We start from the raw sequence: 57671 nt of genomic DNA, 5'->3' as shown, positions 1-57671 counted from the left end.
GCTAAATCCCATCGAAAATAAACCGATAATGGAACAAAATAGTCCCATACGAAGAACCTTTTTCATGCCGAATTTTTGAACGAATCTTCCTGTTAGAGGAGATAAGATCATACCCAATATTCCAGCAGCCCGCACATAAAAAATTTCCTGATCGTTGAATCCAAAATTGGCTTGTAGATAATGACCGAGTGATGTATACATGCCAACAAATGAAAGGAGGACCATAATAGAAATACAGTTACATAAGATAAGTGTTTTCTTCGTGAAAGGTATTTTGAATTTTTTAATAACAGCAAAAATACTTTTGTTTTCTTGCTTTATGCTATCATTCGGTAAAATGATGAATAGAAAAAACGTTGTTATGATATAGATGATGCCTAAAAGGTAAAAGACCATATTCCAATTGAACACGGATTCAATGAAACTACTAAGCAATTGCCCAACAATTCCAGCCATTAAAAACCCTGAACTGATAATTCCAATCGTGGTTACTTTCTTCTTGTCAGGAAACATGATTCCTACATAGGTAAGTGCTACAGGTGAAAATGTTGCGGCTGCGGCTCCTTGAATCCCTCTGAGAATAAGAAGTTGGTTGAAACTAGTGGATAAACCAATGGTAAATGTCACAATCGAAAAGCAAAGTAAACCGAAGACCATCACTTTTTTTCGCCCATACCGATCAGAAATTACACCGAAAAATAAACAGCCCACTGCGAAAAAAATGGAAAATATGCTTCCTGCCCATGCAGCTTGACTAGCTGAAAGGTCAAAGGTTGAAGCAAATATAGATAATAAAGGAATCGTCGCATATAAAGAACATAAAACGACGAGACCCGTCCAAAATAGAATAAAGGTAATATAATTGATGTTTTTTAATCTAAGCAATCCTGTATCGTTCACGTTGTTCATGGTCATGTCCCTTCAAAATAAGATGAAATACATATTTTATTATGACCTAATTCGGATATTTTGTAAAATTCTAATATCAATAAAAATAATTAAATAATCTTTGTAGGTATGATTAGCAAGACTTATCTGAATGAAAAAAAAACTTGCGGAAATAGACTAGATCATATAACCTTAAACTTAATTCATTTTTAACGTACATATACAAAAAAATAATGTTCGAGCAATAGGTGTTAAAAGCAACAAGTATCATGCTTTTCGCTTAAAAGGGAAGTTCGGTGTAAATCCGACACGGTCGCGCCACTGTTATGGGAAGCCTCCTATCATGAACCACTATTTCATTAGGAAATGGGAAGGGGATAGGAAGTGATGAACCTAAGTCAGGAGACCTGCCTATTGTTTTGCGCTTATTACCTACGCGAAAATAGGGAGGAGTGGTGGTCATATGTTGAAACTCATTTTGAGTCTCAATTCTAGTTAACTATGTCTATCATTAGTCTCTCTTTCTTGTAAAGAGAGACTTTTTTTATTGGGATCAATCATAATGAAATGGAGGAAACACTATGAGTATCAAAAGTTCAAATTTAGGTTATCCGAGAATTGGTGAAAATAGAGAATGGAAGAAAACATTAGAATTATTTTGGGGAGGAGACATAACGAAAGCACAATTCGACAGCGAGATGGAAAAGATTCGCTTATCTCATTTGCAGAAACAACAAGAAAAAGGAATTGATCTTATTCCCGTTGGTGATTTTAGTTATTATGATCATGTCTTAGATACAGCCGTTATGTTTGGTCTCATTCCTACACGATTTAAGACAGATGAGAATAAATTATCCATACAAACCTATTTTGAAATGGCAAGAGGGAGTAAAGGAAAAGTCGCTTCAGAAATGACAAAATGGTTCAATACGAACTATCACTATATTGTACCAGAGCTTGAAGATGTACAGCCTATGTTAGTCGAGAATCGTCCATTAACATTGTATAAAGAAGCAAAAGAGAAATTAGGGATTGATGGTAAACCTGTTATTTTAGGCCCCATTACCTTGTTAGCCTTGTCAAAAGGATCTAGTGAACAAAAACGCAGTGAATTATTAAAAGAACTTGTGCCACTTTACATTGAAGTATTACAGCAACTAGTAGAAGCTGGTGCTGAGTGGATACAAATCGATGAGCCTATTTTAGTGGAATCGATTGATAATGAACAATTACATCAGTTCACTGAAGTGTATGAGGCATTTAATCAAGAAGTTCCAAATGCAAAGCTCATTCTACAAACTTATTTTGAAAGCATTGAACGTTACGAAGCCATCGTTCAGCTTCCAGTTGCAGGAATTGGCCTTGATTTTGTTCATGATGATGGTTTGAATTTAGCTCATTTACAATCAATTGGTTTCCCAGAAGATAAAATATTGGCAGCAGGAGTCATTGATGGACGAAATATTTGGAAAGCTCCTTTACGAGAAAAAGCAACACTTATTGAAACATTAACGAATATCGTGGATGCCGACCGTCTCATTATTCAGCCGTCAAGCAGTTTACTTCATGTTCCTGTGACGGTGGAAAATGAACAAAACCTTGAATCGATTGTAAAAGATGCGCTATCTTTTGCAGATGAAAAATTAAGGGAAGTCGTTTTGTTAACAAAGTTTGCAAAACAGGAATGTGCTATTGAAGAGCTTATAAAGTGCGATCAAGCAGTTAACGTATTAAATCACTCTCCTCTTCGAAATGTGAAAGAAGTACAAGAGGCATTAATCCACTTATTGAACTATTCAACAACTCGTGTCGAAGCAAGTAAACGAAAAACATTACATGATAAACGCTGGAATTTACCCTTTCTTCCAACAACAACGATAGGGAGCTTTCCACAAACAAAAGAAGTACGCAGGGAGCGTCTTAAATGGAAAAAAGGTGAACTCTCGAACGAACAATACGAGCAATATATTAACAAGGAAATCAAAAAGTGGATCGGCATTCAAGAAGAAATTGGTTTGGATGTACTCGTTCATGGTGAATTTGAGCGAACAGACATGGTCGAATTTTTTGGTGAGAAATTAGCTGGATTTGCGATTACGACATATGGTTGGGTACAATCATACGGTTCACGTTGTGTGAAACCACCTATCATTTTTGGTGATGTCTTCTTAAGGGAACCGATGACAGTAAAAGAAACTGTTTATGCTCAAAACTTGACCACAAAACCTGTAAAAGGAATGCTAACAGGTCCTGTGACCATTTTAAACTGGTCATTTGTGCGTGATGATATCGGTCGCACGGATGTCTTAAACCAATTGGCCCTTTCGATCCGTCAAGAGGTTGAAGCATTAGAAGCAAATGGCATCGGTATGATTCAAGTCGATGAGCCTGCTTTACGAGAAGGATTACCATTAAAACAAGAAAAAACAGAGGCCTATTTAAATACAGCTGTCTATGCGTTTAAATTATCCACATCGTCTGTGAAAGAAGAGACACAAATTCATACACATATGTGCTATGCAAACTTTGAGGATATTATTGAAGCGATCGATGCCCTTGATGCAGATGTCATCTCCATTGAGACATCCAGAAGTCACGGTGAATTAATCGGCTCATTTGAAGCTTATCATTACCATAAAGGAATTGGACTTGGTGTGTATGATATTCATAGTCCTCGTGTACCGACATTTGAAGAGTTATCACAAAATATAGAACGTGCCTTAAAAGTACTAGATTACCGTTTATTCTGGGTCAATCCTGACTGCGGATTAAAAACACGTGGTATTGAGGAAACCATTACAGCTTTAAAAGTAATGGTTGAAGTAGCGAAAACAAAAAGAAGCGTTTTGAACTACACTCACTTTATGGCTTAATAGAAAAAGCGTATCGTGAAAAGATTAAAAAAGAACAAATGATATAGTATATAAATGGGGAACTAGCTTGGTTAGCATATTAGTTGAGTAAGATGAAAAAATATTCAATATACCGTCAAATGTATATTTTGAAAAAAGCAGACCTTTCGAGGTTTGCTTTTTCATATGTGCCTCAAAGGCTGGGACAGCTTTTAGTTTGGAAGTGTAAAGGTAGTAGTAATCAATACGAAATTCAATAGTACTTGTAAAATAAACCTAAATGATTTACTATTAATAATAGTTATTTCTACATATAGATTGAATAATTAATTTTAACAACTATATATTGTATAAACTTAAAATAAGATGCGATTTTCGCTTAAAAGGGAATTCGGTTAAAAGCCGAAACTGCCCCCGCAACTGTAAATGCTGACGAAATAAATGGACCACTGTATAAGACGGCTTAATGTTTAGGTACTTATACGGGAAGGGTTTAGAGTAGGATGAAGCATGAGTCAGGAGACCTGTCTTATTTTAATAGATTTTCAACTTCTTCGGGGATTGAGAAGATGAAATGAGGGGTCCTAGAAGAATTCTCATTCTCTTATTTTTGAATGTTCTTTTTTGACATTATCATTTCATCCGCTCAAATCCCTGAGCGGATTTTTTTATGAGACAAAAGAGAATACGAAATCAATTTAGGGGGAAATGAAAAGATGGGATCATTTGTACAAAAAGAACTATCTCACGTTTTAGAAGCGATTCAGGAAGCAGCAGAGAAATATGATTTAGATGCGACGGAGATCAAGGAACGAATAGCACTTTTAAAAGGAACTGAAAAGGAAGCAAACGAACAGATTCTTTTTTACGCATTAAATAACATCTCGATAGATCAGCCAAATTGGACATTTGTGGCTGCGCAGGCTTATTTGAATGAATTATATGATCAGGCTGCTACAAATAGGGGATATGATCCTTCTCAAAAATACGGAGATTTCTATGAGTTGATAAAAATATTGACGGAAAAGGGAATCTATTCAAAGGTTTTATTAAACTCGTATTCGAAACAAGAAATAGAAGAATTAGAGGCAGAAATGACTCCTGATCGAGATCATCTTTTTAATTACATAGGATTATTTTTACTTACGGATCGTTATTTGGCGAGGGATCACGATCGGAATGTATATGAGTTGCCACAAGAACGATTTATGATTATTGCGCTGCATTTAATGAAGGATGAAAAACAAATAAATCGTTTAGAACGAGTAAAGGAAGCCTATTGGGCATTGAGTCACTTGTATATGACGGTAGCCACACCGACACTAGCGAATGCAGGGAAAAGCTTTGGTCAACTCTCCTCCTGTTTTATTGATACAGTAGAAGATTCACTTGATGGCATTTATTTAAATAATTGGGATATTGCTAGACTAAGTAAAGATGGTGGCGGAATCGGGATCTATTATGGAAAAGTGCGTGCACTCGGTTCAGATATTAAGAAGTTCAAAGGGAATTCCTCTGGTGTTGTGCCATGGATTCGGTTAATTAATGATACCGCCGTTAGTGTGGATCAGCTTGGACAGCGACAAGGTGCAATTGCCATCTATCTTGATCTATTCCATAAAGATATTATGAATGGTTTTCTTGATTTGAAAACAAATAATGGAGATGAGCGTCGGAAAGCACATGACATTTTCACGGGAGTAACTGTTCCAGATCTTTTTATGGAAACCTTACAGCAAGTGGATGAGAATGGGAGAAGTATTGGGCAGTGGCATACGTTTTGTCCGCATGAAGTGAAACAGATCATGGGTTGGAGTGATGAGAACGGGAATCCGCTGGGACTTGAAGATTATTATGATGAAAGTGATAAAAAATATTTCACCGAAAAATATAACGAGGCAGTAAATCATCCACTTCTTCCACGTAAAACGTATCGTGCTATGGACATCATGGCTCGAATCATGGTTGCCCAGTTAGAAACAGGCACACCATATATGTTTTATCGTGATGAAGTCAATCGGCAAAATCCAAACAAACATGTACGGGGCGAAGGCCGTACGTCGGTTTATTCTAGTAATCTATGCACGGAGATTGCCCAAAATATGTCTGCCACAACGATTGTAAAAGAATATGAGGATGAAGAAGGAAACTTGGTTATCGTTCGGAAGCCAGGAGACTTCGTTGTCTGTAATTTATCGTCTATTAATCTGGCAAAAGCAGTAACAGACAATGTGCTCAAACGATTAATACCAATTCAAGTAAGAATGTTAGATAATGTGATTGATTTAAATACGATAGCCGTTGGACAAGCTGAAAAAACAAATAAAAAATTTCGAGCGATAGGATTAGGGACATTTGGTTGGCATCATCTTTTAGCACTAAAAGGCATTCATTGGGAATCAGAAGAGGCTGTCCAATTTACAGATACATTATATGAAGAGATTGCGTTTTATACGATTCAGTCTTCCAAGGAGCTCGCGGCTGAAAAAGGTGTTTACAGTCAATTTGTCGGTTCTGAATGGGAAACAGGTCAGTATTTTGAACGAAAGGGCTATTCATCAGAACATTGGAAAATGTTAAGAGAAGAAGTAGCAGAAAAGGGTATTCGTAATGGCTGGCTAATGGCAGTCGCTCCTAATTCCTCAACAGCTAAAATTGGGGGCTCGACTGACGGAATCGATCCGATTTATTCGGTGGAATACGCAGAAGAAAAGAAAAACTTCAAATTTAAAGTGACCGCTCCAGACTTGAATCATATTACGTATAACTATTACCGCCGAGCAAGACATGCATTGGATCAAGTATGGAGCATTAAGCAAAATGCAGCAAGACAACGTCATATCGACCAAGCGATTAGCTTCAATTTATATGTAAAACACGATATTAAGGCCAAAGACTTGTTGAATCTTCATATGGAAGCTTGGAAAAATAGCCTAAAGACGACCTATTATGTTCGCAGTACATCTCAAGCAGAGGTCGCAGAATGCGAAGCCTGTCATAGCTGATCTGCTTTGTACGTTGAAAAAATAGGCAATAATCAATTTCATAGGGGGATTTTTTTATGAATCAAGTTTTAACAAAAATCAAGTTGCTGAATCCAGCGTTTCCTAATAAATCAACAGGCATTATTAACGGGCAATCTTCCGGACTCTTAAACTGGAATGATATTGCGTATCCACAAATGTATGATTACTATCAAACCCTGTTATCGAATTTTTGGAAAGCACAAGAGATTAATATGCAGGATGATATTAAACAATGGGATCTCCTGAGCCCTGTCGAACAAGATGTTTTTTTGCGAGTCAATACCCAACTTGCTTCACTTGATAGTTTACAAACGCCAACGATGAGTCAATTGATGGATTATGTGACAGATTCGAGTTTCAAAGCAATTTTTGCCGTTATTTCTCAGCAAGAGGCGGTCCATAATGAATCGTATTCGTATATTTTAAGCTCACTTGTCCCGTTAAGTGAGCAAAATGCACGCTTTAATCAAGCGAAAAGTGATCCAATCGTTCAAAAACGGAATTCGCTTATTTTAGATGCGTATGAAAGTTTTCGGAATCATCCAACACCACAAAATTTATTTAAGCTTGCGGTCAATTCAATCAATCTAGAAGGCATTTATTTTTATGCTGGTTTTGCCTTCTTTTATAATCTAGCCCGCAGGCAAAAAATGTTGAAAACAAGCACAATGATTAGCTATATACAACGGGATGAAATGCAGCATGCGTACTTTATTTCGCAATTTATTCGCATCCTGTTAACGGAAAATCCAGAAATGAATTCGAAAGAGAATATTGATTATATTCACCAAAGCATTAGCCAAGCAGTTGAACTTGAAAAAGAATGGGCATATGTTATTTTGCAAGAGATCGAAGGAATTGATTTGCAAGAGTTTAATGGATATGTAGAGTATCTTGCAAATAAACGGTTACGGCAGCTTGGACTCCAAAATCTGTATGAAGATCGGGATAATCCAATGCCATGGATTCACGTTTTTAGTGATGAAATGATCAATGACACAAAATCAGACTTCTTTGAGCAAAAGTCACGTACCTATTCAAAGGTGACGCAATCAAATGGATTTGATGAATTATAATGAAAATAGCCATCATTTATTCGTCAAGAACTGGGAACACAGAGGAGCTTGTAAACTATGTTTACGAGCTTTTCCTCATCCATTTTGTAAAGGTGGACTTGTATCAAGTAGAACAGTTTCCACTCTCTAGGCTAATGGACTATGATCTGGTAGTCATTGGTACGTATACATGGGGAGACGGGGAAATCCCACAAGAAATGATCCCTTTATATGAAGCCTTTGAAAATCAGGAAGTGAAACATATGCTAACAGGTATTGTAGGCACAGGAGATCGTTTTTACCCACAGTTTTGTGGAGCTGTTAATAGATTTAGGGATATGCTGTATGTTCAAACCGATCTTGTAGTCACGTTAAAGGTAGAACTCTCGCTACAAAGGAGCGACATGGAGCGGTGTCACAAATTTATAGAGTTAATGCTAAAACGTGCAAGTAGAAAAAGGGTTGGTCTAGAATTGCGAGGGAAATAGCTTTTATTTTGTGTGAAAGCGCGCAATTTTCAAGTGTGATACTAAAATACATATTTAATTATCATCATTTAGAAAAGTGAAACAGATGAACGTTGAACAGTGGATCATTGAAGAATAAAAGAAATTGCTTGAAATGCATGGATTAATAAATTAGAAAGATAATAATTTGAAAAGGGGAATTGTTTATGGAGGTTACTGTAAATAAAATTCTGGACGCTAAAGAGACAAATATTGCCTGATCTAAAACGAATAGAACTTATTACAATTAACCTGAAATAAAATGAAAAGGAGCTACAATATGTTTGATTATACGGTTAAAACGGATAAAAGTATTGAAGAAGCAATCCAAAGCTTGGAAGCAAGCTTAAAAGAAGAAAAATTTGGCGTCTTATGGATGTTTGATATTAAAGAAAAACTTCAAGAAAAGGGGCTTGAGTTTGAAAAAGAGTTTAAAGTGCTTGAAGTATGTAATCCACATGAAGCACAAAGAGTATTAAATGAAAATGAACTCGCTGGATACTTTTTACCTTGTAAAATCGTTGTTTACGAAAATAATGGACAAACCAAAATGGGAATGCCAAAACCAACGGCTCTTATTAGTATGTTAAATAATGATAAAATGAAACAGTTTGCTAAAGACATTGAAGACCGCTTGGTTCATTGCATTGATAAAAGTATTTAATCAGATTCGTTATAAAAGAATCGTATAAATAAGGTTGACTTAAAGATCATTGAAAGATGATTTTAGAGTCAGCTTTTTTTATGATCAAAATTATGATATTGACAATATACCTATATGGGTATATTATAATCCTTGTTAGTAAGTTTCTTTAAGCGTGATGAAGGAGGTTTCAATGTTTTATTCAATAACGATATTACTAAGTATAATCTTTGTTTTTATTTATAGAAGATATGTTCCTGTTTTGGGAGTTCCATGCATACGTTCACTAAACAAGGACGGTGATCTAATAAAAGTTGTGGATGTACGAGACTATAATTTATCCTATAAAGATCCGATTCAAGGATCTATTAATATTCCAGTAGCCTATTTAAAAAGAAATTTTCACGAGGTGTCCAATTCAAAAATTATTGTAGTGGCTTCAAATCGTCTAGAGAAAAACATCAGTATTCGTTTTCTTAAAAATAAAGGGTGTAAGGTAATGGGCTATACGTTAACGGACTGTATATGTACACAAGAAGTAAAACAAAAAACAGCATAATAGAAAGGAGATTTCTAATGGAATACCATGATCCGATTAAAAATAGAGTGAAGCGAATGGAAGGCCAACTTAGAGGGATTTTAAAAATGATAGAAGAAAATAAAGAGTGTAAAGATGTCATTACCAGTTGTCAGCTGTTCGCTCAGCAGTAGATCGAACAATAGGTGTAATTGTAAGTTCAAACTTAGTTGAATGTGCTCTAGATGTTGAAAAAAATGGAAAAAAACGAATGAATTAATTAAAGAAGCTGTCAGCCTACTGGTAAAAAGTAGATAAAAAACTTATGGGTTGACATTCTTTTAATCTTTTATTAATATACCTATAGGGGTAATGGTAAACAATATTTATATGGGGGAATTACAATGACTGTAGATAAACTATTAGATGCAAAAGGATTGGCATGTCCAATGCCAATCGTCAAAACAAAAAAAGCGATCAATGAATTACAATCAGGTCAAATATTAGAGATTCATACAACCGATAAAGGTGCTGTAAACGACCTTACTGCATGGGCTAAATCGGGCGGACATGAGCTTTTGAAACATGAAGAAGAAAATGATGTATTAAAGTTTTGGATTAAAAAAGGTTAATTTTTTTAGCAGATTATATACCTATATGGGTAATAGTAAAAAATATTCATTCAGGAGGAAATTATGGCAGATAAGAAAAGAACAACAATTGTATTATTTAGTGGTGATTATGATAAAGCAATGGCGGCCTATATTATTGCAAATGGTGCAGCTGCCTATGATCATGAAGTAACGATCTTTCACACGTTTTGGGGGTTAAATGCCTTACGTAAAGACGAAAATATTCTCGTTAAAAAAGGATTTATGGAAAAAATGTTCGGTAAAATGATGCCAAGAGGGGCAGATAAAATGGGACTTTCAAAGATGCACTTTGCTGGTTTCGGTCCTAAGATGATTAAAGGTGTGATGAAAAAGTATAATGCGATGACTCTACCTCAGTTAATTGAAATGGCACAAGAACAAGAAGTTAAATTAGTAGCATGTACGATGACAATGGATTTATTAGGTCTGCAACAAGAAGAACTGTTGGATCAGATTGAATACGCTGGTGTCGCAGCCTATTTAGCTGATGCGGAAGATGGAAATGTAAACTTATTTATCTAATTTCTTAAGGGGAGCTTCCCCCACATAAAAATTCAGGAGGTTCTAAAATGGGGAACATGAAAGCAAATAGAGTGTTAGACGCAAAAGGATTAGCATGTCCAATGCCTATCGTGAAAACAAAGAAAGCGATGAATGATTTAGAGGCGGGTCACGTTTTAGAAGTTCAAGCAACAGATAAAGGATCAAAGGCTGATATGCAAGCATGGGCTGAAAGAACTGGACATCACTATTTAGGGACGCTTGAAGAGGGAGATGTGTTAAAGCATTATTTAAGAAAGTCATCTAGTGATGAAACCATTGAGAAAAAACATCCAGATGTAATAAATAATGAAGAGTTGGAAAAGAAATTAAAAGAAGCTGGCAAGATTGTTGTTCTTGATGTAAGGGAAGCGGCAGAATATGCATTTAACCATATTCCAAATAGCATCTCTATTCCTTTAGGGGAATTAGAAGGTCGTTTTAATGAGTTAAACCAGGACGATAAAATTTTTGTTGTATGTCGTACAGGAAGCCGTAGTGATCTTGCTGCACAAAAGTTAGCAGAAAACGGATTTACGAATGTCATTAATGTCTTACCAGGTATGAGTCAGTGGTCAGGGGAAGCTACTAGTATTAATCGGTAAGTAGGGGAACTGTAATGTTTTTAGAGTTTGCTAAAGAGACAGACGTAATAGAAATCATTTAATAAAATAGATTATTTTTTTAACTAAAAATATACGTAAGGGGGTAAAAAGGGTGACTGTAAAAGAAATGACTTCAAAAGAAGTAACACAAAAAGTATTTAATAAAGAAGAATTATTTATTCTAGATGTTCGGAACGAAAGTGATTTCGGAGATTGGAAAATTGAAGGAGAAAACGTTGATTATCTAAATGTTCCGTACTTTGATTTACTTGATGGTGTGGAAGGCATTATGGATAAAATCCCTTCTAATAAAGATATTTTAGTTGTTTGTGCAAAAGAGGGTTCATCTATCATGGTTGCCGAGCTACTTTCCGAGGAAGGTCTTTCCGTTTCTTATTTAAAAGGTGGAATGAAAGCGTGGAGTGAACACTTAGAACCTGTTAAAGTTGGGGATTTAAAAGATGGAGGGGAAATCTATCAGTTTGTTCGTATCGGTAAGGGTTGCTTATCTTACATGGTTGTTTCAAACGGCGAGGCTGCTCTTATTGACTCAACAAGAATGACTAGCATCTACCTAGAATTTGCCCAAAGTATCGGAGCAAGCATTACTCATGTTTTTGATACACACTTACATGCTGATCACATTTCTGGTGGAAGAATGATCGCTGAAAAAACAAATGCAACATACTGGTTACCACCAAAGGATGCTACGGAAGTAACGTTTGAGTACCAACCATTAGAAGATGGAAATAGAGTGACAATTGGTAACACTGCCATCAATATTCATGCCTTATATTCTCCAGGTCACACCATTGGGTCAACATCCTTTGTTGTTGATGAGAAGTTCTTACTATCAGGAGATATCTTATTTATTGATTCAATTGGGCGGCCAGACCTTGCGGGTATGGCGGAAGATTGGGTAGGTGATTTAAGAGAAAGTCTATATACACGTTATAAAGAATTATCTCAAGAACTCATTGTTCTACCAGCACACTTTATGATTATCGATGAATTAAATGAGGATGGTAGTGTATCTGAAAAATTAGGTGCGCTATATGCAAATAATCATGGATTAAACATTGAAGATGAAAATGAATTTAGAAAACTAGTAACTGAAAACTTACCACCACAGCCAAATGCCTATCAAGAAATTCGTCAAACCAATATGGGGAAAATAAACCCTGATGAAGAGAAACAGCGTGAAATGGAAATTGGACCAAATCGTTGTGCGGTTCGATAATTTTTAACTTTATTCAGTAGAAATCTCTCACTTCTATAAGCGGTGGGATGAATGTAATCGTTATGAAATTCAGTGGGGGTTCAAACCTTAGCTGAATAAAGTTAAAGCCTCCGGCGGATGCCTCAGATTTTTTATGGAAGTAACAAAAGTGTTAGATGCAAAAGGATTAGCATGTCCGATGCCGATTGTAAAAACAAAAAAGGCGATTACTGAGCTTGAAGCAGGTCAAGTGTTAGAGATTCATACAACCGATAAAGGGGCAAAAAATGATCTTACAGCATGGACAAAATCAGGCGGACATGAATTATTGAAACATGAAGAAGAAAACGATGTGTTGAAGTTTTGGATAAAAAAAGGTTAATAAAATAAGGGAACCTAAACTGGTTCCCTTTTCCTAAAGGGGGGGGGAGAATTATGGATTTTGCATTTATTATTACGATTTTTTTAATTGGATTCATAGGTTCATATATTTCAGGGTTGCTAGGAATTGGTGGTTCCATTATAAAATACCCCATGCTCTTATATATTCCACCATTGTTTGGTGTAGCCGGATTTAGTGCACATGAAGTTTCTGGAATTAGTGCTGTTCAAGTGTTTTTTGCAACAATTGGTGGTGTTTGGGCCTATCGAAAAGGTGGATACTTAAATAAAACGTTAATTGTTTATATGGGTGCCAGTATCTTAATTGGTAGTTTTGTGGGTGGATATGGTTCAAAGTTAATGACAGAGAGTGGGATTAATTTAATTTATGGTATTTTAGCATTAATCGCTGCTGTAATGATGTTCATTCCGAAAAAGGGAGTTGACGATATTCCTCTTGATCAGGTGAAGTTTAATAAATGGATTGCTTCTTCACTTGCCTTAATCGTCGGAGTTGGAGCGGGTATTGTTGGGGCAGCAGGTGCATTTTTATTAGTCCCAATCATGCTAGTCGTGTTAAAGATTCCGACACGAATGACAATTGCATCATCATTAGCGATTACCTTTCTCTCATCCATTGGTGCAACGGTGGGGAAGATTACGACAGGACAAGTGGATTATTACCCGGCATTGATCATGGTGGTTGCTAGTTTAATTGCTTCACCACTTGGAGCGATGGCAGGGAAGAAAGTCAATACAAAAGTGCTACAAGTCATTTTAGCACTATTAATCCTTGCAACAGCCATAAAGATTTGGATGGATATATTATAGAGGGATAGTGAGCCTATCCCTCTTGAAATTTGATTAAGAGTAAAAACGGACTTTTTGTAACACATCGTTTCCAATGATAAAATAAAAAATCATGTTGTACTGTATTTATTGAAAGGAGATTAGACGATGAATCAATGGCATATTCGATTTCAAGATGAGAAATATGTATATGGAACGGAACCAAATGTATTTTTATCAGAGGTTCAGCAAAAACTTTCATTATCCGGTGATGCTTTGGCTATTGCGGAAGGTGAAGGCCGGAACGCTGTTTTTTTAGCCCAACAAGGAATGAACGTCACTACTTGGGATTATGCAGAATCGGGACTAGCTAAAACGAAAAGGCTTGCTGATACCCATGGTGTAACAGTAAAAACAGAACTTGTCGACTTGAATGAAGCTCAATGGGAAAAAGAACAATGGGATGAGCTCGTCTGTATTTTTGGTCATTTTCCAACAGAGTTACGTAAGAAAACACTTCAGGGAGTGAAAGAAGCCGTTAAGCCAGGTGGATATTTTATAACGGAAGTATATTCCATTCACCAAGTTCCCTATCAAAGTGGAGGCCCGAAAGATATCGAATTGTTATATACTCCAGAAGAGTTTCTACAAGCTTTTTCAGATTGGCGAATTGTTCACTTTTTTATGGGGGAGGTTGAACGCCATGAAGGGGACCTCCATAAAGGGTTGGCACACGTCATTCAGTTTGTAGGACAAAAGCCAAACGTTTGAAAAAGAGAATGATTGTAGTGAAATCTAACGAATCCCATCAAATAGAAAAGTGGTCATATTCATGAGTGAAAGTATTTCTAGAGAATCGGATCATAACAAACCAACCATAGATTCAAAATATATTCAGCAGCATCTAGCAAATGAACGAACATTTCTAGCTTGGATACGGACAGCTATTGCGATTATTGGCGTTGGATTCCTTGTCACAAATTTGCATTTCACAATGAAATTAAGTCTTTCTCCTGCAGGAGATTTATTAGCCAATATGATTGGAATTTCTTCTGTAGGAATGGGTATTATTACAATTATTATGGCTATAGTCTCCTATTTAAAAAAAGTTAATGCTATTAATAATCAGACATTCCAAACATCTAAAATAACCGTTATTACACTTGGTGTTTTTATCATCATGATTGCACTAGTCTTTGGTGCTTATTTTTTAATGGTGTGATAGATACAAATTGCTGCGGGGCATCGTTTCTTTATTTTTCGTCGAATATTTGTAAAAGTTATTGTTCTTAACACTGTTTTGTATTCATACAATGAGATGGAAGAGGCTTGAGTGAAGCAACTTTGCATATAGAGAAGTATATGTCTTGTCTCATTAGAACCAGGACCCCTATGGAGAGGTAGATAAATATATTTGAAAAACCTTATATAAAAAGGATTTAGGTGAAATATCTTTTAGATTAAAAGGTGAGAAATTGCTCCAATATGAAATTGATCTCGAGTACATCAACTCAGGGTAGTCCAAATACCGTAACGGGAAATCAACTAACTGAGAGTTCTTATAAAAAGAGGGACAAAGGTCTATCGCTCAGTCCCATTTAATTGTTTAGAGTAATATCAACAATTATCTTTAGCGTTGCCTTGGAGAAAGTGAGACAAAACTTATCTAATGTCACAATTGTAAGTTTTTTTTGAAAAAAGGGAAAATGGATATGTCACTAGATTATACTTGCTGAATGGAAAATAATCGTTTAAGATTAGCTTGTGAATTGAATGAGCGTTTAGAAGTTCTGAAGACGATATCTCAAGATAATTGAGAGATCGATTAAATGTTGATATAGATCTGCTACGATCATAACATCATACATCACGAAACCAAACAAAGGTGTATAGTTGAAAAACCATACTTAAATGGGAAGTACGGTGAAAATCCGTCACGGTCCCGCCACTGTAATGAGGAGTTTCGTTGCAATAAGCCACTGAGATTAAATCGGGAAGGCGCAGCGAAATGATGAACCTAAGTCAGGAGACCAGCCTTTGTTTACATATATACGCGATCAATACCTACGGGTCATAGGTAGAGATGCCAAAAAAATGCTTTATTTACGCATGCATTTTTTTAAGCACCTCTATCAATAGAGGTGCTTTTTTATTTGGAAAATAGCATATACGAAAAAAAATTAGTTTGTAAACTCAATAAATGTCTAGAATTTCTTAAGACAATATGTTGGGATAATGGGGAAATCGATTAAATGTCGATGTAGCCTTTCTATTGTCATAACATTATAAATACATCACAAAACTAAACAAAGGTGTGTGGTTGAAAAACCATACTTAAATGGGAAGCACGGTGAAAATCCGTCACGGTCCCGCCACTGTAATGGGAAGTTTCGTTGCAAAATGCCACTGAGATTAAATCGGGAAGGCGCAGCGAAATGATGAACTTAAGTCAGGAGATCTGCCTTTGTTTCTATATTATTCAATCAATACCTACGGGTCATAGGTAGAGATGCCAAAAAAATGCTTTATTTACGCATGCATTTTTTAAGCACCTCTATCAATAGGGGTGCTTTTTTATTTTTAAAAATAGCATAGACCAACATAAGAATGGTTAACACCTGTAGACCCATCTGCAGTAATTATATACATGTTACCTATTTCATAAGGAGGAATAAAAATGAGTAAAAAACCGCTATGGATTTCTTTTATAGCTGTAGCACTATTCACCGCATATTTCTGGTCGAATTCCCTTCAACCAGCCTATGCGATGCATATCATGGAAGGCTTCTTACCAATAGGATGGGCCATCTTTTGGTGGTGTCTAACCATCCCGTTTTTAGTAGTCGGAATGCGTTCGCTACGTAGGCAAATAAAAGAAAATCCTGAATTAAAACCAATACTGGGTGTAGCCGGAGCCTTTACCTTTGTATTGTCCGCATTAAAAATTCCATCTGTTACAGGAAGTACTTCACATCCAACAGGTACAGGACTCGGAACGATTTTATTTGGCCCAACTGCGATGACGGTTTTAGGGACGATTGTTCTATTATTTCAATCATTGTTACTCGCTCACGGTGGTTTAACAACACTTGGAGCCAATGCATTCTCAATGGCAGTCATCGGACCATTACTAGCTTATCTTGTCTATAAATCAGGAAGAAAAATGAACCTATCCTTCTCGATCTGTGTCTTTCTTGCAGCGATGCTTGGCGATTTAAGTACATACATGATTACGTCGATCCAACTAGCACTTGCATTTCCTTCAGAAGTAGGGGGATTCATCACTTCTTTTGTAAAATTTTCAAGTGTCTTTTCAATCACTCAAATTCCGTTAGCTATTAGTGAAGGGCTTTTAACGGTAATTGTTATGAATCTACTAAGAAAATACAATATTGCTGAAATCAAACTATTAAATCTTAACATGAAGGAGCTGAACTAGTATGAAAAATTTAATTTTGTCTTTACTCGTCATCATACTCGCAATCATTCCTTTATTTATACAAAAAGGTGCTGAATTTGGCGGCGCAGACGGTCAGGCAGAAGAAGTCATTGTGGAAATTTCACCACAGTATGAGCCATGGTTTGAGTCGTTGTGGGAGCCACCAAGTGGTGAAATTGAAAGCTTGCTATTTTCCTTGCAGGCAGCCATTGGTGCTATCGTAATTGGTTATGTCATCGGATATGGCCATGCTAGGAAAAAGATTTTTTCTCAAGTAGAGAGCAAGCTTCCAGATGTTAAACATTGATCAATACGCCTATACGAATGCGTTAAGAGATGTACATCCTGTTGAAAAAGCAGTCTTTTCATTTTCTTTACTATTATTTTCACTATGGAGTAAAAGTGTATGGGTTTCGACGATTATCTTTTTTGTAATGAGTGCCATCATTGTCAGGAAAGCAGAAATCCCATTACGCTATTATGTCAAACTCCTTTTTGCACCCTTTTTCTTTTTGCTAACAAGTGTGGTCGTCATCATAGTTTCAATCGTACCCATTGGAAAAGAGGCTGTTGATTCACTATGGCAATTGGAATTAGGAGTTTGGAAACTTTCTATTACGTCATCCAATGTGATTAAGAGTGTCGGAATTGTTTTTCCTGTCATCGCGAGTGTGAGTTGTATGTACTTTATAATCTTAACAACACCCATTACGCAGCTCATATGGTTACTACAAAAATTAAAAGTCTCTTCACTCTTTATCGAATTGGCTGTTTTTACGTATCATTTTATTTTTGTGCTTTTAGAAAAGTCACGTGAAATCTATCTGGCCCAATCGATGAGACTTGGATATCAGAGTTATCGCACTGGTTTCTCATCCTTTGGACAATTGATTGTTAGTCTTTTAATAAAAACACTGCGTTCCGCAAAGGAATTTCAAATTGCTTTAGATTGTCGTGGTGGTGAAGAAGCTTTGTATGACGTGGAATGGACTCAAGTGTATAAAAAAACACATTGGTTGGGGATCGCTTTGCTTTTAACAGGATTATTCATCATCTATATGTTAACGAATAAATGAAAAATAGATTAAGGGAGTAATTGCGATGTATCCACCCATTCTTTCACTTGAAAAGGTTTCTTATCAATATTCTGATAAAACGATTGCATTAAAGGATATTACGTTGAACATTGAGCTAGGCAAAAAAGTTGCCCTGCTTGGCAATAATGGGGCAGGTAAATCAACTTTGTTTCTTCTATTAAATGCAGTCATAAAAGCATCAGATGGAGCAATTAAATTCCAAGGTGAACCTTTTTCCTATAAACGTAAGGAAATTCGAAAATTGCGTCAGCATGTCGGGATTGTGTTTCAAAATCCAGATATACAGCTTTTTTCACCTAGTGTTTATGAGGATATTAGATTTGGTCCGAAAAATATGGGCTTATCCCTTGAAATGGTAGAAGAAGCGGCTAAGCAAGCCATGTTGTTGACAGAAACAGAAGCTCTAAAGGATAAGCCTCCACATTTTCTAAGTATCGGTCAAAAAAAGAGAGTGGCCATTGCAGGGATTCTTGCGATGAATCCTACTTTAATGGTGTTAGATGAACCAACAGCAGGGCTTGATCCTTATTATGCAAAGAAAATGATGCAGCTATTGGATGATGTGCATAGTCAGGAACGATCCATCCTTTTATCGACACATGATGTAAACCTTGCCTATGAATGGGCAGATGAGGTCATTATCCTGAATGAGGGGCGAATTGTTTGTCAAGGAGACCCGTTTCATGCTTTTCAAGACGAAGAAATTAATCAACTCAGTCATTTAGAAAAGCCATGGATTTTAGAAGTTTTTGACCAACTGCAACAAAAAAACGATCGAATGGCGGGTCATTATCCTAAAACAAAAAAGGACTTGTTTGATTTATTGAAAAAGCTATAACAGCATTGAATGTCCATGATTGTTCAAAAAGAGTGCTAGATGTGAATGGATATAAGAATGTTCATGCTCTTTGAAACATCCAAGCGTCCTTGTCATGAAATAGATGGAAAACTTAAAATGGTTGTTTTCAACAAAGTACACTAGCATGTAAGAATTCTTTTTAGATTTTAGAAGAGTCATACATGAAAAGAAATTGGAGGAATGCACATTGAAAGGAAAGTTACTTATTATTGGCTTTGGTCCAGGAAGTGTTGATCATATTACGCAAAGAGCAAAGGATGCCATTAAAGAAAGCGATTATATTGTCGGCTATAAAACATATGTGAATCTTATTGAGGGATTGTTGACCCATCAAGAAATTATTAGTACGGGAATGTCTGAGGAGGTTGGTCGTGCTCAAGAAGCCGTCCGACTCGCTGAAGAAGGAAGGAACGTTTCAGTTATCTCAAGTGGAGATGCTGGTGTATATGGAATGGCAGGACTTGTCTACGAAGTTTTGATCAAAAAAGGCTGGAATAAAGAAACAGGTGTAGAAGTGGAAGTGATTCCTGGAATCTCTGCTATCAATTCATGTGCAGCCCTTCTTGGGGCACCCGTTATGCACGATTCTTGTACGATCAGTCTTAGTGACCATTTGACACCATGGAAAATGATTGAAAAAAGAATTGAAGCAGCAGGGCAGGCTGATTTTGTCATTGCTCTTTATAATCCGAAAAGCGGCAAGCGAACAAGGCAAATTGAGGAAGCACAAAGGATTCTTTTGAAGTACCGTTCACCACAAACTCCTGTTGGTCTTGTAAAAAGTGCCTTCCGTGACAGTCAGAATGTTGTGATTACTAATTTAGGGGAAATGCTAGAACACGAGATCGGCATGCTGACAACAGTGATCATTGGGAACACTTCAACGTCTCTTTATGATAACTTGATGATCACGCCAAGAGGATATCAACGGAAATATACGTTAGAAGAATCAGAACAACCATTAAAACCGCATGAACGTCTTAGAAGAGAAAATGAACCGTGGGCACTTCATGAAGGACAAGAAGAGAAAGAAGCTAGCGAAGCTTCTAGTAAAAAAAAACATTCATCACGGGAATTAGCAATGGAAGCCTTAACGTTACTAGATGGACCGAATAAAGTAGAATCCATTCAGCCTATTCAACAAAAGGTGGAATCGATTTTTGAACTTGCTGTAAGTCCTGGAGTGGCAAACAAAAAATTCACTCCGCAGCAGCTGGTTGCACTTGCTGAAGTGGCTGGTGAACAAGGATCAATCGAGTATACGCCACACCACCAAATACTGTTAACAGTACCGACGGATGATCCAAGTGCGATCACAAGAGCGCTTCAGGACGTAGGACTATCTTTATCCCCTGTTGGCGATGTTTTTCAATTGAAAGCATGTGATTTTTGCGATGGAGAAAAGAAAGATCCAATCCCATATGCGGAAGAAATTGAAAACAGCCTAGGCGGAATGAAGCTGCCAAAAGAACTAAGGCTTGGGTTCAATGGCTGTGGCATGGCTTGTTACGGAGCGGTGAATGAGGATATTGGGATTGTTTTTCGCAAAGGGAAATTTGACTTGTTCATCGGTGCAAAGCCAGTCGGTAGAACGGCTCACCCTGGTCAAATCGTAGCAGAAGGGATCGAACCAGAAGAGATTGTAACGATTGTCGAAAAGCTTATTCTTGAATACAAAGAAAAAGGCCATCCGAACGAACGATTTTTTAAATATTTTAAACGTGTCAGGCAGACTCAAGGGTTTCAGTATAAAGATATAACTCCTGTCATTGAAATCGAGCCTGCTCCATGCGGGGATTAACCATGATAAAAAAGGAGTCTGATCTCCTTTAATAAAAAAATTAAAAATATGGGGGTAGAAAGATGGATGCGATTTTATTAGTTGGCCATGGGAGCCGTGATCCAGAAGGAAATGCGCAAGTAAGACAGTTTATTGAAACACTAAAGCCACAATTGGACCCTTCTCTGATTATTGAAACGTGTTTTCTTGAATTCGAATCACCAACGGTTAAACAAGGCATCAATCACTGTGTTCGCAGAGGAGCAAATCATGTGGTCGTGATTCCGATTATGCTTTTACAGGCAGGGCATTCGAAAATTCATATTCCTGCTGCTATTGATGAAGTAAAAGAAATGTATCCACATGTTGGGTTCACATATGGAAGACCGATTGGCATACATGAAGAAGCGATAGACATTTGTAAAAGCAGATTAGAAGAGATGGGTGAAAACATTCAAGAACCTGGGGAAGATACCGCCGTCATTCTGTTGGGCCGTGGTGGAAGTGATGCTGATGCGAATAGTGATTTGTATAAAATCTCTCGTTTATTATGGGAAAAACTTCATTATAAATTCGTAGAACCGAGTTTTATGGGGGTTACCGATCCGCTTGTAACAGAAGGGGTTGAACGTTGTATAAAGCTAGGGGCAAGAAAAGTGATTATCCTGCCTTACTTTCTTTTTACAGGTATTTTAATCAAACGTCTTGAAGGGATGATCGCCGATTTTCAAAGAGACTATCCTGAACAAGAGTTTCAGCTCGCAAACTATTTTGGTTTTCATCCAAACTTGCAAACGATTATAAAGGATCGAATTGAAGAGGCGCTGCAAGGTGAAGTCAAAATGAATTGTGACACTTGTCAATATCGTATCGATGCGATGGAACATATCGATCACCATCATCATCACGATCATGACCATGATCACCATCATCATCATCACGATCATGATCATCATGAAGAAATGTTAATAAAAGAGGAAAAAAAAGCATGATTTTATGCGTAGCAGGAACAAGTGACGCTAGAGCGTTAGCACTTGAAATCAAACGATCAGGCTATGGAGTTTTAACAACAGTTGTAACTGAAAATGCCTCTATCGAATTGAAAAAACAAGGATTGGCTGTTCATGTTGGAAGACTTACAGAAAGGCAGTTTATTCGTTTTATCGATCAATACGATATAAAAGCGGTTGTTGATGCATCACATCCTTTTGCAGAAGAAGCTAGTAAGAACGCGATTCAAGCAGCGCAGCAAGCGAATATTCCTTATATTCGCTATGAACGCGAATCACAGACGTTTACAGAGGAACGGGTTACGATTGTTTCAAGCTACGAGGAAGCAGCAGAACTAGCCGCGGAAAGAAAGGGAGTCATCCTGTTAACCACTGGCAGCAAAACTTTACAAATTTTCACTAGCAAACTATTGGGACTTCCGAATACAAGGGTGCTCGCCCGAATGCTGCCGCGGAAGGATAATATGGAAAAATGTGAAAGTCTAACGTTTCCGCAAAAAGATATTATCGCGATTCAAGGTCCTTTTACAAAAGAGTTTGATCAAGCACTCTACAAACAATACGGTGTCACGCTTATGATTACAAAGGAAAGCGGAAAAGTGGGTTCAGTCGATGAAAAGCTTCAAGCGGCAAGAGAACTAGGAATTGAAACGATTGTCATTAAGCGTCCGAACATTGATTATGAAACAACGTATTCACAGTTTTCAGATGTGATCGAGCATTTAAACGAAATCGTATGAACCGCTTTGACTCTTTACTATTTAAAGGGTTGAAATAAATATGAGTTAATCAATAGGAGGAATAGGAAATGGATTTCAAAACAGGTTTTAAACCAATTACAATTCAGCCCCAAATGATTGAAGGAAAAAGCTTTGAAATCATTGATTCAGAAATCGGTGAACATTCGTTTACGGATGAACAATATCCAGTTGTACAACGAATCATTCATGCATCAGCAGACTTTGAATTAGGCAAAAGTATGTTGTTCCATCGAGATGCCATTCAAGCTGGAATTGAAGCGCTTCTTAACGGCAAAAAGATTATATCTGATGTGAAAATGATTCAAAGTGGTGTCAACAAGAACAGACTTGGAAAGTTTGGCAGCGAAGCGAAGGTTTATATATCAGACCAGGATGTTGCTGAAGAAGCAAAACGCCTTGATACAACAAGAGCGATCATTTCGATAAGAAAGGCACTTAAAGAAGTGGATGGAGGTATTTATGCGATCGGTAACGCACCTACCGCTTTGCTCGAGCTCATTCGTCTAATTAAAGAAGGTGAAGCAAAGCCAGATCTTGTTATTGGTCTTCCTGTGGGGTTTGTTTCAGCGGCAGAATCGAAAGAAGAATTAGCTAAATTAGATATTCCATTTATTACAAATATTGGCCGTAAAGGCGGAAGCACGGTAACGGTTGCTGCAATCAATGCGATTGCGATTATGGCAGAGAAGGTGTTGTAATTGCTCCCAACTCCAACTCCTGAAGAATTAAAGAAAATGCGTTCTGGCTATACAACAGGAGCAAATGCAACAGCCGCTACAAAAGCAGCGTTAACGGCATTGATTACGAAAGAAGTTCAAACAGAAGCAACGATTTTCTTGCCTGTTGGAAGATATGTTTCTTTTACAATTGAAAGCTGTGACATTTATAGTGACTCTGTAACGACGAGTACCATTAAAGATGGTGGAGATGATCCTGATGCTACACATGGTGCGGCAATCATGGCAACGGTAAGCTGGAGAGACAAGCCCGATATTTTCATAGATGGCGGTGTTGGTGTTGGAAGGGTAACAAAACCTGGATTACCGATTGAGGTCGGGCAAGCCGCGATCAATCCAGTACCACGAAAAATGATTCGTGAAACGGCGATCGAAGTATTAAATGAATTTGACATTGATAAAGGCGTAAATATTGTCATTTCTGTACCTAAAGGGGAAGAGATTGCAAAGAAGACAATGAATGGAAGGCTTGGAATTATAGGAGGTATTTCCATTCTAGGGACAAGAGGGATTGTCGTTCCTTTTTCAACTGCTGCTTATAAAGCATCGATTGTTTATGGGATACAGGTCGCCCGTGCATCTGGCTGTGATCATGTTGTGATTACAACAGGTGGAAGAAGCGAAAAATATGGAATGGCTCAATATACAGAGCTTCTAGAAGAAGCCTTCATCGAAATGGGAGACTTTATCGGATTTACGTTAAAAGAGTGTAAGCGTCTTGGTGTGAAACGAGTTTCCATTGTAGGAATGATGGGGAAACTTTCAAAACTCGCAAAAGGTGACATGATGGTTCATTCGAAAGGTTCTTCTGTAGACTTTCAATTTCTCGTTGAGGTTGCCGAATTTATTGGAGTTGATGATGGGTTTCTTGAAGAGATTCGCCATGCTAATACCGCAACACAGGTTGGAGAAATGATGACGGAGAATGGCTACTACTCCTTTTTTGAAAGGCTGTGCCAACTTTGTTGTCAGGAAAGTGTAAAGGAAGTAAAGGGTGGTCTTACGATAGATGTAAGCTTGTACACTCTGAAAGGCAAGTTGTTAGGAAAGGCGAGTGTAAATGATGAAAAGCAACATTAAAATGATTGGAATTGGCGATGAAGGAAAAGAAAGTCTTCTGCCAATCTACGAAAACTGGATTGTTGATAGTGAGGTTCTAATCGGAGGAGAACGACAGCTGTCGTTCTTCCCTGATTATGAAGGAGAAAAGGTCGTCATTAAGGGTGGCTTAAAATCGTTAGTCGATCGTTTGGAAGTGGAGACGAAAAAAGTAGTTATTCTCGCTTCAGGTGATCCTCTTTTTTATGGAATAGGCGGATACTTATCGTCAAAAGTAGAGTTAGAGATTTATCCTTATTTCAGTTCAATTCAATTAGCCTTTGCAAGAATGAGAGAAAGCTGGCAAGATGTCTATTTGACTAGCTTGCATGGGAGAAGTATTTTGGGATTGGCTCAGCGGATCGATGGAAAGCAAAAGGTTGCTTTGTTAACAGATGAGGAAAATACACCTGCAAAGATTGCCCGCTACTTACAATCCTTTGGGATGAACGAGTATAGAGCATTTGTCGCTGAAAACGTAGGCGGTGAGCAGGAAAAATACGGCTGGTATGAGCTGGATGAAATGATTGATAAAGAGTTTTCACCATTGAATGTTGTGATTCTTAAAAAGACTGCAGAAGGTCCACAATGGACAGTGGGAATTGAAGACCAAGAGTTTTTCCAACGTAAGCCTGATAAAGGATTGATTACGAAAAAAGAAGTGCGTGTGCTAAGCATAAGTGCGATGTGTTTGCAAAAGGATAGCATTGTTTGGGATATAGGGGCATGCACAGGGTCCGTTTCCATCGAGGCAGCAAAAATTGCCCGTGAAGGTGCTGTTTATTCTATTGAAAAAAATGAACATGACCTTGAAAACCTCTATCAAAACATTGCAAAGTTTCGAACGGATATTACCGTCAAGCATGGGATTGCACCAGATCGTTTAGATGAGTTTCCAGATCCGGATGCTGTGTTCATCGGTGGCACTGCTGGAGGGATGGAAAGCATACTTGATGTGTGCTGCGGGAGGCTGAAGCCTAATGGAAGAATTGTCTTAAATGCGGTGACGATTGAAAATTTAACAAATGCTGTCACCTTTTTTAAGAAAAGAGAGTTTGAAGTAAATGTTACACTCACACAAATATCAAGAAGCAAACCGATATTAAATTTAACTAGATTTGAAGGACTGAATCCAGTCTATATTATTACAGCATGTCGTAAGGAGGAAGCGTAAAATGATTGGTACATTATATGGATTAGGGGTTGGTCCAGGGGATCCTGAACTCATTACAGTAAAAGCATTTCGTATATTAAAAGAATCAGAAGTCATTGCCTACCCAGGGAAAAGAAAGGGCAGCAAAAGCTATGCACATCAAATTATAGAAGTTTATGTAGAACCGCAAGAAAAGGAAATGCTCTCATTAGTTTTTCCGATGACAAAGGACAAGGCCATATTAGCCCGTGAATGGTCGAACGCCACGGAGGCGATTTGGGAAAGATTAAAGGATGGAAAAGATGTTGCCTTTGTAACAGAAGGGGACCCCCTTTTATATAGTACGTTTATTCACTTAATGAACTTGATGAAAGAGCGTCATCCTGAAGTACCGATTGTATCGATTCCTGGCATTTCATCCATTAACGGTGCAGCTTCAAGACTCGGCATTCCTCTTGCGGACGGCGACGAAAAAATTGCGATTGTTCCTGCTAGAGATGATTATGAAGAGATGAAAAAGGTCATTATTGAAAACGACTGCGTTATTTTTATTAAAGTCGCAAAAGTGATGAATATGATGCTTGAGGTTCTGGGTGAACTTGACTTATTGAATAGAGCAAATGTTGTCACAAAAGTAACATCAAAAGAAGAGATTGTTTGGAACATAGAAGAATTGAAAAATGCGGATGTTGAATACTTAACATTAATGGTGGTGAGAAAATAATGAAGATAACGATCATTGGTGCGGGTCCAGGGGCTCCTGATTTAATTACAGTTCGAGGATTGCGTTTGTTACAAGAAGCAGATGTGGTCATGTATGCTGATTCGCTCGTCAGTGAAGAGTTGGTTTCGCAATCAAAACAAGGAGCAGAAGTGATTAAGACAGCGGGGATGCATTTAGAGGAAATGGTTGATCTGATGGTCGATCGAGTGAAAGAAGGCAAGAAGGTTGTTCGTGTTCATACAGGCGATCCAGCGGTATACGGAGCGATCATGGAGCAAATGGTTTTATTGAAAGAAAAGGGAGTCGATGTTGAGATTGTTCCTGGTGTCAGCTCTGTCTTTGCCTCAGCAGCAGCAGTTGGTGCTGAATTGACGATTCCTGATTTGACCCAGACGGTTATTTTAACAAGAGCAGAAGGTCGTACCCCTGTTCCAGAATGTGAAAAATTAAAGGATTTAGCAAAACACCATTGTACAATTGCTTTGTTCTTAAGTGCAACGCTAACGAAAAAGGTTGTAAAAGAATTCCTTGATGCTGGTTGGAGTGAAGACACACCGGTTGCTGTCGTTTATAAGGCAACGTGGCCCGATCAAAAAATCTTGCGTACAACTTTAGAGCATTTAGATGAACAAATGAAAGTAAATGGAATGAGAAAGCAAGCGATGATTTTAGCGGGCTGGGCTCTTGATGAGAACATTGGAGATAAAGATTATCGCTCGAAGCTTTATGATAAAGAATTTACTCACGGTTTTAGAAAAGGTGTGAGAGAATGACTCTTTTTCTTGAAGAAGGGAAAGAAGTAACAATCAAGCAAAGTGGATCATATGCCATTGTGGCGATTACAAAGCATGGAGTACAGCTTGCACGAAAGTTACATCAAACCTTTCAAAATGCCGATTTATACTATATGGAAAAATTCAAACAAGGCGACGAAGGCGAAAGAAATATTAGACTGTTTACTGGTAGTGTACGCCTATTGTTACCAGCCTTGTTTCAATCGTATAAAGGAATTGTATTCATTATCTCCCTTGGTGCAGTAGTCCGGATGATGGCTCCGTTATTAAAAGATAAAAAGACGGACCCAGGCATTGTTGTGATCGATGATAAAGGGGAAAATGTGATCAGTGTTCTTTCCGGACATCTAGGCGGTGCCAATGAATTAACAAAAGAAGTGGCTGAAATGATTGGGGCAAGAGCTGTTATCACAACGGCATCCGATGTTCAAAAAACGATTCCGGTTGATTTATTTGGTAAACGGTTCGGATGGACCTGGGATTCAGCAGAAAAACTGACACCTGTAAGTGCCTCGGTTGTGAATGAGGAACATGTCGGTATCGTTCAAGAGTCAGGTGAAAAAGGCTGGTGGGACTATAACCACCCTTTACCAGAATCTCTTAAACGATATCCAACAATTGGGGATGCTTTAGCTGCAAACGTCGATGGTGCTCTAGTGATTACACATCGATTGTTGGAAGAGGAAGAACAAGAAATCTTAAGAAACGGTGTTGTGTATCGGCCAAAAGTGATTGTGCTTGGCATGGGCTGTAACAGAGGGACGACGAGTGAAGAGATCCAGTCTGTCATACAGGAGACATTGGAAGATCTGCGCTTTTCACTCAAAAGCGTTAAAGCACTTTGCACGATTGATTTGAAGAAAGATGAAATAGGCTTATTGGATGTTGTTAATAAGTATGGCTGGGAATTTGTGAGCTATACTCCAGAGGAATTAAATACGATTGAATTAGAACAGCCGTCAGAAACGGTATTTAAATATACGGGAGCATACGGTGTGAGTGAGCCTGCATCTCTTTTATATAGTGGGGCAAAAGAATTGGTCGTTGTGAAAAAGAAATCGGGTAATGTCACGATATCGGTTGCGGTTATTCCTTACTAAATCGTGCTGAATGTTAAGCGAAGATTCTCGTTTGTTTGTTGCTGAAGTGAATCCCTTTTCGATCACCAAAAGGGGGTTCTGATGCCCGAAAAGAGGAAACGGAAAGAACCACGGTCACTCGAGAGATCATAAGATTACTAGAGTTATAGAAGGAAGGAGGAGATTCGAATATGTCAGAAAAAAGAATTGTGATTGCAGGGACGGGCAGTGGCGTTGGTAAAACTACTTTTACAATTGGTTTAATATCAGCGTTAAAGAAGCGTGGATTAACGGTTCAAGGATTTAAATGTGGGCCTGATTATATTGACCCAACCTATCATACGGCCGTTACAGGTCGCCCTTCGCGAAACCTTGATAGTTGGATGTTACCTCACGATACGGTGAAAGAAATCTTTGTACGGGAAAAAAGGCGCAGATATTTCGATTATTCATGGATAGCGAATACGTAAAGAATGATTGGAAAAGGGAGAGATTCAAGTGGATAAAGGAATCGTGTATCTTGTCGGTGCAGGACCTGGTGATCCAAAATTAATAACAGTGCGTGGATTAGAATGTGTCCAAAAAGCAGACGTTATTGCCTATGATCGATTGGTTAATAAAGAATTGTTAAACTATGCAAAAAGTGATGTAGAACTAATCTATGTGGGGAAGGCACCAGGGAAACATGCACTTATCCAAGAAGAGATTCATGAATTATTGGTTGCGAAAGCAAATGAAGGAAAGATGGTTACCCGATTAAAAGGTGGCGATCCTTGTGTGTTTGGGAGAGTTGGAGAAGAGGCAGAGATTCTTGTAGAAAACGGGATTCCATTTGAAATCATCCCAGGAGTAACTTCTGGAATTGCAGCGCCTGCTTATGCTGGAATTCCTGTTACACATCGTGATTATGCTGCATCTTTTACGATTGTTACGGCTCATGGAAGAAAAGAAAGAGCGATGGACCATATTCAGTGGGATGCACTGGCAAAGGGAAGCGATACGATTGCTTTTTATATGGGAGTTGGAAACTTACCGAATATTTGCGGGCAATTGATAAAGTTCGGGAAACGCGAAACGACCCCTGTTGCGGTCATTCAATGGGGAACAACAGATCAGCAACGAACTGTAACTGGAGACTTGACGACGATCGAAACCATTGTGAAACAAGAAAATATTTCCAATCCAGCCATTGTCCTAGTAGGAGAAGTGGTAAAACTAAGAGAAAAAATACAATGGTTCAGTGACAATAGAATGGCGTCTCTCAAATATAACTAAGGAGGACAAGTATGACAACTTGGAATTTAGAAGGTACAAGATCGCATTTATTACTCTGCAATGGAAGTAGCTGTATGAGAAAAGGTGGAGAAGAAGTGACACTTGCCGTTCGTGATGAAATTAGTAGATTAGAATTGGATCAACAAATTCATACAACACGGACTCGGTGTAATGGCAGATGCCAAGATGCATGCGTGGTCATTGCTTATCCGGAAGGAACTTGGTATCGAGTAGATTCACCTGAGATGGGTCGTCAAATTGTTCAGGACATTCAAGGACATAGTCTTGAATCGAATAAAATATATGAATTTGTTAACGGAGAAATGATGCCTAATCAAGCTGCTTCTGCTCCTGTAGGAATTTCAAAGAAAAAAGAGAATTCTGTTATTAATGAATAAAAGAGATATTTGTATGAAACTGAGTTACCTAGTACGATAATCCTCTAAAGTTTCTTCAGTTCAGAATTCATACATTCAATAGAAAAAAAGACTTATAACCAGGTTTGCGTTGGACAGCAACAAGGTTATAAGTCTTTTTTTCTATTTAGGCTTTGTTAAACAATAGGGTTGATATATTAAGTGCCTTTGGTATATGTGGGCATTACGTTATTCAATGGAATAAAACGAATGCCGATATAGACTAAAGTCGGTTCTTCAACAATAAGGAGTAACACAGCCTCTATTTAAAATCGATAAGAAGTCGTAGTTTTAACTTCATTCAGCAGAAGTCCTCCACTTCTGTAAGTGGGGGATGAATGCAAAAAGCTCTCTGATTCAGTGGGGGTTCAAACCCCGACTGAATGAAGTTAAGCCTCCGGCGGATGCCTCGGATTTTTTAAAGGTCATTTATCGAGCGAGCTCGATAAAAATCCGGGCGCAAATTCGGCGGGGCGAATTTGATAAACATAAGCAAAAGGAAGTTTATTAAAAAAAATCATATAAACTTGATGGTGGTCAATTCTTTTAGATCGAAAGAACCTTATCATATGAGTATAGAGAAAAGACAAAGTAAAAAACAAAGGAGTCAAATAAAATGATGGCAACCATTCATAAACATAAAAATCATATTACAGCTATTTCATTTATTTTAATCGTCATCGGGTTTTTATCCGGTCTAATGGGAAATGGTGAGATCAAAAACATGGCTCTCATTATCGCAACCATTATCGCAGGTATTCCCATTGTGATTAAGGCCTATCAAGCACTAAGAGTGAAAGCGTTTAGTATTGAGTTATTGGTGACGATTGCTGTTATTGGTGCCCTTTTTATTCAAGAGTTTACTGAATCATCGATTGTTACATTTCTCTTTTTATTTGGGGATTATTTGGAAGCACGAACATTAGAAAAAACGCGTTCATCCCTAAAGGAATTAGTCGATATGGCCCCACAAGAAGCCGTAGTGGTTCGTGATGGGAATCATATAACGATTCCAGTTGAAGAAGTAGTAGAAGGAGATATAGTGATTATTCGCTCTGGCGGAAAGGTTCCGGTTGATGGAAGCATCCTATCTGGTCAGGCCTCATTAAATGAAGCAGCTGTAACAGGTGAATCAGTACCCTCTTCGAAAAAAACAGACGATAAAGTCTACAGTGGAACGATTGTGGATCATGGTTATATTGAAATGGTCGCAGAAAAGGTCGGTGATGATACAACGTTTGCAAAAATTATTGAATTAGTGGAAGAAGCACAAGAGTCTAAATCAAAAACAGAAAAATTTCTTAATCAGTTTTCCAATATCTATACCCCAGCGGTTGTTGTTCTGTCCATCATCGTATTTTTCTTAACAAGAGATCTTCATATTGCGATTACATTCCTAGTCATTGCTTGTCCGGGTGCTTTAATTATTGGAGCACCAGTATCGAATGTTGCGGGAATTGGAAATGGAGCTAGAAATGGTGTTCTTGTTAAAGGTGGAGAAGTCATGGATAAATTCTCTAAAGTGGACACGCTCGTATTCGATAAAACGGGTACTTTAACAAAAGGAAAGCCAGAAGTCACTGATATTAAGACATTTCAGAACCTAGATGCGAATAGATTATTAGGATTAGTGGCACAGGCTGAAACGATTTCAGAGCATCATTTAGGTCAAACCATTGTCAAAGAAGCTAAAGAGAGAAACTTAAACTTTACGAGTAAACTCGAAAATGGAAAGGTAATAAAAGGAAATGGAATCACTGCGAAAGTGGAGGGGCATATCTTAGTCATCGGAAACCGTAAATTAATGAATCATGAAAATATACAGATCTCTGATGAAATAGCCAATTATGCAGTGGGTCGCGAAAAAAAAGGGAATACCGCTATTTTTGCAGCAGTAGATGGAGTAATATCGGGTGTTTTTTCAATCGCAGACCAGGTTCGTGAAGATGCACCAAGAGCCCTAGCACAAATGAGGAAAAATGGGATTAAGAAAATCGTTATGTTAACAGGTGATAATAAACATACGGCTGAATTAGTGGCCAAGCAATTAGGGTTAGATGAATTCTATGCGGAACTATTGCCAGAAAACAAAGTAGAATACGTAAAGAAATTAAAAAAAGAAGGTCATGTCGTAGCAATGGCAGGGGATGGAGTTAATGATGCACCTGCGATTGCAACCGCTGATATTGGTTTAGCCATGGGAGAAAGTGGGACAGATGTCTCAATGGAAACAGCTGATATTGTCTTAATGGCTGATAAGCTTATGCAATTCTCACATGCATATTCTCTTTCAAAAGCAACGATTCGCAATATGAAACAAAACACCTATTTCGCCGTTAGTATTGTATTTGTTTTACTGCTTGGCGTATTAAATGGATCGGTTCATTTAGCATCTGGCATGTTTATCCATGAAGCAAGTGTATTACTTGTTATCTTAAATGGGATGAGATTAATCAAGTTTAACCATAAAGCTAGAAAAGCTGAAGCAAGGCTACAAGCTGCTCATGCCTAATCGAGATAAGGAATGAAAAAATTTGTTAAAGAACGGGGCTGTCCCCATAGCCTCATTTTTATTGGTTATTGAATTGAGTAAAGGTATATGATTTTGTCTGTAATCTTCATTTAGCCTAGATAAAAATAATAAAACTTGATTTCAATCAAATGGAATATTCCCATTCTTTCTATAAAGAAGACCTCCATTTAAAAAAGTCGATTTTCTTGTACGATAAGGAATCGACTTTTTTGTTCGTTCAAAATCATACTAGCAAAATGTTAGAAAAACACAAAATTGGCTGTGAAAATAGGAAGAAAATCATTTTTGAGAATGATACATTTGTCTTAACGGGGTAGGAAGTTCTCCTACCTCACTTCGAGAAATTTTAGTTTATGAATCAAAACCCGAGGATTCGCCGTACATTTGGTACATAGGTTTGACTAACGGTTAGCTCAGGGGAATCAGGCGTTTTTAGTCTAAGTATTAAATTAGAAGACAAGTCACGAGACAATTGTTGTATAAACGAGATATTTACGATATAGGAACGATGAATCCGGAGAAATGAACTCGGTAACCGTTGTTCGAGAGCTTTAAGTGTTTGAATCGTGCTGTATTGGCCATCTGTCGTATAAAACCAAGTTTTCTTTTGATTACTTTCAATATAGGTAATTTGATCAATAGGTGTTGGACTCCAAACTTCCCCCTGTTTCCCCGTTATGAAAGAAAAGGATGATTGCTTTTTTAATGAATACGTGGGTGGGAGAATCACAGTTAAGGCCCCGTTAAAGCCATTTTGGTCCTCTATTGGATACCCTACTCCGTAATATGGAATGCCGAATACCGACTCATTCACCAAAGATTCTACTCGGCCTCTCTGCTGATAAACACGCTCTGTAATACTCCCTGAAGGAATCGGTTGTCCGGGACGAATTTGAAGATCATGAATACCGGAAAGGTAATCTAAATATTGATCTTTATCTGCAAATGCTACGGAGGCTTCTGGTGGAATCCAATCTTTAATGAACTTAGGAATTTTAAGAGAACTCATTTTTATTTAATTTTCACTCCTTTCTAAATATTCTGCGTTATTATTATAACTTAAAATCTTGATTCATATCCATATAATTCCTTTCATCTATAAATAAAATGTTCTGTCCTATATATCAGACAGAGAAAATACGTTGTTATATAATAAAAAAGTAAAGCCTTAATTGTTTCTCGAAAGATACTTGCTAAACAATTAGAGGTGTCAAACGAGATTAATCCAGAAATTAAAAATGTAGAGGAGAGGAATCATTATGCTGAAAACAAAAGGTTTAGAGGGAGTAGTGGCTACCACATCTTCTATCAGTTCTATTATTGATGATATTTTAACGTATAGAGGATTCAATGTGGATGATTTAGCCCATTATGCGGATTTTGAAGAAGTTATTTATCTACTCTGGTTCAAAAAACTTCCTACGTCTCAGCAACTAGCCCAATTTCGAAACGAATTATTCGAAAGCGCTTTCCTTCCTGATGAATTGACGAGAATACTAGAACAACTTCCTAATGAGAATGCCCATCCAATGTCTGTTTTAATGACTTGTGTATCTACACTTTCCATGTATGACGAAGAGACGGATCAAATGGACGAAGAAGCTAATGATCGCAAAGCGATTCGCTTACAGGCAAAATTGACTTCGATTGTAGCTGCTTATTCACGTATTCGTGAAGGAAAAAAAACGCTTATGCCAAAACGAGACTTAAGTTTTGCAGCCAACTTTTTATATATGCTAAATGGGGAGATTCCAAATGAAATTTCTGAGAAGGCCTTTAACAAAGCGCTTGTTCTTCACGCCGATCATGAATTAAACGCATCGACCTTTACCGCTCGTGTTTGCGTTGCCACATTATCGGACATGTATTCGGGCGTAACGGCCGCACTTGGAGCGTTAAAAGGACCGCTTCATGGAGGTGCAAATGAGCGTGTGATGAAAATGCTGAATGAAATAAATGAAGTCGATCATGTTGAAGCATATCTACAAAAGGCATTTGAGAGAAAAGAAAAAATTATGGGATTTGGCCATCGTGTATATCAAGATGGGGACCCGCGTGCGAAACATTTACGGGAAATGTCGGGACAATTGGCTAGTGTTACAGGAGAAGAGAAGTGGTATGATATGTCGCTTGCTATAGAGCAGGTGATTCTAAGGGAAAAAGGATTGCTTCCAAATATCGACTTCTATTCAGCATCCGTTTATCACAGCTTAGGGATCGAACATAGCCTCTTCACACCAATTTTTGCGATCAGCCGTGTGTCGGGTTGGATAGCACATATTCTGGAGCAGTACGAGAATAATCGCTTGATTCGTCCTCGAGCAGAGTATGTGGGGTCCAAGCATCAAACCTATATACCTATTAACGAGCGTGATGACTCAGGTAATGAAACCACCTAGAAATTATAAACATTAAGACTGGAATCCGAACGAAAAATATGAAAATAGTAAGGGAGCGGGAAAAATATGAGTGAAAAGAAAGTATCTATTGCCGATCCTGGACCATTAGGATTAGCCGCCTTTGCTTTGACGACATTTGTTTTAAGTTGTGTAAATGCTAATCTTGTCCCCGACTCTGTTGCCGATACATTTCTAACGCTGGGATTATTCTACGGTGGATTGGCGCAACTGTTGGCAGGAATGTGGGAATTTATAAAGGGCAATACTTTTGGTGCAACAGCCTTCACATCTTACGGTGCTTTCTGGATTTCTTTGTCTTCTATGGTTTATCTGGAGTTATCAGGTGTTTTGACATTTGGTTCAGATATGAATATTGCCCTTGGTTTGTTTTTAGTTGCCTGGACAATATTTACATTTTATATGTGGATTGGGACTTTTCGTTTAAACCTTGCATTGAATCTCGTTTTTGGTTTATTATTGATTACCTTTATATTATTAGATTTAACTGAATTCAATGTCATTTCTGGTCCAATTGCCGGATACTTTGGGTTAGCAACTGCCTTTGCCGCTTGGTACGCATCAGCAGCGGGAATTTTAAATCCTTTATACGAAAGGGGGATTTTGCCTATTGGTCAGTTTAAGATAAAACAAACAAAACGTTTAGGAAGAAGTGCTTGATCTTTAAAATGAAAGAAACGTATTCAAGAGCGCACATATTTAAAATGTGCGTTTTTGAATTACTTTTCAAATTAGATTTTGTCTCTCCCTTAAACAATACTCCTGTCAGTTTAAATACTGACTGTTTATCGTAATGTTGAATATATAGAAAATGAATGCTAGACTTAATACTTAATGGAACAGATGTATGTATTTTGTATGTTTTAATACGATAGGTTATAGTATTGTCAGCGTTGTTTATAAACAATAATAGTAAATAGTTAATATCAATGTATACTCAGCATGTAAAGAGGTTGTGACAATAATTGATAAACATTGGATAGTAAAAGAAGATAACAGCCTTTGGAATTGCGAAAGGAAAGGAGAAGGAAAAAAATTTGAAATAAATATGGTTCTAAAGTAATGGGATTAATAGATGATATAGAAAAAATGATACAGTGGTGAATGAGGTAATAGGATGACGGCTGGTGGTATTTCAACTATTATCTGTGAAAGTTGGATTAGATAGATATTACTTCCCCAACCATTATGAAAGGGAATATCAAAGTTATCGGAATATGAAAAACGATTCAATTGACACTTATTTGTAAATTATAGGTGAGATATGTTATTGCCTCTAGATTTAAAGAGTGATAATGTTAATAGGTTAATGTATACAAGTATTTAACAAGTTTGTTCTATTGAACGACTTCAAATTGGAGGAATAAATAACAACATGAAATTAACGATTAAACAGAAACTTATCGGGTCTTTTATTATTGTAGCGCTCATTTTTGGTGTCGCTTCATTTTTTACATTTAATAATATGAAAAAAACAAATGAATCTTATAATTACCTTCTTAAAACAGTTTCTGGGTTAAAATCCATTACACAATCCATTCAGACCGAAATGGCCTTACAGATCGGTTATTATCGGGCATATATGTTATATGAAAATGATGAGTATAGAGATAAGTTCAATGAATCTCATACAAAAATAAAAAATTTAATCAAAGCTGGAAAAGATTTATCCACCTTACAAGAGACAAGAGATAGATTAGATTCTATTGCGACATCTAATAACCAATTTCAGCAAACAGCAACTCAAATAATGGAGTTATCAGCAGGCGATAGACAAAATGCACTTGAAAAAGGTTTAAAAGAAATATCTTCACTTACTTCAAGTTTAAATAGTGAGACGGATTCTATGTATAACTGGTTACAAGAAGATATAGCCGATAAAAGAGAAAAAGAAATCCGTGAAGATGCAAAATCGAGCTTAACACAAGTGCTTTTCTTAAGTGTTTTCGCTACGCTCATTTCAATCATTATGGGGATCATCCTGTCAAGCATGATCTCAAAACCAATCCGTTTGGTTATGGATCAAATGAAATTAATTGCTAGTGGAGATTTATCTAAAGAGCCATTAAAGACGAAATCGAGAGATGAAGTTGGTCAACTTGTGATTGCGACAAATGAAATGGCCGACAGTATGCGAGAATTATTAAAACAGATTAATATTGTGTCAGAAACTGTCAGTAGTCAAAGTGAAGAATTAACGCAATCAGCAAATGAAGTAATGGCTGGGTCCGAACAGATTGCCATGACCATACAAGAAATGGCGTCTGGTTCAGAGACACAGGCCAATACCTCAAGTGAATTGTCTTCTATCATGGGATCCTTTTCTATAAGGGTACAAGAAGCAAATGAAAATGGCGTACAAATCGAACAATCATCAAATGAAGTTCTTGAGATGACAAATGAAGGTAGTCAATTAATGGACTCTTCTACCAACCAAATGAGTAAAATCGATCAAATTGTACGAGATTCAGTTTATAAGGTGCAAAATTTACATAAACAGTCACAAGAGATATCTAAACTGGTTGTTGTTATTAAAGAGGTTGCCGATCAAACGAACTTATTAGCGTTAAATGCAGCGATTGAAGCGGCAAGAGCGGGTGAACATGGGAAAGGATTTGCCGTTGTGGCAGATGAAGTAAGAAAACTAGCCGAACAAACCGCTAATTCCGTAACGGATATAACAGAGATTGTAAACAATATTCAAAATGGATTTAATCTAGTAGCAGGGTCGTTACAAGATGGGTATAAAGAAGTGGAAAAAGGGACAGCTCAAATTGAAACGACGGGAGAAACGTTTACACAGATTAGCACGTCCGTAACAGAAATGGTCAATAGTATCAAATCTGTATCTGTGAATCTATCAGGTATTGCGGCTAATAGTCAAGAAATGAATGGATCGATTCAAGAGATCGCTGCGACGGCTGAGGAATCTGCAGCTGGAGTTGAACAAACTTCCGCATCCGTTCAACAAACAAGTAGTGCTATGGAAGAAGTAGCACGAAGCTCAAATGATCTTTCCAAGCTAGCAGAAGAATTAAATGAATTAGTTCGTAAATTTAAACTATAAAATTTGGAAAGTTTTAAAACGAGATTAGATAAAATAGGATAGTTTGCTACATAAACGAACTATCCTATTTCTTTGAAAATATCACATCAATTTGGAAAGTGATAATATCACGAAAATTTTAGAAGGGTTTGAGTCCGAAGCAGACTTACAAACAGAGAAAGGTTTAGGTGTTCCTTTTGGCCAAGGGTATTATTTAGAAAAACCAAAATCAATAGATTATTATTTACCAAATATTAGTTCCGATAATTGTGCCAGAGTAAATCTTTTTTGAATATAAGAAAGTACTTTGTGAAAGAAGTTAAAAACATTCACTCAATCATATTTTTTATTTATAAGAGAGGAGCGATACAGTGATAGCTTTAAAAAATCAAATGCGCTATGAATTGTTGGAGGAACAGTTTCAAATAGATACATCCACTTTATTTTATACAAAATCAAACAGTTCTATCGAACGTATATTTTTGTATATCTATAATTACACAGATATCATTTATCTTGAATTTATAGATAGAAAAGTACTGTACGATTATATTAAATATCATCAATCGACACATTTTAAAGAGATTAGTTTTATTGAAACCATAAGGGATATTAAGCATTTTCTTTATTTCTTAGAGAATATTAAAGAAATGAAAGAAATACCTAAAATTGACTTGTCTATAAAAAATTTTTTTTTATGGGCTAGGCTTTAATGATCATTGTGAAATCTATTTAAAGAAGATAAAAATTTTTTAAAAAGTTTACGCAGTTTTCTTCATTCAAGTATTTGCATCGTCTTTTGTTCAGGCATACAGTTAAACACTGTGATTATTCCATTTGATGTAATAATAAAAAGAAGGCCCTATCAGTAGACTGATAGGGCCTTCTTTTTATTATTAGAATTATTTATTGGATTAAGTGGATTTGTGTAAACGTATAAATCAAAACTTTATATATAAACTAAACGGAAACTAACTAACTAACTAACTAATCGGGGAGGGAATGTATCATGGATGAAACCATTTATTTATTGAATAGTTTGTGGGTCATGTTTGCAGCAATTTTAGTTATATTAATGATCGGTGGGTTTATTTTGCTTGAAGTAGGATCGACTCGTATGAAAAATGCCGGGCATATTGCCGGGAAAAAAATATTCACGTTTGGAATTTCTTCTATTGTTTTTTGGGCAGTAGGATTTGGATTTATTTTTGGGGAGGGAAATAATTTTTTTGTTGGATTATCTGACTTTTTTTATTCAGGTTATGAATTAGAAGGTATAGGGCTGGCAACCCCGGTTTTCTTTGTATTCCAGCTTGCATTTGCTGGCATTTCATTAACGATCGCATTTGGAGGATTTGCAGAGCGTGCAAAGCTAGCATCTTATCTCATTTTTTCCGTGTTATTTATCGCCCTTGTGTATCCTGTAGTTGCTCATTGGATATGGGGAGGTGGATGGTTAACAGAACATGGAAAACAGGATTTTGCTGGCTCCACCGTTGTTCATTTAACAGGAGCGATGGCAGCATTTGCGGCTACTCTTCTCTTAAAGCCACGAATGGGAAAATATAATGATGATGGATCGGTTAATCATATATACGGGCATAATCAAGTGTTTACAGCGTTAGGCGTTTTGCTATTATGGGTCGGTTGGTTTGGGTTTAATGCAGGTAGCACATTAGAAGTAACAGATGGATTTTTTGGGTATATTGCTTTAAATACAAATTTAGCTGCTTCTGCTGGGGCTGTTACTGCGCTTCTTATTTCCTGGATGGTTGTTGGAAAAGTAGATATACCGACAATGTTAAATGGAGCATTGGCAGGTTTGGTAGCAATTACTGCTTCTTGTGCATATGTGACTCCTGGAAGTGCGATTTTAATTGGATTCATTGCAGGTATACTTGTTTTCTACAGTATTAAATTTTTTGATAGAATAAAGGTGGATGATCCGATCTTTGCTTTATCTGTTCACGGTGTTGCTGGTGTATGGGGAACATTATCAACGGGATTTTTTGCAACTCCTCAATTAGCGGAATTATATGGGGGACTACCGGGATTGTTTTACGGTGGAGGTCTGGAACAACTTGGAGTACAAGTTCTTGGTATTTTTGTTTCAGGAATTTATGCATTTATTGTTTCTTTCATTCTATTAGTGATTCTACAAAAAGTATTGAGTGGACTGCGGGTTACAGAGGAAGAAGAGATTATGGGGTTGGACTTAAGTGAACACGGTAATTACGGATACCCAGAGTTATTTCGATCAAATCAAAATGAAAACAACAAGTAACAAACTGTTTCACTTTGTCTGGGGGAAGTTTGATGGTTGAAAACAATTGCAAGTATAAAAAGGTAAGACAATGGAGGGATGATAACATTGGTAACTATCTATCAAGTAATGATGAATTAAATCACTTTCATCATAAGATTATGAATAAAGTTTTGGAAGTTGCGATAGATGAATTAAAGGAAAAGTGTGGAGTCCCTCCATCTGACTTTTCTTGGTTTGTGATGGGAAGCGGCGGAAGATTTGAACAAGCGATTGTAAGTGACCAAGATCACGGTTTGGTTTATGAACGAAAAGGTAACCGGTCGGATACGTACTTTCAAGCTTTAGGGAAAGAGATTACAAAAGGCCTGTATTTAGTAGGTTATCCTTATTGTGAAGGTAATGTTATGTCTTCGAATCCTTTATGGTGTAGGTCAATGGAAGAATGGCAAGCACAGATTATTAGTTGGATGGAAGAAAAGAGCTGGGAGTCGATTCGTTATTTACTTATTTTTTATGATGCAAGACCTTTAATAGGAAATGACAAATTTGTCCAAGGATTGAAGCAAATGATTTACCAATATATAAGAGAGTATCCTTATTTTTTAAACCGATTATTAAATAATACGATGCGGATTCAAAAGGGGATTGGTTTTTTTGGACAGTTTTTGACGGAAACGCACGGAATTCACACTGGTTCCATTCATATTAAGGGCTATGGTTTTTTTCCATATGTTAATGCGGTACGACTCTTGTCCATTAAAGAAAAGATCAATGTCACCTCAACATTATCTCGCTTACATCAACTATCTCTACTTCCTAGTTATAAACAAGAAATGAACATACACCAATTGAATTTTAAAAAGCTATTGGACTATCGTCTAATGAATAGCTCAGAAAAAGATAATTATGAAGATATTCATTATCTCAATATTAAAGAGATGAACCCGAAACAAAAAAAGGAATTAAAACAGATTTTGAAAGGTGCGGTTGTGTTCCAGCGGTCCATTCAGAAAATTATTCTAAAAGGAAGCTAGTATGAAGTTTTCTCAGATTTTTCAATTTATCATTTTAGGCGAGAAGACTCCCACTTCAATTTTGTGAAGGGCAACGCCCAAAAATAAGTGGGAGATTAATCGTCTTTTTGCATAGAGAAACATGTGTTTGCATGGTATAATATACCTGTACAAGTTGTTCTTTGAAAACTGAAGATAGGAGGTTCTAGCAGGAAAAACGTCTGCTAGGTAAAATCTTCAACGTTCTTTCGTCCCACACGTACCGAAGTTGCTAATCCTTAGCTAAAGTAGGACGTGTGGTGAGTCAACGTACAAGTTTGCATGACCGGCAGGAGGCTAAATTAGTCGTTTGTACTGCTAACCGTCGGTGCGACGGGGTTAGCCTGCTCAATATCTGTTCGATAGAACGGAGTTCGCAGGAATCCCCCCACTTCAAATTTCGTCAGAGATTAAGTGGGAGGTAGTTCAACTCTGTTTTATTTACTTATTGCCTTTTCAATCTCTTCATCATAGAAACGATTGTCCGTTCATGAAAAGTGTTGCTTAAACTTTTTCATTCAATACCTTGGTTTCTACATTCAAAGAATTAACTAAAGACCGGCTTTTTTTCGCTTAGACCAAGCGTCCGCGCTGTTGAAGTATGAATTTTGTGCAGAAGCTCTGGGTTTTCCATTAGTGACACGCCATAAGAAGGAATCATTTCTTTGATTTTCGATTCCCACTCATTCATATGTTGTGGGAAGGATTTTTTAATTACCTCAAGCATAACGTGAACGGCAGTAGAAGCACCCGGAGAAGCGCCTAGTAATGCTGCGATCGAGCCATCAGCGGCAGTAATCACTTCCGTACCAAATTGAAGTGTTCCTTTACCTGCCTCTGTATCTTTAATAACTTGCACACGTTGGCCCGCTACTACTAAATCCCAATCCTCGCTTTTCGCATTTGGGATAAACTCACGTAACTCTTCCAGGCGCTGTTCTTTCGATAACATAACTTGCTGAACTAGGTATTTTGTCAATGATATCTCTTTTGCGCCTGCCGCCAACATCGTTAAGACATTATTCGGTTTTACGGAAGTTACTAAATCGAACATGGAACCCGTTTTTAAGAACTTTGGTGAGAAGCCGGCAAATGGTCCAAATAGCAATGATTTTTTATTGTCGATATATCTTGTGTCAAGATGAGGAACAGACATTGGCGGAGCACCAACCTTCGCTTTGCCGTATACTTTTGCATGATGCTGCGCTACAACATCCGGATTATTACAAACCATAAAGATTCCACTTACTGGGAATCCACCAATTTGTTTACCTTCAGGAATACCGGATTTTTGCAGTAAATGCAAGCTTCCACCCCCGCCTCCGATAAAGACGAATTTTGCCGTATGGTTTTCTACGCTACCGCTATCGAGATTCTTCACTTTCAATTCCCACGAGCCATCGCTAGTACGTTTAATATTATCCACACTATGTTTGTAGTTGATATCGACGTTTTTAGTTCTTAAGTGGTCAAACAACATACTCGTTAAAGCACCAAAGTTGACATCCGTTCCAGAATCGACTTTTGTTGCCGCTATGGCTTCATTCGATGGACGATCTTGCATAATAAGCGGAATCCATTCCATCAGTTTTTCCGGATCATCGGAAAATTCCATCCCTTTGAACAGGGGATTGTTTGACATCGCTTCAAAACGTTTCTTTAAAAACGTTACATTTTCTTCCCCTTGTACCATACTCATATGAGGCAATGACATGATAAATTCCTGCGGATTATGTATCCGCTTACTGTTTACAAGATAAGACCAAAACTGCATTGAAACCTGAAACTGTTCATTAATGTTTATAGCTTTACTAATATCTACAGATCCATCTGGTTTTTCTACCGTGTAGTTAAGCTCGCACAGTGCGGCATGCCCCGTTCCCGCATTATTCCATTCGTTAGAGCTTTCCTCTCCTGCGTTTGCGAGCTTCTCAAACACTGTAATTTCCCATTCCGGTACTAATTCTTTCAAGAGTGTACCTAAAGTCGCACTCATGATTCCGGCGCCAATTAAAATGACGTCTGTTTTAGTTTCACTGTTGCTCATTTTTATCAACCTTTTCCCCAGAAATTTGCAGAAAAGATGTAGGAGTCACACCAAGGGCGAGACCTAGTCACACACCTTTTCTGTCTTGATTATAATCATATCATAGTGTATTACAATTATTTATAGATTAAGATATCTACTATTATATGATAATTTTAAATTATTTAAAAGCTGGTAAAAAGTGAGAAGTCCGTCCACAAGGCCTAGAAACACACAAAAACCAAAGCATTAATGATTTGGTTTTTGTGTGTTCCAAAAATTTCTTTTACTATACTGTTAAAATATAGTTTGTATGGAAGTTGATTAAAGAAAGTCCCGTGGGATCGGGAACAGGTCCAAAAGTAAAGCAAGAACAAACAGATGTATAGAAAAAAGTAAAAAATGATGACGGAGAAAGTACAGTTAAAGAACCAATTCTAAGCTATGTGACCAAAAGGGAATATTGCGTTGACAGGTGCGCGAGGAAAAAATAAAAGAACCCTTATTTATTAAGGGCTCCAAAGTATGATCCCGACTGGGCTCGAACCAGCGACCTCCACCCTGTCAAGGTGGCGCTCTCCCAGCTGAGCTACGGAATCGAGTCTTGCATACGTCCTTACTGGTGAGGACAAATATTAATATACGATAAACTCTTCCATTTGTCAATGGATACTACGATTTATTCATAGGGTGAGTACTGAAACGAAATCAGTGTTTTTTTCATTTTATTATTTTGGGGTATTTCCGACTGACAGATGATTGACTAATGCCAAGTTCCTTTGCGTTCTTTGTTGTTTTTTATATGGGTTCATCGCCAGACAAATGAGCTATTCCTTGACAGATTCGATTGTTGAGGTCGTTGAGACAAAGATCTCGAATAACAAACGAAGCTATGATCATACGAAGGTTATGGGGGTTACTAGCAAAACTTAGGGAGAAAAATTAGATACTTTACTTCCTTTTTTGATAGATATAAGGTAAATAGTGAGTAATTTATAACACCTTATTTCATATAGATTGATCCAAGTATACAATCGTCGGGTAAATTCATAGCGACGATAATTTGAACAACTAAGAGAAGTTCAGGCAGATTTCGTCATGCATTACATATGGATGTTCTCTGTGGGGTTAGGGGATTTCATAATAAGATCGTTGCTCCAGTGGTCATGATGGCACTTTTTGTAATAGGGTGAACGGGAATAGTTTAACGTCCGTTAATATAGATGAAAGTAGCAAACGATAACGCTGCAAGTAGCCGCTTTGATTTTACTCATCAATTCTAATTAAACCTATCTAAATAAGTAGATTCTCTTAAAATTGCCACACCTGAGTTTTTATCTTTTTCCCAATCAAGACCATGAATCAGTGTGACGGTCTTGTTGGCAGGAATAACCCGTTTCAAGTGCGAATGGGCACTCTCTTATTCTCGAATGGGAAAGCCTGTTATTCACAAGTATAGTTAGTCCAAACATGTCATAAACACTCCTAACTAGCCTAAGCAGGGCAATTAAAGTTTGTTTTTCAACCAAGAAACTGGTTTTCCGAATACTGCTTCACCTCTATAAGTGAAGGTCTTCAATTTATGTTTATATTGATCAAGGTCTAACAAATAACCCACTTTTTTCCCACTAAACAAACAAAGCTTCTAACCTCCGGTGCCTTTTTCTCCATATGACTACACACACAACATTCTTTTGTTGTATTTCGTTCATTCGCCATGACATATTATTTTTGTTGTTTAGCCGCTACCCACTCCAGAATTCTTCGGAATTCACCGATTTTTTCTTGATTGAGCATACGAGAAAATAAACTACCAAGCAAATGGACTTGCTAAAAATTAATTTGTAAGTTCATTTGTTTGGTAGGAGGGCCGATCGCTATGTTTAATTATAAGTGTACAAATCGTTAATTGTTAATTTTTAAAATGATCGTGGTGGACAATGGATTCTCTAAGCAGTAATGACTTGGCAGGTGGTTGTTTTTCTGGATAGCCAAGTCCTAAAATAGCCATAATACGACGATCTTGAGGAATAGAGAGGGCATCACGTACATAATTTTCTCTTTTTGCGGATTCATCTGTATCCTCTGCATGATAAATAGCCCCAAATGCAGCACCAATATCTAATTCTGTTGCTGATAGCCAGATGAACCCGCTAGCAATAGAAGCATCTTGGAGCCAATATTTACTAACTTCTGGACGACCTGTTATGACAATAGCGGCGGCTGATTCAGCGAGCCATGGAACAAAAGGAGTAGCTTGTGCTAAATGTTGTAACGTTTCAGGCTGGGTAACTGCAATAAATTCTCTTGATGGAAGATTGTTTCCAGCAGGAGCTAGATAAGCAGCGTTCAATATTTGTTCTAGAATCTCAGAAGGTATTTGTTTTTTCTGAAAATGGGTGATTTCACGTCTTTTTTTGATAGCTTCAAATACATTCATTCTAAATAACCCCCTAATAGATATCAATATTCTTCATCATATGATTATAATCTGTTTATTATAAAATACTACTAATCTCATTGGAATACAATATTAATTGATGCCTATAGCGACCTTCTACAATAAATTAAATAGATAAAAATCAGCAGATTATATAGAGGAACTGACTAAGTAATTGGAGAATTAAAGTATATAGAATGAAATGGTTTAAGCTTTAGCCTAATTACATACAGAAAAGAGGAAAAAAAGTGAAATTGATCCATTTTCAAGTAGGAGAACAAATACGTTTAGGAATTAAAACAGAGAAGGGCATTGTGGATGTCGAACAAGCTGCTCAAACACTTTCTCTTGAGTTGCCAACGAAAATTGAGCAAGTTATTGCTGGGGGAGAAAAGGCCCTTTCGCAATTACGAGATGTAGTCAAACAAGAAGTTTCATTCCTTTCAGAAGAAGAAGTCAAGTATGCTCCATGTGTCACTCAACCAGAAAAAATTATTTGTGTGGGGTTAAACTACGTGGATCACGCTAAAGAATCGAATATGGAGATTCCAACTTACCCTGTTCTTTTTAGTAAATTTAATAACGCTCTCGCTGCACATAATCAAAACATTGGTCTGCCAAAAACGGCCGAGAAATTTGATTATGAAGCAGAATTGGTCATTGTCATCGGGAAAGAAGCAACGAATGTTTCAAAAGATGAGGCGCTTTCTTATGTGTTTGGTTATACCGTTGGAAACGACTTATCTGCACGTGATCTTCAATTCCGTAGTGGACAGTGGTTACTTGGTAAAACATGTGATAACTTCGGCCCAATCGGTCCTTATGTAGTAACGGCAGACGAATTAAACCCAACCAATTTGGATATTCAATGTAAAGTCAACGGAGTTGTTCGTCAATCTGCGAATACAAAGGATATGATTTTTGATTGTGCTACCATTGTAAGCTACTTATCTGAACATATGACGTTAAAACCAGGGGATATTATTTTTTCTGGGACACCAGAGGGAGTTGTGCTAGGCTATCCGGAAGACCAGCAAGAATGGTTGAAATCTGGCGATAGAGTAGAGGTTTCTATTGAAAAGATCGGTACTTTAGTGAACGTATTAAAATAATAGTTAAAAGTGAAAAGAAGTGAACAGCTAGTTTGTTCGCTTCTTTTCACTATTTTCTTAATTTTGATCTACAGTCATGTGTTTGATTCAGTATGAATAACGTAATGGACGCGCACACCAAAGGACATTAGAATATCAGCACAATTGTTTAACATAGCGAAACGAAAGAAATAAGTGTTTGAAAACATGAGATGAAAATTCACCTTATCACTAGTAGGAAAAAAATTATTAGATAAAGTCACTTATTTTAGCGACTGTGATTCCTGCCTCTTTCAATGCAGAAGATATGTATTGGGCAAAGTCTAATGCTTTTTCTCCATCACCGTGAATACACACTGTATGTGCGGTAATCGAGACGTCAACCCCTTGAAGGGAAAGGACCTTTTCTTCTTTTACCATACGAATGACTTGGTTGACTGCTTCGACATGGTCTTTGATTAGTGCATTTGACTCGCGGCGTGAAGTTAGAGAACCATCTTGTTGATAAGTACGATCGGAAAATACTTCATTAGCGGTGCGAAGTCCAATTTTCTTTCCTGCTTTGACTAACTCGCTACCTGCTAAACCAAAGAGGATTAATTCAGGATCGACTTTGTACACGGCCTTAGCGATAGCTTCGGATAAATCGGTATTTTTAGCAGCCATATTATAAAGGGCACCGTGTGGTTTTACATGCTCAATTACTCCACCTTCTGCTTTAACAAAACCGTAGAGTGCACCTATTTGATAGACCACAAGATCGTACGCTTCTTGCGGTGATAGTTGTATTTCTCTTCTACCAAATCCAACAAGGTCTTGCAATCCAGGGTGTGCGCCAATTGCAACCTTTTTTTCTAAAGCCAATTGGACCGTTCTTCTCATCGTTGTGGGGTCACCAGCATGAAACCCACAAGCGATATTGGCTGATGTGACAAATTCAAGAATTTCCGCGTCTCGTCCTATTTTGTACGTACCAAAGCTTTCTCCCATATCACAGTTTAAGTCCACTTTATGCATAGGTTTATTCCTCCTGTCTAAATTTTTGAAAAATTCCATGTTTAAGCTGCTTGATTTGTATTTCTCGTTCCAAATGAAGAAGCCCAGCTTCTTCATGAGTTATTCTTGTAAAATAAATGTCATCGCCTGGCTTAGCCTGTACCATCAGTGCCAAATCAACAGAAGCAATTTCACCTATTTTGGGATAACCTCCTGTTGTTTGACGATCGGCCAAAAGGACAATGGGATGACCTTCAGCAGGTACTTGAATCGTTCCAAATGTGACGGCTTCCGATATCATTTCTTGTGCTGTTTCTAAATGAAGAGTGGGTCCTTGTAAGCGGTAACCCATTCGATCTGCTTGTGTCGTTACCTTAAATGGTTCTGTGAAAAATTTCTCTCGACTCTTCTTTGCAAAGAGATGATATTGACGTCCTTTTATTACACGAATAAGAGGATCGCTCTGAAGAGTGGGAATAAGGTCTGAGGAAATGGACCATTCCATTTCGACAAATGGTTGGTTATTTATCTGCCGATTTAATTGTTGCATCATCTTTAAGGAAAGTATGCTAAGAGAATCAAACTTGATTTGATCGCCTGATTGTAGGGCTCGTCCATGGAAGCCCCCTATATTCGCCCGCAAATAGGTAGACGCGCTTTCCATGATAGAAGGGATGGAAAAACCACCTGCAACGGTTAAATATGCCCGACAACCTGCACGTGCTTGTCCAAATTTGAGCTCTGATCCTTTTTTGACAAGAATGGTTCGCCATGTACGAATGGGAATCTGATTAATGGTGGGGGACAGGTCACCTCCACAAATGGCAATTAATGAATCTTGATGGAATTGGATAACAGGTCCAAGTAAAGTAACTTCAATCGTCGGTTGATTTTCCTTATTACCTACTAATAAATTAGCCAAACGATGGGCGATGCTGTCCATCACTCCACTCGTAATGACACCATATTTTTGGAAGCCATACCTTCCTAAGTCTTGAATACTAGACAGAAGGCCTGGCTTAGTGATTGTGATCATTTGTTTCAATTGCCCCCCATTCTATGTATTCTTTATAGCTGATGGATCTGAATTTAATTTGATCTCCTGCTCTTAATAGAGTTGGAGGGTTTTCTTCAGGAAGAAATAGTTTGAGAGGTGTTCGTCCAATCAACTGCCAACCCCCTGGTGTTTCAATTGGATAAACACCTGTTTGATTTCCGGCAATACCAACTGATCGTTCTGGGGAGGCTAACCGTGGGGACTCTCTTCTAGGTGTAGCAATTTTTTCAGACATGCCACCCATATAGGGAAATCCAGGTGCAAAGCCGATCATGAATACTAAGTACTCACCAGAAGTATGAATTTGAATGACTTCTTCCGGTGATAGCTTATTTATTCTTGCAACCGTTTCTAAGTCAGGACCTAGCTTTCCCCCGTAGCATACGGGAATTTCAATCCTTCTCGATTCAAGCTTTTTTCCTGTTTTGATGCTTGATAGTATTTCTTCTACTTGTTTATAAACAAAATCATATGGTGATATTTCCTTATTGTTAAGTCGCGCTATTTTTATAGGATCAAAAAAAATCGTAATCGTTGTAAAGGCAGGGATATATTCTACCATCCATTCAAAAGGGTGATCATCTAAGTAAGAGGTAATATATTGAACCTTTTGATGGGTATCCATGTTAAGCTCTTCTCCAAGTTCGATGAGGATGGCATGCTCACCTACTGGGAATAATTGATAATTCATATGTACCTCCTAATTAAGTAATACTGTATTATTCTATATAGGAATGAACCTATTTCCTTTTATTGTAAATTCTTATAATAGAATAGTTTTATTATAATGAAAATTCTAGAAAAATTAAAGTGTATAGAAGAGTGAAACTTTTAAAAAGGTATGATTTCAACAGTTTATAAAACATTATCATGAATAATGGATATCGTTGCTTTGAAAATTATAGAATAGAAGGTTAAAATAAGAACATTAACAGTAGGGGAGATAATAGATGAAAAGACGAGTGGTGATTACAGGAGTCGGAGCCGTAACTCCTTTAGGAAATGACGTTTCTACGACATGGGAAAAGATTAAAAAGGGTGTGTCAGGTATTGCACCTGCAGTCCGGATCAGTGTTGATGGAGTGGATGTGAAGTTAGCTGGGGAAGTAAAAGACTTTCAACCAGAGGAATTTATCGATCGAAAAGAAGCTAGGAGAATGGGGCGCTTTAGTCAATTTGCCGTTGCTGCTAGTAAAATGGCTGTGGCTGATGCTGGTATTCAAATGGGTGAAAATGTGAACCCTGAACGTGTTGGTGTATGGATTGGCTCTGGTATCGGTGGGTTAGGAGAGTTTGAAGAACAATATAGAAAGTTTTTGGAAAAAGGTCAAAGAAGGGTTAATCCATTTACGATTCCGATGCTTATCCCTGATATGGCTGCTGGAAGAGTGTCTATTGAAATAGGGGCAAAAGGAATCAATAACTGTTCTGTCACTGCCTGTGCTTCTGGATCAAATTCAATTGGTGATGCTTTTCGAGAGGTGAAAAATGGCGGAGTGGATGTCATGGTTGCTGGTGGAACAGAAGCTTCCATTACCGAGATGACGATTGCCGGTTTTTCAAATATGACCGCTCTTTCTACGAACCCCGATCCTGATACAGCTTGTCGTCCTTTTGATCGTAATCGAGATGGTTTTGTGATTGCAGAAGGGGCAGGAATTATTATTTTAGAAGAATTAGAGCATGCGTTGGCACGAAATGCAAAAATTTATGGAGAAATTGTTGGCTACGGTGCCACAGGAGATGCCTATCATATTACTTCTCCAGCACCGGATGGAGCGGGGGCCGCCCGTGCTATGAAATTAGCGCTGAATGATGCTGGAATTCTTCCTGAACAAGTGAATTACATCAATGCACATGGTACGTCAACCCCACTAAATGATTTATACGAAACAAAAGCGATCAAGGAAGTTTTTAAAGAATATGCTTATCAACTATCTGTGAGTTCAACGAAATCGATGACAGGGCATATGTTGGGAGCTGCAGGAGCAGTTGAAGCAATTTTTTCACTTTTAACGATCAGGGAAGGGATTATTCCTCCTACGATTCATTATGAAACACCGGATGAAGAATTGGATTTAGACTATGTTCCAAATGTGGCAAAAGAGAAAAGTGTTCAAATTGTAGTATCAAATTCATTAGGGTTCGGTGGCCATAATGCTACATTAGTTTTTAAAAAGTTCTCAGAGTAATCTGTCTTTTCACTGAATAAATGGTGAACACTGCTTTGAAAGATAGCGTTGGATGACAAAAAAACGCTATATATATTGACAGATACTCAAAAAAATGTTATTAAATTAGTATTGATTAGCACTCTGTTAGAGAGAGTGCTAATCAATAAATGATTGGGATATAGGCAGTATTTTCTACTACGTAATCGTTTATTTGCGTAGTTTTAGTGTTGAAAGGAGAGAATGGAATGGAAAAGAAACAGTTTCAGGCAGAATCGAAAAGACTATTAGATTTGATGATTAACTCCATTTACACGCATCGCGAGGTCTTTTTGAGAGAGTTAATTTCCAATGCGAGTGATGCGATTGACAAAATCTATTACAAAGCCTTAACAGATGATACGTTACAATTCGATCAAGATAATTACTACATAAAACTGTCTGCTGACAAAGAGAAAAGGACCTTAAAAATTATTGATACAGGGATCGGGATGACAAAAGAAGATCTTGAAAATAATCTTGGAATCATTGCTCAGAGTGGCTCTTTAGCATTCAAAAGTGAAAATGAATTAAAAGACGGATATGATATTATCGGTCAATTCGGTGTTGGTTTTTATGCAGCCTTTATGGTAGCTGACGTTGTGACGGTGATTAGTAAAGCTGTCGGAAGTGATGAAGCTTACAAGTGGGAATCAGAGGGTGCAGATGGATATACGATTGTGCCGTATGAAAAGGATTCCGTTGGTACTGAAATTATTTTAAAAATAAAAGAAAACACAGAAGACGATCAGTTCGATGAGTTTTTAGAAGAGTATCGTTTAAAAGAAATTATTAAGAAGTACTCTGACTTTATACGTTATCCAATCAAAATGGATGTGAATGTAAAACAACCAAAAGAAGATAGTGAAAATGAATATATTGATTTTATAGAAGAACAGACGATTAATAGTATGATTCCTATTTGGAAAAAGAATAAAAATGATCTAACCGATGAAGATTATGAAAAATTTTATCAGGAAAAACGGTATGGTTTTGATAAGCCGTTGAAAACCATTCATACAAGTGTTGATGGTGCGATCAGATATCACGCGATTTTATTCATTCCAGAAAACATTCCATTTGACTTCTATTCAAAGGAATATGAAAAAGGATTAGAGCTTTATTCGAATGGTGTACTAATCATGAATAAGTGCTCGGATCTCTTACCAGATCATTTTAGCTTTGTTAAAGGAATGGTTGATTCTGAGGATCTATCTTTAAACATCTCAAGAGAAATGCTCCAACATGATCGACAATTAAAACGAATTGAAAAAAATATTAATAAAAAAATTAAAAGCGAGTTGCTTAGTTTATTAAAAAATGAAAGAGAGAAGTATGAACAGTTTTACAATTCCTTTGGCAGACAGCTGAAATATGGAGTTTATAGTGATTTCGGAAGCCATAAAGAAGTGTTGCAAGACTTATTGATGTTCTATTCATCGAAAGAGAAGAAATTGGTGACGTTAGATGAGTATGTGTCAAGAATGCCGGAAGATCAAAAATATATTTATTATGCTTCAGGGGAATCAAATGAACGCATTGAAAAACTACCACAGACAGAATTAGTGGCAGATAAAGGCTATGAAATCCTCTTTTTTACCGATGAAATTGATGAGTTTGCCATCCGAATGCTTATGAACTATAAAGAGAAAGAATTCAAATCGGTTTCAAGCGGTGATTTAGGGTTTGAAGAAGAACAAACGAGTACAGATGAAGAAATAAATGAGAGTAAAGAGCTTTTTGAGTATATGAAAAACATCTTATCAGACAAAGTAAAGGATGTTCGTATTTCAAAAAGATTAAAAACCCATCCTGTTTGTTTAGCAACAGATGGTGAAATTTCGATTGAAATGGAAAAGGTATTAAATGCAATGCCTGATAACCAACAAAATATTAAAGCCGATAAAGTGTTAGAAATTAATGCGAATCACGAAGTATTCCAATCATTGAAAGACGCCTTTGAAAAGGATCAAGATAAATTGGGACTGTATACAAATCTATTGTATAATCAAGCCTTACTAATTGAAGGATTGCCAATTCAGGATCCTGTTGAGTTTACCAATGATATTTGTAAAGTGATGGTATAAGGAAAACATAACAGCAGTCCTTCACTAATTATGAACTATCCTCTGTCTACTTGGCAGGGGACAGTTCAATTGATTTGTTCTTGTTATGCTTGCGATGGTATTACAAACAATGAACCTACCAGTCGAAGGAATTGCTTTAATCATCGGGATTGACCGACTCCTTGATATGACACGGACTGCTGTTAATAGTACTGGAGATGCTGCATGTGCAGTAATTGTTTCTGAAACAGAAAAAAGAAGAGAAATAAAAGCAGTGAAGAATAAAGATGAAGAGTGGATGGAAGAAGCCATTTAAATAAAAATGCCTGTCCCTTATGCAATCACTTATTGCATAAGGGACAGGCATTTTTATTTATAAGAATCTAGAAGTTTCTAAACAAAAGATAGAGGTCTAGCTCCAGGTGGCTACCAGATCTTTAGTCTAGAGCCAAGAGGTAGACGCTTTTTGCTTTTCTTATTAGCTGGGAAACAAGTCTGACGACAGGTAACGTTCACCAGTATCTGGTGCCAAACAAAGAACTCTTGCCGAAGATGGAAGGCTTTTTGCCACTTGGACGGCAAAGTGAGCAGAAGCCCCTCCTGATGCTCCGACAAAGATTCCTTCTTCAGCAGCAAGTCGGCGTGCCATCACCTGTGCATCCTCATCTTCAATAAGGAGAACTTCATCATATACATCACGATTTAAAATTGTTGGAATAAATCCGGGACCTGTTCCAGGAATTTTATGTGGACCTGGTTTTCCTCCTGATAGGACTGGTGACCCTTCTGGTTCTACTACATAGATTTTTAAATTAGGAATGTGTTTCTTTAGTTCTTCTCCAGTACCTGTAATGGTACCGCCAGTTCCAGCCGTTAACACTAAGGCATCTAGTGCTCCATCAAAAGATTCCATAATTTCTACCGCAGTGGTTTCTCGATGGGCATCAGCATTTGCTGTATTCTCAAATTGCATAGGGATAAAGCTATCCGTCATTTTATTAGCCAATCGGTTTGCTTCATCAATGGCACCTTGCATGCGCAAATGGGCTGGAGTTAAAATGACTTCTGCCCCATATGCTTTCATAATTTTCACGCGCTCCGGTGTTGCATTATCAGGCATGGTAATAATACAACGGTATCCTTTGACGGCACTAACCATTGTAATGCCAATTCCTGTATTACCAGATGTCGGTTCGATGATCGTACTTTTACCTGGAATAAGCTTTCCTTCGGCTTCAGCACGCTCAATCATGTTAAGAGCTGCACGGTCTTTCACACTCCCACCTGGGTTATATGACTCTAATTTTATGAATACATTTGCACCATTTGGTTCAGGTAATTTATTTAATTTAACAATAGGCGTCTTTCCTATTAAATCAAGAATGGAGTTGTAAATTTTCATCTGAATTCCTACCTTTACTCAATCGTTTTCTTGCCCATTTAATGACTATAATCTATATTAGTCTAATGAGTTTATAGTTATTTTATAATACACCATATAATAAAACAACCTTCTCATCTATATTTGAAAATCGGTCTCTGCCTGTACACATGATGTTCAGTTTGAGGCCCTTTTACAAGAACAAGGGAATACTGAACTAGCATCTGCCCGCATTGGTGGAACCTTAAAACATGTGACGGGAAACCCTGCACATTATATGAAGGAATGTTTGAATCAGGTCAAGTCGATCTTGCAGTCGTTCCAGAACCATGGGCATCTACACTTGTCCAAAGTGGTGCAAAAGTTGTTGTCAGCACAGATGAAATTGCTTATGGAAACACGCTTCCAAACACGGTTTTAGTGGCAAGTGGAAAGTTAGTAGAAGAAAACAAAGAGATTGCCGAAGCACTTGTACAAGCGCAACAAGAAGCAGTTGATTTTATTAATAATAATAAAGAAGAAGCACAAGAGCTTGAAAAGGACATTGTTGTACAAGCAATGGATCGCATTAACTATACAACTGAAGTGGACGAAGCAGTGATTGCTCAATTTTCTCAATCAACTGTTGAACTGGAATTCCTTAAGGGAACTCCTGAATTAGCTGGATTGGTTGATACATCTTTTCAAAAGTAAATAAGAATGTGAGTTTTTACAAGAATATTGAAACCACCTTTTTGCCGATATGGCTTAGGGTGGTTTGCTTTATTTTCTTAAGGATGGATATATTCACGAACGTAATGAATACATATGGTAGAATATTTTTAGTAGGTAATGATTGATCAATGATAGCCGATTATCTAATTTTTAAATAGATAGGAGTTAATGATATGATAAAACCCGTATATGTGAATGGAGAATGGATCTTAGCAGATGATTCATCTGTGATTCCTGTAGTAAACCCTGCAAATGGTGAAGTAATTTCTTCTGTACCCAATTGTGGTACTGTTGAGGCAAAAAGGGCTGTAGATGCAGCTTATGAGGCATTATCCGTATGGTCAAAAAAAACAGCAGCACAACGTGGAGAAAGATTACAACAATGGTACAAGTTAATCGATGAGGAAAAAGAAACCATTGGAAGAATCATGACTCGTGAACAAGGGAAGCCATTGCAGGAAGCGATGGGAGAAGTTGTTTATGCGAATAGCTTTATTTCATGGTATGCAGAAGAGGGGAAGAGAATTTATGGAGAAACGATTCCTGCTTCACATGAAAATAAGCGGATTGTTGTATTAAAACAACCGGTTGGTGTTGTGGCAGCTATTACTCCTTGGAATTTCCCCGCGGCCATGATAACAAGAAAAGTGGCTCCAGCTTTGGCAGCAGGATGTACGGTAGTCGTGAAACCGGCAGAATTAACACCGCTGACAGCATTAAAATTAGCAGAGTTAGCAGAAAAAGCAGGTATTCCTAAAGGAGTGTTTAATGTCATTACAGGTGACGCTAAGGCGATCGGAGAGACATGGCTTCAAGATGGACGAGTTAGAAAAATTACGTTCACTGGTTCAACTGAAGTAGGAAAAATATTAATGCGTGGTGCGGCAGATACCGTGAAAAAAGTATCACTTGAACTGGGTGGTCATGCACCGCTAATCGTTTTTGAAGATGCTGATTTAGATAAAGCTGTTACGGAAGCGATCGCTTCTAAATACAGAAATGCAGGTCAAACTTGTGTTTGTGCAAATAGAATTTATGTTCATGAATCTATTGTAGGGGTGTTTGCAGAAAAATATAGTACGGCTGTAAAAGAGTTGAAAACGGGTGATGGATTAGAAGAGGGGACGCAAATTGGACCCCTTATTGATACACGGGCGATTCAAAAAATGGAGAAGCATATTTCAGATGCTGTTCAAAAAGGTGGAAGAATAGAAATCGGCGGGAACAAGCTCTCCTTGAATGGAGGCTACTTTTTCGAACCAACCGTTTTAATGAATGCTACTGATGAGATGCTGTGTATGAATGAAGAAACATTTGGACCTTTAGCTCCAATCACTACATTTAAAACAACGGAAGAAGTTATTCAAAGAGCTAATCATACTCCATATGGGCTAGCAGCCTACGTGTTCACACAAAATTTAAGCAAAGCGATACAAGTTTCTGAACAACTGGAATATGGAATTGTTGGTTTAAACGATGGAGTTCCATCTGTTGCTCAAGCACCGTTTGGTGGCTATAAACAAAGTGGTTTAGGCCGTGAAGGTGGACATCATGGAATAGAGGAATTCCTAGAAACGAAATATATTTCGATTTCCTTAACTTAAAATTTGTTTTAGTGGTAGACCATTTTCATGTATTAGGGAAATGGTCTACAAACCGTTAAAGAAAGTTCTTTCACTTAATAGACTTTCATTCGACAAAACACTAGCTAAGAGTATGCCTCCAACAATCCTCGTTAGAAAATGAAGGGAAAAGAGCGAGTATGGGAAAGTAGCTCTTCTTTTGTGTACTCTCTGTTGTATACTTATAATTGAAAACATCTGAGTAGGAGAACGTGAATGAAAGAACAATATTATGATAAATTGCTAAAGGTCCAGACAGGGGAAGACCATAAAAGATTTACTAAGTCCTTTCATTATCATCCATACGAACCAACGCCATATAGCGCATTAGAGATATTATTTGACCAATATGAATGTAAAAGTAGTGATCGGGTGGTCGATTTTGGATGTGGAAAAGGGCGATTAAACTTCTATATCCACTATTTCTTCCAAGCAACTGTAGTAGGTATCGAAATGAATGAGTCTTTTTATCAACACGCTGTAGAAAATCGAATAAGCTATAGGCAGAAAAAAGTGAATAAGGGAGACAACATCCATTTTTATTGTTGTTTAGCAGAAGAGTACAGGATCGACCTAGAAGACAATCGATTTTATTTTTTTAATCCGTTTTCGATTCAAATCTTTAGGAAAGTGATTAACCACATCCTGTTCTCGGTGGAAGAAGCACCACGAGAGGTCGAATTGATTTTATATTATCCATCTGAAGACTATATCTATTTTTTAGAAAAAGACACTTCTTTTGAATTAAAACAAGAAGTTATATTGCCAAGTTTATATGAAAAGAATCCTAATGAGAGGTTTTTAATTTATCGATTAGGATAGAAGTTGTAAATATACCAAAACCACCTCTACTACATT

Annotated in this window: 48 protein-coding genes, 1 tRNA gene, 6 pseudogenes and 4 riboswitches (1 of these 59 running past the window's edge); of the genes and pseudogenes, 46 read left to right on the top strand and 9 right to left on the bottom strand. The window is 37.4% G+C overall.

Annotation, left to right across the window (positions count from 1 at the left end; genetic code table 11):
• Nucleotides 1-909, bottom strand: partial view of an MFS transporter gene (locus JMM81_RS04700; RefSeq protein WP_256240374.1) — the 5' portion only. 318 nt of this gene lie to the left of the window's left edge; 909 of the gene's 1227 nt are visible here — the first part of the coding sequence; its start codon is at nt 907-909; its stop codon lies off the left edge, out of view.
• Between the two features lie 208 nt (nt 910-1117).
• Nucleotides 1118-1317, top strand: a riboswitch (cobalamin riboswitch).
• A gap of 152 nt (nt 1318-1469) precedes the next feature.
• Here JMM81_RS04700 and metE point away from each other — a divergent pair.
• The 32 genes and pseudogenes from metE to JMM81_RS04540 all read left to right on the top strand — a co-directional run bounded on the left by metE (nt 1470) and on the right by JMM81_RS04540 (nt 32408).
• A complete protein-coding gene (metE, locus tag JMM81_RS04695) occupies nt 1470-3761 on the top strand; it encodes a 5-methyltetrahydropteroyltriglutamate--homocysteine S-methyltransferase (protein ID WP_256240373.1) in 2292 nt (763 codons plus the stop codon).
• Between the two features lie 326 nt (nt 3762-4087).
• A riboswitch (cobalamin riboswitch) is annotated at nt 4088-4286 on the top strand.
• A 170-nt stretch (nt 4287-4456) separates the two neighbouring features.
• Nucleotides 4457-6745 carry a ribonucleoside-diphosphate reductase subunit alpha gene (locus JMM81_RS04690; RefSeq protein WP_256240372.1) on the top strand — a complete coding sequence of 763 codons (2289 nt, stop codon included), beginning with the start codon at nt 4457-4459 and terminating at the stop codon, nt 6743-6745.
• 56 nt (nt 6746-6801) lie between these two features.
• On the top strand, nt 6802-7842 hold the full coding sequence (locus JMM81_RS04685; protein ID WP_256240371.1) for a ribonucleotide-diphosphate reductase subunit beta: 1041 nt from the start codon (nt 6802-6804) through the stop codon (nt 7840-7842).
• Entirely contained in the window at nt 7842-8309 is a 468-nt protein-coding gene (locus tag JMM81_RS04680) for a flavodoxin domain-containing protein (RefSeq protein ID WP_256240370.1), read from the top strand. Before JMM81_RS04685 ends, JMM81_RS04680 begins: the two co-directional genes overlap by 1 nt.
• Nucleotides 8310-8607: 298 nt before the next feature.
• Nucleotides 8608-8991, top strand: coding sequence for a DUF302 domain-containing protein (locus tag JMM81_RS04675; protein WP_256240369.1), 384 nt, complete (start codon nt 8608-8610; stop codon nt 8989-8991).
• 172 nt (nt 8992-9163) lie between these two features.
• Nucleotides 9164-9529 carry a rhodanese-like domain-containing protein gene (locus JMM81_RS04670; RefSeq protein ID WP_256240368.1) on the top strand — a complete coding sequence of 122 codons (366 nt, stop codon included), beginning with the start codon at nt 9164-9166 and terminating at the stop codon, nt 9527-9529.
• A gap of 17 nt (nt 9530-9546) precedes the next feature.
• Nucleotides 9547-9805, top strand: a pseudogene (locus JMM81_RS04665) (metal-sensitive transcriptional regulator).
• Nucleotides 9806-9891: 86 nt separating this feature from the next.
• A complete protein-coding gene (locus JMM81_RS04660) occupies nt 9892-10119 on the top strand; it encodes a sulfurtransferase TusA family protein (protein WP_256240367.1) in 228 nt (75 codons plus the stop codon).
• Nucleotides 10120-10182: 63 nt separating this feature from the next.
• Nucleotides 10183-10662, top strand: a complete 480-nt coding sequence (locus JMM81_RS04655) for a DsrE/DsrF/DrsH-like family protein (RefSeq protein WP_256240366.1) — start codon at nt 10183-10185, stop codon at nt 10660-10662.
• A 47-nt stretch (nt 10663-10709) separates the two neighbouring features.
• On the top strand, nt 10710-11285 hold the full coding sequence (locus tag JMM81_RS04650) for a sulfurtransferase TusA family protein (protein ID WP_256240365.1): 576 nt from the start codon (nt 10710-10712) through the stop codon (nt 11283-11285).
• Between the two features lie 108 nt (nt 11286-11393).
• Nucleotides 11394-12525: pseudogene (locus tag JMM81_RS04645) on the top strand (MBL fold metallo-hydrolase); the annotation flags it as partial.
• A 133-nt stretch (nt 12526-12658) separates the two neighbouring features.
• The gene (locus JMM81_RS04640) at nt 12659-12886 is read left to right on the top strand and encodes a sulfurtransferase TusA family protein (RefSeq protein WP_256240364.1); all 228 of its coding nucleotides are present in this window, start codon (nt 12659-12661) and stop codon (nt 12884-12886) included.
• A gap of 53 nt (nt 12887-12939) precedes the next feature.
• On the top strand, nt 12940-13716 hold the full coding sequence (locus tag JMM81_RS04635) for a sulfite exporter TauE/SafE family protein (RefSeq protein ID WP_256240363.1): 777 nt from the start codon (nt 12940-12942) through the stop codon (nt 13714-13716).
• Nucleotides 13717-13842: 126 nt separating this feature from the next.
• Nucleotides 13843-14445 carry an SAM-dependent methyltransferase gene (locus tag JMM81_RS04630; RefSeq protein WP_256240362.1) on the top strand — a complete coding sequence of 201 codons (603 nt, stop codon included), beginning with the start codon at nt 13843-13845 and terminating at the stop codon, nt 14443-14445.
• Between the two features lie 61 nt (nt 14446-14506).
• A complete protein-coding gene (locus tag JMM81_RS04625; RefSeq protein WP_256240361.1) occupies nt 14507-14896 on the top strand; it encodes a YidH family protein in 390 nt (129 codons plus the stop codon).
• A gap of 644 nt (nt 14897-15540) precedes the next feature.
• Nucleotides 15541-15727: riboswitch (cobalamin riboswitch) on the top strand.
• A gap of 240 nt (nt 15728-15967) precedes the next feature.
• Nucleotides 15968-16154, top strand: a riboswitch (cobalamin riboswitch).
• 197 nt (nt 16155-16351) lie between these two features.
• Entirely contained in the window at nt 16352-17113 is a 762-nt protein-coding gene (locus tag JMM81_RS04620; protein ID WP_256240360.1) for an energy-coupling factor ABC transporter permease, read from the top strand.
• Between the two features lies 1 nt (nt 17114).
• Entirely contained in the window at nt 17115-17420 is a 306-nt protein-coding gene (locus JMM81_RS04615; protein ID WP_256240359.1) for an energy-coupling factor ABC transporter substrate-binding protein, read from the top strand.
• Complete coding sequence (gene cbiQ, locus JMM81_RS04610; RefSeq protein WP_256240358.1) at nt 17407-18189, top strand: cobalt ECF transporter T component CbiQ; 783 nt, start codon at nt 17407-17409, stop codon at nt 18187-18189. The genes JMM81_RS04615 and cbiQ overlap by 14 nt, the downstream gene beginning before the upstream one ends.
• Nucleotides 18190-18214: 25 nt before the next feature.
• Entirely contained in the window at nt 18215-19048 is an 834-nt protein-coding gene (locus JMM81_RS04605; protein WP_256240357.1) for an energy-coupling factor ABC transporter ATP-binding protein, read from the top strand.
• Nucleotides 19049-19256: 208 nt separating this feature from the next.
• Complete coding sequence (gene cobJ / locus JMM81_RS04600; protein ID WP_256240356.1) at nt 19257-20870, top strand: precorrin-3B C(17)-methyltransferase; 1614 nt, start codon at nt 19257-19259, stop codon at nt 20868-20870.
• 62 nt (nt 20871-20932) lie between these two features.
• A complete protein-coding gene (locus JMM81_RS04595; protein ID WP_256240355.1) occupies nt 20933-21841 on the top strand; it encodes a sirohydrochlorin chelatase in 909 nt (302 codons plus the stop codon).
• Nucleotides 21838-22599 carry a precorrin-6A reductase gene (gene cobK / locus JMM81_RS04590; protein ID WP_256240354.1) on the top strand — a complete coding sequence of 254 codons (762 nt, stop codon included), beginning with the start codon at nt 21838-21840 and terminating at the stop codon, nt 22597-22599. The genes JMM81_RS04595 and cobK overlap by 4 nt, the downstream gene beginning before the upstream one ends.
• 68 nt (nt 22600-22667) lie before the next feature.
• Nucleotides 22668-23318 (top strand): precorrin-8X methylmutase, encoded by a 651-nt coding sequence (locus JMM81_RS04585; RefSeq protein WP_256240353.1) that lies wholly within the window; start codon nt 22668-22670, stop codon nt 23316-23318.
• Between the two features lie 36 nt (nt 23319-23354).
• Nucleotides 23355-24437, top strand: a complete 1083-nt coding sequence (locus JMM81_RS04580) for a cobalt-precorrin-5B (C(1))-methyltransferase (RefSeq protein WP_256240577.1) — start codon at nt 23355-23357, stop codon at nt 24435-24437.
• Entirely contained in the window at nt 24421-25629 is a 1209-nt protein-coding gene (gene cbiE, locus JMM81_RS04575; RefSeq protein ID WP_256240576.1) for a precorrin-6y C5,15-methyltransferase (decarboxylating) subunit CbiE, read from the top strand. Before JMM81_RS04580 ends, cbiE begins: the two co-directional genes overlap by 17 nt.
• A gap of 1 nt (nt 25630) precedes the next feature.
• Nucleotides 25631-26332 (top strand): precorrin-2 C(20)-methyltransferase, encoded by a 702-nt coding sequence (cobI, locus tag JMM81_RS04570; protein ID WP_256240352.1) that lies wholly within the window; start codon nt 25631-25633, stop codon nt 26330-26332.
• Nucleotides 26332-27105, top strand: a complete 774-nt coding sequence (gene cobM / locus JMM81_RS04565) for a precorrin-4 C(11)-methyltransferase (RefSeq protein WP_256240351.1) — start codon at nt 26332-26334, stop codon at nt 27103-27105. The genes cobI and cobM overlap by 1 nt, the downstream gene beginning before the upstream one ends.
• Nucleotides 27102-28226, top strand: coding sequence for a cobalt-precorrin 5A hydrolase (locus JMM81_RS04560; RefSeq protein WP_256240350.1), 1125 nt, complete (start codon nt 27102-27104; stop codon nt 28224-28226). The genes cobM and JMM81_RS04560 overlap by 4 nt, the downstream gene beginning before the upstream one ends.
• A gap of 170 nt (nt 28227-28396) precedes the next feature.
• Nucleotides 28397-28661: pseudogene (locus JMM81_RS04555) on the top strand (nucleotide-binding protein); the annotation flags it as partial.
• A gap of 42 nt (nt 28662-28703) precedes the next feature.
• Nucleotides 28704-29480: a uroporphyrinogen-III C-methyltransferase gene (gene cobA, locus JMM81_RS04550; RefSeq protein WP_256240349.1), complete on the top strand. Its 777-nt coding sequence runs from the start codon at nt 28704-28706 to the stop codon at nt 29478-29480.
• Nucleotides 29481-29491: 11 nt separating this feature from the next.
• A complete protein-coding gene (locus JMM81_RS04545) occupies nt 29492-29878 on the top strand; it encodes a (2Fe-2S) ferredoxin domain-containing protein (protein ID WP_256240348.1) in 387 nt (128 codons plus the stop codon).
• A 634-nt stretch (nt 29879-30512) separates the two neighbouring features.
• The gene (locus JMM81_RS04540) at nt 30513-32408 is read left to right on the top strand and encodes a heavy metal translocating P-type ATPase (RefSeq protein ID WP_256240347.1); all 1896 of its coding nucleotides are present in this window, start codon (nt 30513-30515) and stop codon (nt 32406-32408) included.
• A gap of 379 nt (nt 32409-32787) precedes the next feature.
• Here the strand turns inward: JMM81_RS04540 and JMM81_RS04535 are convergent, their stop codons facing one another.
• Nucleotides 32788-33438 carry a LytR/AlgR family response regulator transcription factor gene (locus tag JMM81_RS04535; protein WP_256240346.1) on the bottom strand — a complete coding sequence of 217 codons (651 nt, stop codon included), beginning with the start codon at nt 33436-33438 and terminating at the stop codon, nt 32788-32790.
• Nucleotides 33439-33688: 250 nt separating this feature from the next.
• Here JMM81_RS04535 and citZ point away from each other — a divergent pair, with 250 nt between their 5' ends.
• The 7 genes and pseudogenes from citZ to JMM81_RS04505 all read left to right on the top strand — a co-directional run bounded on the left by citZ (nt 33689) and on the right by JMM81_RS04505 (nt 41192).
• Nucleotides 33689-34828, top strand: a complete 1140-nt coding sequence (gene citZ, locus JMM81_RS04530) for a citrate synthase (protein WP_256240345.1) — start codon at nt 33689-33691, stop codon at nt 34826-34828.
• A gap of 66 nt (nt 34829-34894) precedes the next feature.
• On the top strand, nt 34895-35506 hold the full coding sequence (locus JMM81_RS04525; protein ID WP_256240344.1) for an acetate uptake transporter: 612 nt from the start codon (nt 34895-34897) through the stop codon (nt 35504-35506).
• A gap of 715 nt (nt 35507-36221) precedes the next feature.
• A pseudogene (locus tag JMM81_RS23270) lies at nt 36222-36722 on the top strand (CHASE3 domain-containing protein); the annotation flags it as partial.
• Nucleotides 36723-36788: 66 nt separating this feature from the next.
• Nucleotides 36789-37913: pseudogene (locus JMM81_RS04520) on the top strand (methyl-accepting chemotaxis protein); the annotation flags it as partial.
• Between the two features lie 350 nt (nt 37914-38263).
• Entirely contained in the window at nt 38264-38605 is a 342-nt protein-coding gene (locus JMM81_RS04515; protein WP_256240342.1) for a hypothetical protein, read from the top strand.
• 296 nt (nt 38606-38901) lie between these two features.
• A complete protein-coding gene (locus JMM81_RS04510; RefSeq protein ID WP_256240341.1) occupies nt 38902-40176 on the top strand; it encodes an ammonium transporter in 1275 nt (424 codons plus the stop codon).
• A gap of 32 nt (nt 40177-40208) precedes the next feature.
• On the top strand, nt 40209-41192 hold the full coding sequence (locus JMM81_RS04505) for a DUF294 nucleotidyltransferase-like domain-containing protein (protein ID WP_256240340.1): 984 nt from the start codon (nt 40209-40211) through the stop codon (nt 41190-41192).
• A gap of 565 nt (nt 41193-41757) precedes the next feature.
• On the opposite strand, the gene JMM81_RS04500 is transcribed toward JMM81_RS04505, so the two are convergent.
• From JMM81_RS04500 to JMM81_RS04490, 3 genes are all read right to left on the bottom strand, one after another.
• Nucleotides 41758-43278, bottom strand: coding sequence for a malate:quinone oxidoreductase (locus tag JMM81_RS04500; RefSeq protein WP_305367715.1), 1521 nt, complete (start codon nt 43276-43278; stop codon nt 41758-41760).
• Between the two features lie 484 nt (nt 43279-43762).
• Nucleotides 43763-43835 (bottom strand) — tRNA-Val (locus JMM81_RS04495).
• 1313 nt (nt 43836-45148) lie between these two features.
• On the bottom strand, nt 45149-45676 hold the full coding sequence (locus JMM81_RS04490) for a nitroreductase family protein (protein ID WP_256240339.1): 528 nt from the start codon (nt 45674-45676) through the stop codon (nt 45149-45151).
• Between the two features lie 248 nt (nt 45677-45924).
• Between JMM81_RS04490 and JMM81_RS04485 the strand changes: the two genes are divergently transcribed.
• Nucleotides 45925-46788, top strand: coding sequence for a fumarylacetoacetate hydrolase family protein (locus JMM81_RS04485; protein WP_256240338.1), 864 nt, complete (start codon nt 45925-45927; stop codon nt 46786-46788).
• A gap of 228 nt (nt 46789-47016) precedes the next feature.
• On the opposite strand, the gene JMM81_RS04480 is transcribed toward JMM81_RS04485, so the two are convergent.
• Genes JMM81_RS04480 through pxpB form a run of 3 tightly spaced genes read right to left on the bottom strand, consistent with a single transcriptional unit; the run spans nt 47017 to nt 49511 of the window.
• Nucleotides 47017-47784 carry a LamB/YcsF family protein gene (locus tag JMM81_RS04480; protein ID WP_256240337.1) on the bottom strand — a complete coding sequence of 256 codons (768 nt, stop codon included), beginning with the start codon at nt 47782-47784 and terminating at the stop codon, nt 47017-47019.
• A 4-nt stretch (nt 47785-47788) separates the two neighbouring features.
• On the bottom strand, nt 47789-48799 hold the full coding sequence (locus JMM81_RS04475) for a 5-oxoprolinase subunit C family protein (protein ID WP_256240336.1): 1011 nt from the start codon (nt 48797-48799) through the stop codon (nt 47789-47791).
• Nucleotides 48783-49511, bottom strand: coding sequence for a 5-oxoprolinase subunit PxpB (pxpB, locus tag JMM81_RS04470; protein WP_256240335.1), 729 nt, complete (start codon nt 49509-49511; stop codon nt 48783-48785). The genes JMM81_RS04475 and pxpB overlap by 17 nt, the downstream gene beginning before the upstream one ends.
• 259 nt (nt 49512-49770) lie before the next feature.
• Between pxpB and fabF the strand changes: the two genes are divergently transcribed.
• The 3 genes and pseudogenes from fabF to JMM81_RS04455 form a co-directional block, all read left to right on the top strand.
• A complete protein-coding gene (gene fabF / locus JMM81_RS04465; RefSeq protein ID WP_256240334.1) occupies nt 49771-51012 on the top strand; it encodes a beta-ketoacyl-ACP synthase II in 1242 nt (413 codons plus the stop codon).
• Nucleotides 51013-51239: 227 nt separating this feature from the next.
• Complete coding sequence (htpG, locus tag JMM81_RS04460) at nt 51240-53117, top strand: molecular chaperone HtpG (protein ID WP_256240333.1); 1878 nt, start codon at nt 51240-51242, stop codon at nt 53115-53117.
• A 79-nt stretch (nt 53118-53196) separates the two neighbouring features.
• Nucleotides 53197-53412: pseudogene (locus JMM81_RS04455) on the top strand (cation:dicarboxylate symporter family transporter); the annotation flags it as partial.
• A 162-nt stretch (nt 53413-53574) separates the two neighbouring features.
• Here the strand turns inward: JMM81_RS04455 and cysK are convergent.
• Nucleotides 53575-54498, bottom strand: a complete 924-nt coding sequence (cysK, locus tag JMM81_RS04450) for a cysteine synthase A (protein WP_256240332.1) — start codon at nt 54496-54498, stop codon at nt 53575-53577.
• Nucleotides 54499-54762: 264 nt separating this feature from the next.
• Here cysK and JMM81_RS04445 point away from each other — a divergent pair, with 264 nt between their 5' ends.
• The 3 genes from JMM81_RS04445 to JMM81_RS04435 all read left to right on the top strand — a co-directional run bounded on the left by JMM81_RS04445 (nt 54763) and on the right by JMM81_RS04435 (nt 57635).
• Entirely contained in the window at nt 54763-55170 is a 408-nt protein-coding gene (locus JMM81_RS04445) for an ABC transporter substrate-binding protein (protein ID WP_256240331.1), read from the top strand.
• A gap of 194 nt (nt 55171-55364) precedes the next feature.
• A complete protein-coding gene (locus JMM81_RS04440; RefSeq protein ID WP_256240330.1) occupies nt 55365-56795 on the top strand; it encodes an NAD-dependent succinate-semialdehyde dehydrogenase in 1431 nt (476 codons plus the stop codon).
• Between the two features lie 234 nt (nt 56796-57029).
• On the top strand, nt 57030-57635 hold the full coding sequence (locus JMM81_RS04435) for a class I SAM-dependent methyltransferase (protein ID WP_256240329.1): 606 nt from the start codon (nt 57030-57032) through the stop codon (nt 57633-57635).
• Nucleotides 57636-57671: the final 36 nt, after the last annotated feature.

Origin of the sequence: Bacillus sp. V3B, from assembly GCF_024494465.1 — a bacterium.
In the GTDB taxonomy this organism is placed as follows: Bacteria; Bacillota; Bacilli; order Bacillales; family Cytobacillaceae; genus Bacillus_BD.
The sequence above is the reverse complement of the archived record's forward strand: the minus strand, read 5'-3'. Positions and strand labels throughout refer to the sequence as shown.

What these genes read in the sequence shown, in the direction of transcription:
- metE (WP_256240373.1), top strand. Translation starts at nt 1,470, where the DNA reads ATGAGTATCAAAAGTTCAAATTTAGGTTATCCGAGAATTGGTGAAAAT.
- JMM81_RS04690 (WP_256240372.1), top strand. Translation starts at nt 4,457, where the DNA reads ATGGGATCATTTGTACAAAAAGAACTATCTCACGTTTTAGAAGCGATT.
- JMM81_RS04685 (WP_256240371.1), top strand. Translation starts at nt 6,802, where the DNA reads ATGAATCAAGTTTTAACAAAAATCAAGTTGCTGAATCCAGCGTTTCCT.
- JMM81_RS04680 (WP_256240370.1), top strand. Translation starts at nt 7,842, where the DNA reads ATGAAAATAGCCATCATTTATTCGTCAAGAACTGGGAACACAGAGGAG.
- JMM81_RS04675 (WP_256240369.1), top strand. Translation starts at nt 8,608, where the DNA reads ATGTTTGATTATACGGTTAAAACGGATAAAAGTATTGAAGAAGCAATC.
- JMM81_RS04670 (WP_256240368.1), top strand. Translation starts at nt 9,164, where the DNA reads ATGTTTTATTCAATAACGATATTACTAAGTATAATCTTTGTTTTTATT.
- JMM81_RS04660 (WP_256240367.1), top strand. Translation starts at nt 9,892, where the DNA reads ATGACTGTAGATAAACTATTAGATGCAAAAGGATTGGCATGTCCAATG.
- JMM81_RS04655 (WP_256240366.1), top strand. Translation starts at nt 10,183, where the DNA reads ATGGCAGATAAGAAAAGAACAACAATTGTATTATTTAGTGGTGATTAT.
- JMM81_RS04650 (WP_256240365.1), top strand. Translation starts at nt 10,710, where the DNA reads ATGGGGAACATGAAAGCAAATAGAGTGTTAGACGCAAAAGGATTAGCA.
- JMM81_RS04640 (WP_256240364.1), top strand. Translation starts at nt 12,659, where the DNA reads ATGGAAGTAACAAAAGTGTTAGATGCAAAAGGATTAGCATGTCCGATG.
- JMM81_RS04635 (WP_256240363.1), top strand. Translation starts at nt 12,940, where the DNA reads ATGGATTTTGCATTTATTATTACGATTTTTTTAATTGGATTCATAGGT.
- JMM81_RS04630 (WP_256240362.1), top strand. Translation starts at nt 13,843, where the DNA reads ATGAATCAATGGCATATTCGATTTCAAGATGAGAAATATGTATATGGA.
- JMM81_RS04625 (WP_256240361.1), top strand. Translation starts at nt 14,507, where the DNA reads ATGAGTGAAAGTATTTCTAGAGAATCGGATCATAACAAACCAACCATA.
- JMM81_RS04620 (WP_256240360.1), top strand. Translation starts at nt 16,352, where the DNA reads ATGAGTAAAAAACCGCTATGGATTTCTTTTATAGCTGTAGCACTATTC.
- JMM81_RS04615 (WP_256240359.1), top strand. Translation starts at nt 17,115, where the DNA reads ATGAAAAATTTAATTTTGTCTTTACTCGTCATCATACTCGCAATCATT.
- cbiQ (WP_256240358.1), top strand. Translation starts at nt 17,407, where the DNA reads ATGTTAAACATTGATCAATACGCCTATACGAATGCGTTAAGAGATGTA.
- JMM81_RS04605 (WP_256240357.1), top strand. Translation starts at nt 18,215, where the DNA reads ATGTATCCACCCATTCTTTCACTTGAAAAGGTTTCTTATCAATATTCT.
- JMM81_RS04595 (WP_256240355.1), top strand. Translation starts at nt 20,933, where the DNA reads ATGGATGCGATTTTATTAGTTGGCCATGGGAGCCGTGATCCAGAAGGA.
- cobK (WP_256240354.1), top strand. Translation starts at nt 21,838, where the DNA reads ATGATTTTATGCGTAGCAGGAACAAGTGACGCTAGAGCGTTAGCACTT.
- JMM81_RS04585 (WP_256240353.1), top strand. Translation starts at nt 22,668, where the DNA reads ATGGATTTCAAAACAGGTTTTAAACCAATTACAATTCAGCCCCAAATG.
- JMM81_RS04580 (WP_256240577.1), top strand. Translation starts at nt 23,355, where the DNA reads ATGCGTTCTGGCTATACAACAGGAGCAAATGCAACAGCCGCTACAAAA.
- cbiE (WP_256240576.1), top strand. Translation starts at nt 24,421, where the DNA reads ATGAAAAGCAACATTAAAATGATTGGAATTGGCGATGAAGGAAAAGAA.
- cobI (WP_256240352.1), top strand. Translation starts at nt 25,631, where the DNA reads ATGATTGGTACATTATATGGATTAGGGGTTGGTCCAGGGGATCCTGAA.
- cobM (WP_256240351.1), top strand. Translation starts at nt 26,332, where the DNA reads ATGAAGATAACGATCATTGGTGCGGGTCCAGGGGCTCCTGATTTAATT.
- JMM81_RS04560 (WP_256240350.1), top strand. Translation starts at nt 27,102, where the DNA reads ATGACTCTTTTTCTTGAAGAAGGGAAAGAAGTAACAATCAAGCAAAGT.
- JMM81_RS04545 (WP_256240348.1), top strand. Translation starts at nt 29,492, where the DNA reads ATGACAACTTGGAATTTAGAAGGTACAAGATCGCATTTATTACTCTGC.
- JMM81_RS04540 (WP_256240347.1), top strand. Translation starts at nt 30,513, where the DNA reads ATGATGGCAACCATTCATAAACATAAAAATCATATTACAGCTATTTCA.
- JMM81_RS04535 (WP_256240346.1), bottom strand. Translation starts at nt 33,438, where the DNA reads ATGAGTTCTCTTAAAATTCCTAAGTTCATTAAAGATTGGATTCCACCA.
- citZ (WP_256240345.1), top strand. Translation starts at nt 33,689, where the DNA reads ATGCTGAAAACAAAAGGTTTAGAGGGAGTAGTGGCTACCACATCTTCT.
- JMM81_RS04525 (WP_256240344.1), top strand. Translation starts at nt 34,895, where the DNA reads ATGAGTGAAAAGAAAGTATCTATTGCCGATCCTGGACCATTAGGATTA.
- JMM81_RS04510 (WP_256240341.1), top strand. Translation starts at nt 38,902, where the DNA reads ATGGATGAAACCATTTATTTATTGAATAGTTTGTGGGTCATGTTTGCA.
- JMM81_RS04505 (WP_256240340.1), top strand. Translation starts at nt 40,209, where the DNA reads ATGGTTGAAAACAATTGCAAGTATAAAAAGGTAAGACAATGGAGGGAT.
- JMM81_RS04490 (WP_256240339.1), bottom strand. Translation starts at nt 45,676, where the DNA reads ATGAATGTATTTGAAGCTATCAAAAAAAGACGTGAAATCACCCATTTT.
- JMM81_RS04480 (WP_256240337.1), bottom strand. Translation starts at nt 47,784, where the DNA reads ATGCATAAAGTGGACTTAAACTGTGATATGGGAGAAAGCTTTGGTACG.
- JMM81_RS04475 (WP_256240336.1), bottom strand. Translation starts at nt 48,799, where the DNA reads ATGATCACAATCACTAAGCCAGGCCTTCTGTCTAGTATTCAAGACTTA.
- pxpB (WP_256240335.1), bottom strand. Translation starts at nt 49,511, where the DNA reads ATGAATTATCAATTATTCCCAGTAGGTGAGCATGCCATCCTCATCGAA.
- fabF (WP_256240334.1), top strand. Translation starts at nt 49,771, where the DNA reads ATGAAAAGACGAGTGGTGATTACAGGAGTCGGAGCCGTAACTCCTTTA.
- htpG (WP_256240333.1), top strand. Translation starts at nt 51,240, where the DNA reads ATGGAAAAGAAACAGTTTCAGGCAGAATCGAAAAGACTATTAGATTTG.
- cysK (WP_256240332.1), bottom strand. Translation starts at nt 54,498, where the DNA reads ATGAAAATTTACAACTCCATTCTTGATTTAATAGGAAAGACGCCTATT.
- JMM81_RS04445 (WP_256240331.1), top strand. Translation starts at nt 54,763, where the DNA reads ATGTTTGAATCAGGTCAAGTCGATCTTGCAGTCGTTCCAGAACCATGG.
- JMM81_RS04440 (WP_256240330.1), top strand. Translation starts at nt 55,365, where the DNA reads ATGATAAAACCCGTATATGTGAATGGAGAATGGATCTTAGCAGATGAT.
- JMM81_RS04435 (WP_256240329.1), top strand. Translation starts at nt 57,030, where the DNA reads ATGAAAGAACAATATTATGATAAATTGCTAAAGGTCCAGACAGGGGAA.